The sequence below is a fragment of the Streptomyces sp. NBC_01717 genome (assembly GCF_036248255.1).
Classification (GTDB): domain Bacteria; phylum Actinomycetota; class Actinomycetes; order Streptomycetales; family Streptomycetaceae; genus Streptomyces.
On record NZ_CP109178.1, the window covers coordinates 8,909,170 to 8,966,840 of the forward strand.

General features: G+C 68.7%; 44 protein-coding genes and 1 pseudogene (2 of these 45 only partly in view). 19 read left to right on the plus strand and 26 right to left on the minus strand.

Annotated features, from left to right (window positions below):
• A protein-coding gene (locus OHB49_RS40290) for an endonuclease/exonuclease/phosphatase family protein (RefSeq protein ID WP_443079618.1) crosses the window boundary here: on the plus strand, positions 1-677 show its 3' portion. It extends 349 nt beyond the left edge of the window; 677 of the gene's 1,026 nt are visible here — the last part of the coding sequence; the start codon falls outside the window, past its left edge; its stop codon occupies positions 675-677.
• Positions 678-883: 206 nt separating this feature from the next.
• On the opposite strand, the gene OHB49_RS40295 is transcribed toward OHB49_RS40290, so the two are convergent.
• Positions 884-1,720, minus strand: coding sequence for a helix-turn-helix transcriptional regulator (locus OHB49_RS40295; protein ID WP_329165898.1), 837 nt, complete (start codon positions 1,718-1,720; stop codon positions 884-886).
• Between the two features lie 71 nt (positions 1,721-1,791).
• On the opposite strand from OHB49_RS40295, the gene OHB49_RS40300 reads away from it, so the two are divergent.
• Positions 1,792-2,508, plus strand: a complete 717-nt coding sequence (locus tag OHB49_RS40300) for an SDR family oxidoreductase (protein ID WP_329165899.1) — start codon at positions 1,792-1,794, stop codon at positions 2,506-2,508.
• 182 nt (positions 2,509-2,690) lie between these two features.
• Here the strand turns inward: OHB49_RS40300 and OHB49_RS40305 are convergent, their stop codons facing one another.
• The 3 genes from OHB49_RS40305 to OHB49_RS40315 all read right to left on the minus strand — a co-directional run bounded on the left by OHB49_RS40305 (position 2,691) and on the right by OHB49_RS40315 (position 9,726).
• Positions 2,691-3,431, minus strand: a complete 741-nt coding sequence (locus OHB49_RS40305; RefSeq protein ID WP_329165900.1) for a GNAT family N-acetyltransferase — start codon at positions 3,429-3,431, stop codon at positions 2,691-2,693.
• Positions 3,432-3,796: 365 nt separating this feature from the next.
• Positions 3,797-6,409 carry an alpha-L-rhamnosidase-related protein gene (locus OHB49_RS40310; protein ID WP_329165901.1) on the minus strand — a complete coding sequence of 871 codons (2,613 nt, stop codon included), beginning with the start codon at positions 6,407-6,409 and terminating at the stop codon, positions 3,797-3,799.
• A gap of 95 nt (positions 6,410-6,504) precedes the next feature.
• Positions 6,505-9,726, minus strand: a complete 3,222-nt coding sequence (locus OHB49_RS40315) for an alpha-L-rhamnosidase (RefSeq protein WP_329165902.1) — start codon at positions 9,724-9,726, stop codon at positions 6,505-6,507.
• A gap of 420 nt (positions 9,727-10,146) precedes the next feature.
• Between OHB49_RS40315 and OHB49_RS40320 the strand changes: the two genes are divergently transcribed.
• The 3 genes from OHB49_RS40320 to OHB49_RS40330 all read left to right on the plus strand — a co-directional run bounded on the left by OHB49_RS40320 (position 10,147) and on the right by OHB49_RS40330 (position 12,405).
• Complete coding sequence (locus tag OHB49_RS40320; RefSeq protein ID WP_329165904.1) at positions 10,147-10,572, plus strand: PPOX class F420-dependent oxidoreductase; 426 nt, start codon at positions 10,147-10,149, stop codon at positions 10,570-10,572.
• Positions 10,573-10,766: 194 nt separating this feature from the next.
• Positions 10,767-11,648 (plus strand): MBL fold metallo-hydrolase, encoded by an 882-nt coding sequence (locus tag OHB49_RS40325; protein ID WP_329165905.1) that lies wholly within the window; start codon positions 10,767-10,769, stop codon positions 11,646-11,648.
• A 283-nt stretch (positions 11,649-11,931) separates the two neighbouring features.
• Positions 11,932-12,405, plus strand: coding sequence for a carboxymuconolactone decarboxylase family protein (locus OHB49_RS40330; protein WP_329165907.1), 474 nt, complete (start codon positions 11,932-11,934; stop codon positions 12,403-12,405).
• A 219-nt stretch (positions 12,406-12,624) separates the two neighbouring features.
• Here the strand turns inward: OHB49_RS40330 and OHB49_RS40335 are convergent, their stop codons facing one another.
• The 5 genes from OHB49_RS40335 to OHB49_RS40355 all read right to left on the minus strand — a co-directional run bounded on the left by OHB49_RS40335 (position 12,625) and on the right by OHB49_RS40355 (position 18,386).
• Positions 12,625-13,473, minus strand: a complete 849-nt coding sequence (locus OHB49_RS40335; RefSeq protein ID WP_329165908.1) for a serine hydrolase — start codon at positions 13,471-13,473, stop codon at positions 12,625-12,627.
• A 440-nt stretch (positions 13,474-13,913) separates the two neighbouring features.
• Complete coding sequence (locus tag OHB49_RS40340; RefSeq protein WP_329165910.1) at positions 13,914-14,852, minus strand: carbohydrate ABC transporter permease; 939 nt, start codon at positions 14,850-14,852, stop codon at positions 13,914-13,916.
• Positions 14,849-15,997 (minus strand): carbohydrate ABC transporter permease, encoded by a 1,149-nt coding sequence (locus tag OHB49_RS40345; RefSeq protein ID WP_329165911.1) that lies wholly within the window; start codon positions 15,995-15,997, stop codon positions 14,849-14,851. Before OHB49_RS40345 ends, OHB49_RS40340 begins: the two co-directional genes overlap by 4 nt.
• A gap of 5 nt (positions 15,998-16,002) precedes the next feature.
• Positions 16,003-17,247, minus strand: coding sequence for a sugar ABC transporter substrate-binding protein (locus OHB49_RS40350; RefSeq protein WP_329165912.1), 1,245 nt, complete (start codon positions 17,245-17,247; stop codon positions 16,003-16,005).
• An 89-nt stretch (positions 17,248-17,336) separates the two neighbouring features.
• Positions 17,337-18,386, minus strand: coding sequence for a LacI family DNA-binding transcriptional regulator (locus OHB49_RS40355; RefSeq protein ID WP_329165913.1), 1,050 nt, complete (start codon positions 18,384-18,386; stop codon positions 17,337-17,339).
• Between the two features lie 125 nt (positions 18,387-18,511).
• Here OHB49_RS40355 and OHB49_RS40360 point away from each other — a divergent pair, with 125 nt between their 5' ends.
• Positions 18,512-20,635, plus strand: a complete 2,124-nt coding sequence (locus tag OHB49_RS40360) for an amylo-alpha-1,6-glucosidase (RefSeq protein ID WP_329165914.1) — start codon at positions 18,512-18,514, stop codon at positions 20,633-20,635.
• A 232-nt stretch (positions 20,636-20,867) separates the two neighbouring features.
• Here OHB49_RS40360 and OHB49_RS40365 read toward each other — a convergent pair whose 3' ends face one another.
• Positions 20,868-22,007, minus strand: a complete 1,140-nt coding sequence (locus tag OHB49_RS40365) for a DUF3103 family protein (RefSeq protein ID WP_329165915.1) — start codon at positions 22,005-22,007, stop codon at positions 20,868-20,870.
• A 303-nt stretch (positions 22,008-22,310) separates the two neighbouring features.
• Between OHB49_RS40365 and OHB49_RS40370 the strand changes: the two genes are divergently transcribed.
• Positions 22,311-22,568: a hypothetical protein gene (locus OHB49_RS40370; RefSeq protein WP_329165916.1), complete on the plus strand. Its 258-nt coding sequence runs from the start codon at positions 22,311-22,313 to the stop codon at positions 22,566-22,568.
• 198 nt (positions 22,569-22,766) lie between these two features.
• On the opposite strand, the gene OHB49_RS40375 is transcribed toward OHB49_RS40370, so the two are convergent.
• Positions 22,767-23,627, minus strand: coding sequence for a DUF427 domain-containing protein (locus OHB49_RS40375; RefSeq protein ID WP_329165918.1), 861 nt, complete (start codon positions 23,625-23,627; stop codon positions 22,767-22,769).
• A gap of 172 nt (positions 23,628-23,799) precedes the next feature.
• Positions 23,800-24,669 (minus strand): alpha/beta fold hydrolase, encoded by an 870-nt coding sequence (locus OHB49_RS40380; protein WP_329165919.1) that lies wholly within the window; start codon positions 24,667-24,669, stop codon positions 23,800-23,802.
• A gap of 402 nt (positions 24,670-25,071) precedes the next feature.
• Here OHB49_RS40380 and OHB49_RS40385 point away from each other — a divergent pair, with 402 nt between their 5' ends.
• Entirely contained in the window at positions 25,072-25,593 is a 522-nt protein-coding gene (locus tag OHB49_RS40385; protein WP_329165920.1) for a CGNR zinc finger domain-containing protein, read from the plus strand.
• Positions 25,594-25,626: 33 nt separating this feature from the next.
• On the opposite strand, the gene OHB49_RS40390 is transcribed toward OHB49_RS40385, so the two are convergent.
• On the minus strand, positions 25,627-25,896 hold the full coding sequence (locus tag OHB49_RS40390; RefSeq protein WP_329165921.1) for a hypothetical protein: 270 nt from the start codon (positions 25,894-25,896) through the stop codon (positions 25,627-25,629).
• Between the two features lie 240 nt (positions 25,897-26,136).
• Between OHB49_RS40390 and OHB49_RS40395 the strand changes: the two genes are divergently transcribed.
• Positions 26,137-28,014, plus strand: coding sequence for a transketolase (locus OHB49_RS40395; RefSeq protein WP_329165923.1), 1,878 nt, complete (start codon positions 26,137-26,139; stop codon positions 28,012-28,014).
• A gap of 321 nt (positions 28,015-28,335) precedes the next feature.
• Here OHB49_RS40395 and OHB49_RS40400 read toward each other — a convergent pair whose 3' ends face one another.
• Together OHB49_RS40400 and OHB49_RS40405 are read right to left on the minus strand one after the other, a co-directional pair.
• Entirely contained in the window at positions 28,336-28,824 is a 489-nt protein-coding gene (locus OHB49_RS40400; RefSeq protein ID WP_329165924.1) for a GNAT family N-acetyltransferase, read from the minus strand.
• Between the two features lie 128 nt (positions 28,825-28,952).
• Positions 28,953-30,623 carry a TlrC/CarA/OleB/SrmB family ABC-F type ribosomal protection protein gene (locus OHB49_RS40405; protein WP_329165926.1) on the minus strand — a complete coding sequence of 557 codons (1,671 nt, stop codon included), beginning with the start codon at positions 30,621-30,623 and terminating at the stop codon, positions 28,953-28,955.
• Between the two features lie 605 nt (positions 30,624-31,228).
• Between OHB49_RS40405 and OHB49_RS40410 the strand changes: the two genes are divergently transcribed.
• Positions 31,229-32,305 (plus strand): glycerophosphodiester phosphodiesterase family protein, encoded by a 1,077-nt coding sequence (locus OHB49_RS40410; protein ID WP_329165928.1) that lies wholly within the window; start codon positions 31,229-31,231, stop codon positions 32,303-32,305.
• A gap of 84 nt (positions 32,306-32,389) precedes the next feature.
• Here the strand turns inward: OHB49_RS40410 and OHB49_RS40415 are convergent, their stop codons facing one another.
• The 3 genes from OHB49_RS40415 to OHB49_RS40425 form a co-directional block, all read right to left on the minus strand.
• Positions 32,390-33,289 carry a YihY/virulence factor BrkB family protein gene (locus OHB49_RS40415; protein ID WP_329165929.1) on the minus strand — a complete coding sequence of 300 codons (900 nt, stop codon included), beginning with the start codon at positions 33,287-33,289 and terminating at the stop codon, positions 32,390-32,392.
• A 217-nt stretch (positions 33,290-33,506) separates the two neighbouring features.
• A complete protein-coding gene (locus OHB49_RS40420) occupies positions 33,507-34,577 on the minus strand; it encodes a mechanosensitive ion channel family protein (protein WP_329165930.1) in 1,071 nt (356 codons plus the stop codon).
• A gap of 248 nt (positions 34,578-34,825) precedes the next feature.
• Positions 34,826-37,291 (minus strand): ATP-dependent Clp protease ATP-binding subunit, encoded by a 2,466-nt coding sequence (locus tag OHB49_RS40425; RefSeq protein ID WP_443079619.1) that lies wholly within the window; start codon positions 37,289-37,291, stop codon positions 34,826-34,828.
• A gap of 303 nt (positions 37,292-37,594) precedes the next feature.
• Between OHB49_RS40425 and OHB49_RS40430 the strand changes: the two genes are divergently transcribed.
• Positions 37,595-38,914: an acyltransferase family protein gene (locus tag OHB49_RS40430; protein WP_329165933.1), complete on the plus strand. Its 1,320-nt coding sequence runs from the start codon at positions 37,595-37,597 to the stop codon at positions 38,912-38,914.
• A 324-nt stretch (positions 38,915-39,238) separates the two neighbouring features.
• On the plus strand, positions 39,239-39,694 hold the full coding sequence (locus OHB49_RS40435; protein ID WP_329165935.1) for a hypothetical protein: 456 nt from the start codon (positions 39,239-39,241) through the stop codon (positions 39,692-39,694).
• Between the two features lie 306 nt (positions 39,695-40,000).
• Here the strand turns inward: OHB49_RS40435 and OHB49_RS40440 are convergent, their stop codons facing one another.
• A complete protein-coding gene (locus OHB49_RS40440; RefSeq protein WP_329165936.1) occupies positions 40,001-42,061 on the minus strand; it encodes a phosphocholine-specific phospholipase C in 2,061 nt (686 codons plus the stop codon).
• 792 nt (positions 42,062-42,853) lie between these two features.
• Entirely contained in the window at positions 42,854-43,678 is an 825-nt protein-coding gene (locus tag OHB49_RS40445; RefSeq protein WP_078853075.1) for a GntR family transcriptional regulator, read from the minus strand.
• Positions 43,679-43,913: 235 nt separating this feature from the next.
• Between OHB49_RS40445 and OHB49_RS40450 the strand changes: the two genes are divergently transcribed.
• From OHB49_RS40450 to OHB49_RS40470, 5 genes and pseudogenes are all read left to right on the plus strand, one after another.
• Complete coding sequence (locus OHB49_RS40450) at positions 43,914-45,068, plus strand: ABC transporter substrate-binding protein (RefSeq protein WP_030979846.1); 1,155 nt, start codon at positions 43,914-43,916, stop codon at positions 45,066-45,068.
• 8 nt (positions 45,069-45,076) lie between these two features.
• Positions 45,077-45,979, plus strand: coding sequence for an ABC transporter permease (locus OHB49_RS40455; protein ID WP_030979847.1), 903 nt, complete (start codon positions 45,077-45,079; stop codon positions 45,977-45,979).
• A complete protein-coding gene (locus tag OHB49_RS40460) occupies positions 45,967-46,800 on the plus strand; it encodes an ABC transporter permease (protein WP_313935319.1) in 834 nt (277 codons plus the stop codon). Before OHB49_RS40455 ends, OHB49_RS40460 begins: the two co-directional genes overlap by 13 nt.
• A gap of 8 nt (positions 46,801-46,808) precedes the next feature.
• On the plus strand, positions 46,809-47,891 hold the full coding sequence (locus OHB49_RS40465) for an ABC transporter ATP-binding protein (RefSeq protein WP_329165941.1): 1,083 nt from the start codon (positions 46,809-46,811) through the stop codon (positions 47,889-47,891).
• Positions 47,892-47,993: 102 nt separating this feature from the next.
• Positions 47,994-48,671, plus strand: a pseudogene (locus OHB49_RS40470) (HAD family hydrolase); the annotation flags it as partial.
• A 270-nt stretch (positions 48,672-48,941) separates the two neighbouring features.
• Here OHB49_RS40470 and OHB49_RS40475 read toward each other — a convergent pair.
• The 3 genes from OHB49_RS40475 to OHB49_RS40485 form a co-directional block, all read right to left on the minus strand.
• Positions 48,942-49,658 (minus strand): CE1759 family FMN reductase, encoded by a 717-nt coding sequence (locus OHB49_RS40475; RefSeq protein ID WP_329165944.1) that lies wholly within the window; start codon positions 49,656-49,658, stop codon positions 48,942-48,944.
• A 151-nt stretch (positions 49,659-49,809) separates the two neighbouring features.
• Positions 49,810-50,997 (minus strand): CE1758 family FMN-dependent luciferase-like monooxygenase, encoded by a 1,188-nt coding sequence (locus OHB49_RS40480; RefSeq protein ID WP_329165945.1) that lies wholly within the window; start codon positions 50,995-50,997, stop codon positions 49,810-49,812.
• A 264-nt stretch (positions 50,998-51,261) separates the two neighbouring features.
• Positions 51,262-51,822 (minus strand): NADPH-dependent FMN reductase, encoded by a 561-nt coding sequence (locus tag OHB49_RS40485; protein ID WP_313935316.1) that lies wholly within the window; start codon positions 51,820-51,822, stop codon positions 51,262-51,264.
• A gap of 85 nt (positions 51,823-51,907) precedes the next feature.
• On the opposite strand from OHB49_RS40485, the gene OHB49_RS40490 reads away from it, so the two are divergent.
• Complete coding sequence (locus tag OHB49_RS40490) at positions 51,908-52,369, plus strand: MarR family winged helix-turn-helix transcriptional regulator (RefSeq protein WP_329165946.1); 462 nt, start codon at positions 51,908-51,910, stop codon at positions 52,367-52,369.
• Positions 52,370-52,605: 236 nt separating this feature from the next.
• Here OHB49_RS40490 and OHB49_RS40495 read toward each other — a convergent pair whose 3' ends face one another.
• Positions 52,606-54,921: an ATP-binding SpoIIE family protein phosphatase gene (locus OHB49_RS40495; RefSeq protein ID WP_329165948.1), complete on the minus strand. Its 2,316-nt coding sequence runs from the start codon at positions 54,919-54,921 to the stop codon at positions 52,606-52,608.
• Between the two features lie 307 nt (positions 54,922-55,228).
• Positions 55,229-56,032 carry an AraC family transcriptional regulator gene (locus OHB49_RS40500; protein ID WP_443079692.1) on the minus strand — a complete coding sequence of 268 codons (804 nt, stop codon included), beginning with the start codon at positions 56,030-56,032 and terminating at the stop codon, positions 55,229-55,231.
• 94 nt (positions 56,033-56,126) lie between these two features.
• Here OHB49_RS40500 and OHB49_RS40505 point away from each other — a divergent pair, with 94 nt between their 5' ends.
• Entirely contained in the window at positions 56,127-56,564 is a 438-nt protein-coding gene (locus tag OHB49_RS40505) for a DUF2000 domain-containing protein (protein ID WP_329166794.1), read from the plus strand.
• A gap of 476 nt (positions 56,565-57,040) precedes the next feature.
• Here OHB49_RS40505 and OHB49_RS40510 read toward each other — a convergent pair whose 3' ends face one another.
• Positions 57,041-57,671, minus strand: partial view of a hypothetical protein gene (locus OHB49_RS40510; RefSeq protein ID WP_329165951.1) — the 3' portion only. Its footprint extends 68 nt past the window's final position; 631 of the gene's 699 nt are visible here — the last part of the coding sequence; the start codon falls outside the window, past its right edge — the gene reads right to left on this strand; the stop codon is at positions 57,041-57,043.

Genomic DNA, 57,671 nt, shown 5'->3' on the forward strand with positions numbered 1-57,671 from the left:
CCGGGGACCGCGGTGCACATGACATCACGGCGGTCCAGCACAACGTCAGTGACGAGAACACCGCTCCTGTCGGCACGGTGGAAGCGCTCATCAAGGCGGCGCCGGAGCTCATCGCTCTGGAAGAGCTGACGCCGCCCGCGTTGGCGCTCTACGAGAAGGCCCTGGCACCCGACTACCCGTACCACGCCGTCGAAGGCACCGTCGGCCTCTGGTCGAAGTACCCGCTGGCAGACGTGCGTCAGTTGGACATCAAGCCCAAGGGGATCGAAGAGGGCTGGAACCGTGGGTTGCGGGCTGCCGCGCGTACGCCGTGGGGCGAGATCGCTGTCTACGTCGTCCACCTGCCCTCGGTCCGTGTCCGGCTGACCGGCTTCGACTCGGGTTGGCGGGACGAGAGCGCCGGACTGCTGGGCACGGCCATCGCCGCCGAGAAGCTGGACAAGGTGATCCTGCTCGGTGACTTCAACAGCACGGTGGACGATCGCGGGCTGGCCCCCGTCACTTCGCAAATGAACCCGCCGGCGCGGGACTTCGCCTTCAGCTGGCCCGCGGTCTTCCCCGTTTCCCGGATCGACCACATCATGACCCGCTCGGCGACCGTGACCGGCGTTCGGACCCTGCCGGCCACCGGCAGCGACCACCTCCCGATCGCCGCCGGTATCAAACTTGCTTCCTGATCACTGAGCGCGCTTGTGGCCGGTCCGGGACGTGAGCGCGGTGTCCTTGCTGTCGTGCGAGCCGGTGCGGCGGTTCACCTGGCGGGCCCGGCAGCTGCACCGGCCAGGGCTGCAGTACACGGTGTTCACCAGCCGGCACGACGGCTTCGAGTCGCTGGAGGAAGAGCGTCTGTTGTTCGCGCTCGATTGCCAGTTGATGAAACCGTCTATGAGTCGGGCCACCCACTGCTTCGGGCTACCCCTGCGGCGAGCCTGCGCAGGGTGCGTGCGGAAGGCGATCCGGGATCCGCCGTCATCAGGACGACTTCCTGGTCGTCCTCGGGGACGAGCAGTACGTCGCAGTCCAACCGCAGTTTGCCCGCCGACGGGTGGTCGAGGGTCTTGGTGCGGTGCCCGGGAGCGTGAACCGGGCGGGTTTCCCAGATCTTCCGGAACTCCTCGCTGCCGGAGCGCAGATCGGTCAGCAGAGCGGCGAGCTGCGCGTCGTGCGGGTATCGGGTTGCGGCCCGGCGCAGCCGCGCCACCACAATGTGCCCGAATTCCTCTGCGCTGGAGCTCTCGTACATGCGCCCCTGACCGAGGAAGCGGCGTTGGGCCAGGTTCGTCGGCCCGCGTCCGAGGTCATCGCCCAGCAGAGCCTGCGCGAGGGGGTTCCAGGCGACGACGCCATAGGCCGCGTCGGTGACGATCGCGCCGGTCTCCGGCAGTCGCTGCAGCATCCGGGCCACCTGCGGGCGCACCCGCTGCACGGCGTTGGTGCCGGGCGGCGCGGATGATCCGGCCAGGTGGAACAGGTGGCTGCGTCCGGCCGCGGTGAGCCGCAGGGCCTGGGCCAGCGCGTCCAGGATCCGGGGCGACGGTCGGGGCCCGCGGGCCTGCTCGAGTCGTGTGTAGTAGTCGACCGACATGTGGGCCAGCTCTGCCACCTCTTCGCGTCGCAGACCCGGTATACGGCGAGGAGTACTCGTCGGCAGGCCGATCTCGTGCGGGCGCAGCCCCGCACGGCGTTCCCGCAGAAAGCGGGCCAGCTCCTCGCGCGCCATGCTGCCTCCTTGAGCTGCCTGGTACAGGTTGTCCCTGGCAGAACGGTCACGGCCAGGGAACCGTAGGCGTCATGAACGATCGCACAGCACTGGTCACCGGTGCCAACAAAGGTATTGGCAAGCACATCGCCGGCCAACTCGCCGCAGAGGGCTTCACTGTGTACGTGGGTTCCCGCGACGTCGGGCGCGGGCAGCGGGCCGTCGAGGAGATCGGCGGCGACGCCCGCCTGCTGGTCCTCGATGTCACGGACACCTACAGCATCACCAAGGCCGCGGCGCAGGTGGACCGCCTGGACGTCCTGGTCAACAACGCGGGCATCTCGGTCTCGCTCACCCCGCCGACCGAAGCCGATGTCGAGGAGTTCCGCCGCACGTACGAGACCAACGTGTTCGCGGTCGTCGAGGTCACGAATGCCTTCCTGCCTGCCCTGCGCCGATCAGCCCGCCCCCGCATCGTCAACATCTCAAGTGGCACCGGATCGGTGACCTGGAGCACGAACCCCAACCTTCAGTTCACCCCCGGAAACGGTGGCGCCGCCGCCTATCGATCGTCGAAGGCCGCTCTCAACGCCTTGACCGTCTTCTACGCCCAAACGCTGGCCGAGGAGGGCTTCAAGGTCAACGCGCTCGCCCCTGGCCTGCGAGCCACCGAGCTCAACCCCCTGGCGGCCGCTGCCGACGGGGACCCGGCCGACGCCGCCCGGGGAGCCGTCCGACTGACCCTCCTGCCGGACGAGGGCCCCACCGGTGGGTTCTTCTCCTGGGACGGAACACCCGTGCCGTGGTGAGCGCGCAGACGTCCGGGAGAGCTCAGCCGCCACCGGGTGCGTAGCCGACGCGTCGGACGCGGTCTTGCTGTGCTGCCACTCGATCTCCGCCACATGGCCGCTCACTGGTCACTGACCCACGCTCCCAGTGCCTCGGATCATGCGGTCTCACTCGACGATTCCTCCCAGGGCGCTGGGCCGACTCAACGGTGCACTGAATCGCCACCGTCGCCGAGGCGAACGCTCAGCTGGGAACCCAGCTCCTGGAAGCCCAGGGCATGCGCCACACGCCTGGACGAATGCGGCCGTGCTCTCCATTGCGGTAGCAGCCCGGCGTCCAGTACATGAGTCACCGCCGCAGACGCCACGACCCGCGCCAGTCCCCGGCCTCGACAGCCCGGCGCAACCAGCACGCTCAGGTGAGCGACCGACCGCGGCCAAGCTCGATAGCCGGCCGCGGCAGCAACATCGTCACCGTCGCGGAGAACGAACGCAGGGGAGGTGATGTCCTCCAGGCCGCTCTCGCCTGCGTCTTCTTCACCAGCACGAGTCAGGAGCGAGGCCAACTCACCGGCGCCGCACAGCACCTCCTCGACAGCGGCGCCTCCATGCGCAGGAAGGAAGTCCAACCGGTCGAGATAGAAGAGGGAGGCCGGCCCAAGTACGTCGAGGACGGGCAACACCGCACGCAAGCGATCCTCGTCTACGAGCTCCTCATGGGACAGCTTCCTTGAAGCCTCCGCCATCAGCTGGGCGGCGTGCACACTCGGCGCGGTGACGATGCCGGCACCTCCGAGGATCACGACCCCCGTCCACAGCGGCGGACACAGCCCCGAGCCGGGGGAGACCACAACGTTCGCCCCGCCCGAGAGGAACTCCACCGGCATCACCGCCAGCTCAGTCCATAGCTCGCGAGCCCGGCCGAGCAGCAGATCGTCAGTCATGGCCGTATCGTGCCGGGCGCCGCGCCCCTGGACAACTGATCGTGGCATCGTCGCAGGAAACCCGGCCCGGCGGGGCGCTGGTGCACATCTCGGACTTGAAGACGGAGTCCCGAGCCGTCGACGGTCTCCCCGTCGGGCAGGTTCTCGGAACGCCGGCCCAGCACCGAGGTCTTCGTCCGGTGGAAAGGCACCGCCGAACCAGGACCTGCGCCGACCGGGTGACTCCTTCCGCGAAGGCCAACTCATTTGAAAATGACACCGGACAGCGTCGGCCGACGACGAACTCGCCCGACTCCCACCGGCGATGGGGGAGAGAGCAGGTGACCCGGACCGGCCGGGCTACCTGCAGAACCCAAGTTTCAGCCTCAGCTCTCGCGCACCAGCGTGAACCGGTGAGTTCCCTGATCGAGGCCGGAGACGGTCACGTATCCGGCTTCAGGACGCACCCCGGATGTGGTCGTCCTGCCGTTCTTCCAAAGCGTCCGGCCGCCCGAGTGCACGGTGACACGGTGGCCGTCCGTGGGCAGCGCCACGGAACCGAGTGTGCCTCGCGGTGCCCGTACGGTCAGAGTGAACGTCGCGTCCTTGCGGGTCCACTCCACGCCCAACGGGCCCTGCGGGGTGGGTAGTTCACCCTGTGCCCAGTTCACCGATCCGGGGTGCGGACGTACGTCCCAGGTCGCGTACCCGGGCGATGTCGGCTTCGCGCCGAGCAGTTGGTGGGTGAGCGCCGGCAGGACCCCGGTTGACCAGCCGTGCGCCATGCTCGTGTAGGCGTCCTCGTACAGTGAGCCGTCCGGGCCGATCCCCTCCCACTGGGTGATGCCGGGGTCGTGGCTGTCCATCCACCCGTAGGTGCGTTTGATCTGGTCGATGGCCGAGTCGGCCAGGCCGGTCTCGAAGCGCGCCACGAGCTCCGGGTAGGTAGTGAAGGCGTACACGCGCTGGGAGGCACCTCCGAAGAGCGTGTCGTTGTCCATGAAGGCGTTGCCGTAACGGCGCTTTGTCGTCTTGTCGAGGTGGGCCAGTGCCGCGGCCGCCCGTTCGGAGTCGGCGACGCCGGACGTGATGGCGATGGCGTTGCCGTCCTGGGCGTGCCGGACCGCGCCGGTCGCGGAGTCCAGATAGGCCCCCGCGGACTCGTCCCACAGGTGGGTGTTGATCGCCTGAGCTACCTTCTTGGCCCGCTCCTGCCATCGTTGCGCGTCCCCGGCATGGCCCAGATGGACGGCGATGCGAGCCGCGTCACCCAAGGCCTGCACATAGTTGGCGTTGTAGTAGGTGACCCGGCCGGTGCGGCCGAGGAACGCGTAGTCGCCGTAGCCGGCCGTTCCGTTGAGACCCTTGCTCAGCAGCCCCGCATCGTCCGTCACGCTCGGGTACCAGGTGTCGAGCACCTTGACCAGCTGCGGGTAGTAGCGCGCGGCATAGTCCCGGTCCCCGGTGTAGAGCAGGTAATCCCAGCTGCACGTCACCCACCACAACGGGTAGTCGAACAGTGGGAGGGTGTAGTTGTTGATCGAGGCCGGCGGGATCCATCCGTCGTCCCGCTGGTGTTCGGCCAGGTCGGCCAGCACGTTGCGTGCAGCCACGGCCACTTCGTCGTGGGTGAGGTAGAGGGTGCGACCGGACACCGCGAGGTCGCCGACGTAGGGATCGCGGTCCCGTTTGGGGCCGTCGTGCAGGACCAGCTTGCCGTCCAGCGAGGCGCTGAAGGCGTTGCGGGGATCGACGTCGTCCTTGCGGAAGGTGTCGACGACCAGCTCGTTCGTGTAGGACGCGCCGTACCAGTAGCGGTTCAACTCCTCGTCGGAGCAGAGGAACCAGCCCCGGTAGGAGTCCGGTGTGCCGACGTATGCCGTGAAGTCGAGCGACACCGCGTCGACGGCCACAGTGCCCCAGGGCTGGGCGGCGGGTGCGTCGGACGGCAGTGCGTCCAGCGTGATCTTGAGGTAGCGGAAGCCGTGCAGTCCGTCGGCGTACACCTTGTCGCCGTCCGAGCCGTAGCCCTTCCTGTCCGTCCATGAGGCGCCGCCCGCCGGTACGGCGTACTGATCGGTGCCCTGTCCCGCGCCTCCCGCCTGGTCGGCGCGGGTGAAGTCGGAGCGGTCGGTGAGGTACTGCAGCGTCTCGGAGAAGGCGAGGCGCACCCCGGGGTGGTTGTCCGAGGCCCAGGCGAAGTCCACCTTCGGGTATCCGACGACGACCTTGCCGAAGTCGAGCGTCACACTGGGGGCCACCACCGGGTCCATGGCCTCCGGCCAGACCTCGTTGATACGGGTGAACACGCCCCGGCCGAGATCCTGGGCGGCGGTCACCGTGACCCGGACCCCGGTCGTGGAGACCGGAGTGTCGAAGCGGACGGCGCGCTGCACGGCACTGTTGCCGGTGACCGTGGCGACCGTCCTCCACGCCGAGTCCGCCCATACGGCGACCGTGAAAGCGGTCGGGACCCCGTCCGTGCTGGACACCACTGTCAGGCCCGACAGTTCCTGCTCCTCGGGCGTGGTGAGGGTCAGGCTGTCGGGGAAGTCGTGCTCCGTGTCGTCGTTCCAGAACGTGCTGAGGTCGCCATCGACGGCATTGCCGGCCTCGTACGTGCGCGGCCGGCCGTCGTTACCGTTGTTGCCCGCGTGCGTGGAGGACGCCTCGACGGTGGTTCCCTCCGGCCAGCGGGGTGCCGTGGGCGGCTGGACGCGGCGCAGGACAGTGACCTGGCCGCCGGGCGTCAGGAGGGCTTCGGGCCGCGTCACGTCACCGTCCGACCGGACGATCCGCACCGGCCGCACCGTCCGCCCGGACGGTCCCTGTACGTAACGGTGCCAGGACCCGGCCGCGGGCGGGCGCCCGGACACGGTGCGCTCAGCGGCCGCTGCCGGGCCGGCTGCCGCCAGTGGCAGCCCGGCGGCGACCAGCACCGCACCGCTGAACCCCACTTCGAGCACCGTGCGCCGATTCGGCCCCGATGCTGTCTTCACTTCATCCGTCATATTGGCGTGCCTCCCTCTGCGCGCGCCGCCCACGCGCGGGTGAATCGATGTGGATCAGGCGTCAACCAGAGCGTCGTTACAGGTCAGTTGGAGAATCGGTGCGTGCCGGAGCCGGCAGCGAAGACGGCACAGCCGTCCTCCATCCGGAGGAACTTCGATGTTCCATGGGTGACTTGGGCAGCCTCGGCGGCGGGGATCCACACCTCGGCGGTGGTGTTGGCGGGCACCGTGAGGGTGAGGCGGAATCCGTCGCCGTCCAGTGTCCAGCGGGTGGTGACAGGGCCGCGGACGGAGTCGTAGCGTCCCTCCGCCTCGGTCACCCCGCCGCCCGGGCGGGGCCGGACGAGGATCTTCCGGAAACCCGGTGCGGCCGGTGCGATACCCGCGATGTTCGCGTACATCCACTCGCCCACGGAGCCGTACGCGTAGTGGTTGAAGGAATTCATTCCGGCGTCCTGGAAACTGCCGTCGGGCTTGATGGAGTCCCAGCGCTCCCACATCGTCGTCGCGCCCTTGTCGATCTGGTAGCCCCAGCTGGGGAAGGACCGCTGGACGAGCAGCCGGTAGGCGACATCGGTATGACCCGTCGAGGTGAGCACGGGCAACAGGCGAGGGGTGCCGAGGAATCCGGTCGAGAGATGCCAGTCCTTGGCCTTGATGAGTTCGACGAGGCGGTCGGCCGCAGGACCCCGGTCGGCTTCCGCCAGCAGGTCCATGGACAGGGCCAGCACATACGCGGTCTGCGTGTCACCCTTCACCTTGCCGCCGCTCGAGACGTACGCCGCGCGGAAGGCGTCACGGACGCTCGTGAAGAGTGAGGTGTACGGTGCCGGGTCCTTTCCGAGGGCCTGAGCAGCCCGGGCGACGAGGTCGGCGGCATGGGCGAAGTACGCGGTGCCGATGACGTCCTTGGGGGTCTCGTCCTGGATGTTGAGCCAGTCGCCGTACCCCTCGGCGGGTCGTAGGAAGCCGTTGCTGTGCTTCTCCAGGTACTCGAGCCACTTCAGCATCGAGGGCCAGGACTGGTCGAGGACCCGGGTGTCGCCGTACGCCTGGTACAGCGCCCAGGGCACGGTCACTCCGGCGTCGGCCCAGCCCGCCACGCCCTTGCCGACCGTGCCGACAAAGGGAGCCACGTCGGTGAACGCGCCGTCGTCCGACTGACCGTCACGCAGGTCCACGAGCCATTTGGTGAGGAAGCGTCCCGACTCCATGTTGTACGCGGCCGTTGGCGCGAAGACGTTGATGTCGCCGGTCCAGCCGAGCCGTTCGTCGCGGGCGGGGGTATCGGTGGGGATGGAGACGAAGTTGCCGCGCTGCCCCCAAGTGATGTTGCTGTGCAGCTGGTTGAGCATCGGCACGTTCGTCGAGAAGTCCATGGTGAAGGGTGCATCGGTGTGGATGACCCGGCCCACTACGGCGTTCAGCGGTGGCTTGCCCGGATAACCCGTCACCTCGACGTAGCGGAAGCCGTGGAAGGTGAAACGAGGCTCGTACGTCTCCTTGCCGCCACCCTTGAGGGTGTACGTGTCGGTGGCGCGGGCGGAGCGCAGGTTGGTGGTGTAGATCGTGCCGTCCGGGTTGAGGACCTCCGCGTGGCGCAGCCGCACAGTCGTCCCTGCCTTGCCCGAGACGGTGAGGCGGACCGCGCCGACCATGTTCTGGCCGAGGTCGTAGACGAAGACACCGGGCTTGGGCTCGGTCATCTTCCTGGCGGGCAGCGTGCGCTCCACGCGCGTGGGGCCGCCGGCTTCGGCCGCAAGAGCGGCGCTCACCTTGTCGACGGCGTCTGCCGCCACCCACGCGGAGTCGTCGAATCCGGGGTGTGTCCAGCCCTTGGTCTCCAGGCGGGCGTCGTACTCCTCGCCCGACATGATGTCGGCGCTCGTGACGGGACCGATCGCGGCCCGCCAGTCGGTGCCGGACAGCACACGCTCAGTCGAGCCGTCGGTGTAGGTGACCTCCAACTGCGCGAGGAAAGCCGGTCGTTCGCCGTACTGGTGCGGACCGAACATGCCGACATTCCCTGCGTACCAGCCGGTGGCGACGGTCACGCCGAGCGCGTTGGCCCCGCTCCGGACCAGTTTCGTCACGTCGTACGTCTGGTACTGGACCCGCTTGCGGTAGTCCGTCCAGCCGGGCGCGAGCCGGTCCTCGCCGACCCGCTCGCCGTTGAGATGAGCCTCGTACAGGCCCAGAGCAGTGGAGTACAGCCGCGCCCGCGCGACGGATGAGCGCTTCAGACGGAACTCATGGCGCAGCTGAGCGGCGGGCGAAGAGGACGGTGTCACCTTTCCCCATGGGCCCGAACCCCACTTCGAGAGCGCTTTCGCCTGCTGCCAGGAGGCGTCGTCGAAAGCGTCGGAACGCCAGTCCCCGGCCGGCTCTTCATCGACGGCCTTCCAGTCGGCGCCGGTGACGAAGGCGCGTACTCCGTCCGCGGTCGTCAGCTCGAGGAGTCCGAGCAGACCGGCGGGCGAGGCCGTGGCGTTGGTGGCGGATACGGCGATCACCGAGGTGCCGGTCTGCAGGTGGGCGGACACGTCGACGAGGGCGGGATGGCGCCAGTTCTCCGCCGGCCCGTCCGCTTCGGCGTGCGCGACCTGCGTCCCGTTCACGTGCGCGGTGTAGCCGTCGTCGGCGGTCATGACCAGGCGTGCGCGGGTCACCCCTTCGGGGATGTCGACACGGCCGCGGAAGAAGCGGGTCGCCGCGGGAGCGCCGGCGGCCGGGTCGCCCTCCGGGTACCAGATCCAGGAGGCGTCGTCCAGCGCGGGGGCGCCGACCAGCTCGGCGGGCGCGCCGATCCACTGCGCGGACCAGTCGGACCGGTCCGTCAGACCGGTCTCCCACCAGGACGGCTCGCTCCACGCGGAGGCCTTGCCCTCGGCGTCCCAGACGCGCACCGACCAGTAGTAGCGGGTACGTGACGTGAGTGCGGGTCCCGCGTACGGCACCAGGACGGACTCCGGGGACATGACCTTGCCGCTGTCCCACACGTCCGGCTTCGCGAGGCGCTCCGGGGAGCCGGCGACGCGTATCTGATAGGCGATCTGCGCCTGGCCCGGCTCGTCGGACGCCAGAGGCCAGCTCAGCCTGGGTTGTGGCACGTCAAGACCGAGCGGGTGGCTCACGTACTCGACGGTCGGTCCGTTGACGCGTACGCCGTGCGTCACTCCTGTTCCTCCGGCGGCGGCCCCGGGGGCTTGAGTGGCCTGCGCGGCGGCGCCCGGTGCGGCGGAGGCGATGGCCGTACCCAGGGCTGCTGTGGCGGTCGTGCTGAGCAGTCTTCTTCTGCTGATCACGCTCGGCTCCATACGACTCGATGATGAATCGTTTCAGGCATGGAAACTAGAGTGGGTGAAGTGAGCTGTCAAGGGTTTGGGCGTAGCTGTAAGCGGTTCAAAGATTTGCACGTCTGCGCCATTGACGCCGCTCGTGCTGCGAGGCTAGGTTCCGTGCGTTCTACTTGAAACCTTTCACGGTCATCCCTCCCTGGCTCGCCCTTTCAGACCCGATCGGTGCTGTTGGCGCTCACGGCGGAATGGGCTGCCGACCGTGCGGTTCCGATTCGTACGAGAGCAAACCGACTTCACTGTCTCCAAGCCCTCGAGGTAAGTCATCGGTGACCCGTATCGGTGAACGTGCACAGCGTGAGACCGCGATCTGCGATCGTTCGGACCGAGCGGGACATAGGGTGAGCCTGTGGCAGTAAGGATCAAGCTATGAGCGGCCTGCCGCGCGAACTGCGAGAGTTGATCGCGTCCGGGCCCATGGTTCACCTGAGCACGATCAACCCCGACGGAAGCCCGCAGGTGACAGTCATCTGGATCGGGCTGGACGGCGATGATCTCGTCAGTGGTCACATGTTGCGGCATGTGAAGCTGCGCAACATCGAGCGCGACCCACGGGTCGTGTTGTCCTTCGACGCACCGCGGGTGCCCGGTGTCTTCTTGAACGAGTACGCCGTGTTGCGGGCGCGGGCCGAAGTTCAGCCGAGCGACGACGTATGGGATTTGCTCAACCGCTTGGCGAAGGTCTATATCTCCCAGGACGCCGAATTCCCGGCGCCGAAGGGTCCCGGCTATCTCGTGCGCTACTCCGTCGAACGCATCGGAGGCGTCGGTCCGTGGGCGTCCACCTCCCGCTGAGCGGCGGGCGGAAACCCGGCATGAGGACGGGTTTTTCGCTGGGCGAGTTGGCCCACTTCCGGGACGTAGCCGAGCCCAGCGGATGAACCGTTGATCAACTCGATCTGTGCGTAGTAAATTCGGCCCGAGACGCGAATCTGCGTGGACGTGTGCGCACGGCCCGGCCTGCTGAGACGACGCGCTCAGGAGAGGTCATGGGCGGAAGCGAAGCGCAGGTCGATTTCGTGTCGGAGGCGCCCGAGCCTCGTCTGCTGGCCGTCAACTGGATCCACGGATCCCCGTCGGCGAAACACAACACAGACCCCGATATCCAGGTCCACGCGTACGACGAGCACACGTTCATCCTGCGCCAGAACATGGCGGTCAACTACGAGGCGCCGTTCCTGTTCCTGATCTTCGGCAACAGTCGAGCTGTACTCATCGATACCGGAGCCACCCAGTCCGCCCAGTTCTTTCCGCTGTGCCGGGTTGTCGACGACCTGGTCGGGCGGTGGTTGGCCGAGCATCCCCGGGACGACTACACGCTGCTCGTCCTGCACACCCATGGCCACGGCGACCACATCGCGGCCGACGCACAGTTCACCGATCGTCCCCGCACCACGGTCGTGAGGGCGGATCGGGACAGTGCCTGGGGCTACTTCGGTTTCACCGACAACCCGGACCGGGTGGCCCGGGTCGACCTCGGCGGCCGAGTGTTGGAGTGTCTTGCCACCCCCGGCCACCATGAGGCGGCCGTCACCTACTACGACCCGCACACCGGATTCCTGCTCACCGGCGACACGGTGTACCCGGGGCGGCTGTACGTGGAGGACTGGGACGCCTTCGGAAGAACCGTCGACCGTTTGATCGCGTTCACTGACACCCGACCCGTAACCCATGTTCTCGGCTGCCACATCGAGATGACCAACGAGCCCGGTGTGGACTACCCGGTCCGGACCACGTACCAGCCGGATGAGCCACCGTTGCAGATGACCGTCAGCCAACTGCGCAGCATTCGTGAAGCGATGGACGATATCGGCGGCCGACCCGGACGGCACGTCTTCCCCGGCTTCATCATCTGCAACGGGGACGGGTGAGCAGTCGCGGAATCCGGGCGCCCACGTCAGCCGCCTCCCATGACGACCGACCGCCTGTACGGCGAAGACCTGGGACCACACGCCCTGGGATCCCGGCAGTTTCGTCTGAATCATCGGTCGTGACGAGCGGGGCGACGACGTCTCGGCAGCGGTCCTGAACGTCGTCGTAGGTGGCCCTGCCGCGGTGCGGCAGGGGAGGCGCACGTCACAACCGGTCCTGTCACACCTGGCCGAGCTGATCCGTCAGGGAGGTGTAGGCACCGACAACGGCAAGGAGGGCATCATGGATGCTCGTTTGAACCTCTTCGGCAACCCGGTCGCAGCCAAGTTCCTGGGGCACATCGTCTCGGCGGGCAAGGCGGTCTCGGGCTCGACGCTGCCGGCCGCGACGCAGGAGCTGGTGAAGATCCGCGCCAGCCAGATCAATGGCTGCGGCTTCTGCACCGACATGCACACCAAGGACGCCGCGCAGGCCGGGGAGACCTCGACACGACTCAACCTGGTCGCGGCCTGGCGGGAGGCCGCGGTGTTCACCGACGCCGAGCGCGCCGCCCTGGAGCTGGCGGAGCAGGGCACCCGCATCGCCGACGCGGCCGGCGGCGTCACGGACGGGGCCTGGGCGAATGCCGCCAAGTACTACGACGAGGAACAGCTCGCCGCCCTGGTGTCTCTCATCGCCCTGATCAACGCCTTCAACCGTATGAACGTCATCGTCCAGCAGCCCGCCGGCGACTTCCAGCCCGGCCAGTTCGGATAAGCAGTAGTTCTTGGCCGGGACCCGCCGGCGCCCCCGCACCTGCATGAGCGCACGCCCCGGGTGCCCCTCGCCGGGGCCCGGCGCGTCGTTCTGGTCGGCGGCCCGCGTACGATCCTGGAGTCCACCGCAACGATCCAGTTCACCACCCGTACACAACACACGACCCGCATCGGACTCAGGTCACCGGGGTCGGGGGCTCCTCCGGTCAGTGGCTCGCTGTCAACGCGCGCTGGTCAGGTCACGATGGATGACGCGGGCAGCTCCTTCGATGGTGGCGACGCCGTAATCCATGGTGAGGTTGCCGCTCGAGAGGACAGCCATGCCGTAGTCGTGACCGCTGCCGGTGAAGGCGCCGACGCTGTGCACCCGCCATCCGTCGGTCGCGCGCTGCAGCCACCCATTCTTGACGTGCACCGTCGCCGAAGCGGGCGATCCGGTGGGCACCCCCCACCTCTGGTCGGGGGTGACGTGCTCCATCAGATCGAGAGCGTAGGCGCGCGAGTTCGTGGTGAGCACTGAGTTCTCCGTCGTCAGCAGCTGTATCAGCCGGAGCTCGTCACCGGCGGTGATCTGGGTGAGCCCCCAGCTTCCACCGGAACCTGGGACGGTGTGCCGCATGTCTGCCAGGGCCAGGAACTTCTTGAAGCCGGCGGATCCGATCTGGTGCCAGAGAGCGGAGGTCGCGTCGTTGTCGGACTTGGTGATCATCGCGGTGGTCAGTTTCACCTCCTCCGGAGTCAGCTTCCGGTGTGCCTCCTCGGCCTGCCGCAGCAGTGCTCCGAGCACCGTGACCTTGACAACACTGGCGGAGTCGAAGTGAGTGTCGGCCCTGAGCTCGCAGGTGGTTCCGGTGATCCGGTCGTAGAGGGCCAGCGCCGACGTGTCCTGCCGCCCGTTGAGAGCACCGGCTATGTCATGGGACAGCCGGGAGGCCAGGCCTGGCTTCTCCGAGGTGCAGACGATCTTCGAACCACCCACTGTGGCGCGGGCCGTGCTTGCCGAGGCCGAGGCTGGGGTGGCTGTGGTGAATACGGCGAACAATGAGCTTGCGGCAAGGGCAGCGGCCATACCGCGCCGAGAGCAGGTCAATATGTGCGATCCATACATGAAGGCTATGTCCCGTCCTGCTGCGTGTCGGAGTTCATCTCGCCGGACCCCGCGTGGCCGGGGAGAGCCGGCTCCCGCCAGGCCTGCTTTCGACCGGTCGGCAAGGTGGGCTGCGGCAGGTGACTGCCCTGGCACCTGTGTGGGCCGCAGAGAATGGATGAATGGGGAGAATGGCCGAACCAAACCGGCTTGGATCCCCATTTCCCATCTCAAAGCGACCATACGTTCCGCGCGAACAGGGATTTCGAACAAGAAGGATGAATTGTCCGATTTAGGAACTATGTCGACATGTGATATTCGCCAAACAAAAGCGGCCTCGGAAGCAGGGACCCCGACCGCCGAGGGGGGCAGGACAGCGCGCATCACGCTCCGGCGCCATCAACTCGTGACGGCGCCGGACCTCACTCCTTGACCGCCCCTTCGTTGGCGCCGCTCACGAAGTAGCGCTGGAAGCAGAAGAACAGCGCGGCCACCGGGATGGTGGACAGCAGGGCTGCCGTCAGCTTCAGGGGATACTGCGTGCCGCCGCCGAGACCTCCCGAGACAAAGCGGGCCAGACCCGTGGTGAGCGTCTCGTACTGGCCGGACTGGGTGCTGACGAGGAAGTGCGTGAACTCGTTCCACGACCCCTGGAACGACAGGATCGTCAGGGTGATCAACGCCGGTCTGGCCATCGGCAGGACTACGGACCAGAAGATCCGGAACACGCCTGCCCCGTCGACCCGGGCGGCCTCCTCGACCTCACGCGGCACGGATTCGAAGAACTGTTTCATGATGAAGATGCCTGCCGCGTCCACCAGCAACGGCAGGATCATGCCGGTGTATGTGTCGAAGAGCCCGAAGGTGTTGAGCACCAGGAACTTCGGGATGAGCAGGGCCACTCCGGGCACCGCCATCACTGCGAGCACGAAGCCGAACAGTACCGAGCGGCCCCGGAAGCGCAGCCGCGCCAGCGCGTACCCCGCCATCGAGTCGAACAGCACCCGGCCCGCAGTCACCAGTACCGCCACCAGCGCCGAGTTGCTGAGCCAGCGGAGGAAGGGAATCCCTTCCGAGGCTTGGCTCAGCCCGAACAGCCGTTGATACGCGGCCGTCGTCGGAGTGGTGGGCAACAGGGCCAGCGGATGCGCGGCGGCATCAGGGTCCGTCTTGAAACCGGTCACCAGCTGGAGGACGAACGGCAGCAGGTAGAGCAGCCCCAGCCCCAGCACCACGGCGTACCCCGCTATCCGCGCCGGTAGCGGGAAACGGGTCAGGACCGGGTGTCCTCGTTCGCGCGATGCGCGACGGCGAGGGGACCGCCGAGCCCGGTCGCGTACGGCCGTACCGGCGGCGGTCATCGGGTCCTCCCGGTGTGGGCGCCACGCTCCCGCAGCGCCCAGCGCTGGAACGCGGTCAGGATGAGGATCAGGGCCAGCAGAATGAACGCGATCGCCGAGCCCTGCCCGAAGTCCGCGTTGTCGAAGCCCGCGGAGTACGACAGGAATGCCGGCGTGAGCGTCGTGTTGCCCGGGGCGCCCTGGCCCATCACGTACACCTGGTCGAAGACCTGCCAGGTGGAGATCAGTCCCAGAGTGAGGACCAGGAACAGCACGGGACGCAGCGCGGGCAGCGTCACATACCGAAGCATCTGGCGGCGGTTGACCCCTTCCATGGCGGCCGACTCCTCCAGCTCCCGCGGGATGTTCTGGAGCGCCGCGAGGAAGATCAGCATGAAGCTGCCCGAGGTGGTCCACACGGCGAGCAGGATGATCGTGCACATTGCGACCGAGGGACCCGCGAGCCACTCGAACCACGACAGTCCCATCAGCGAGTGATCGGCGAGCACTCCGGCGGGCCGTTCAGGATCGACGATTCCCAGACCGCTCAGGATCAGGGAGAGCACTCCGCGCGGGTCCGCGAACCAGTTGGGTCCCTTGAGCCCGATCCAGGACAGCATGGAGTTGACGGCTCCGCTGCCCTGGAAGAGAAAGAGGAAGACCGTGGAGACGGCGATGGAGCTGGTGACCGACGGGAAGAAGAACGTTGTTCGGAGCGCACCCCGCCCCCGCAGCAGTCTCTGGTTGACGATCAGGGCCAGAGTCAGTGCCAGCACGGTCTGCAGAGGGACGGTCAGCAGTACGTAGTAGGCGTTGTTGCGCAGGGACGTCGCGAAGAGCGTGCGGTCGAGTCCGTCCTGGGTGAGCAGCGTCCGGTAGTTGTCCAGACCGACGAAATCGGCCTGACCGGAGAACGGGTTGGACTGTCCGTCCCAGTGCAGCAGGCTCACCCACAGCGCCATCAGGATGGGAAGCACCATGAATAGGCCGAGGACGAGCACCATGGGGCTGACGAACAGCCAGCCCCAGGTGCCCTCCCCGCGAAGGCCCGCGCGCCGGGCGCGGGCCTTCGCGGTCGTACCGGTTCTGCCGGGTGCGCCGTCAGGTGCGCCGGCCGAGCCGGTCGTGCGGGGAGTGCCGCTCGCGCGCATCGTGCGGATGGGCATGGGGCTCAGTTGCCCTTCACGATCGCCTGTTCGCCGTTGCGCTGAAGGTCGGCGAGGATCTTCTTCGGGTCGGCGGTGCGCAGCGACTGGAGATCGGTGTTGAACTGGCTCAGGACCTTGTCGAAACCGGCGATGGTCACCGGGCCCTGCGCGTAGGCGTTGCCGTCCACCCAGGCCTTGGCGGCCGGCTGCTTCTCGGCGTACGTCTCGAGCGCGCTTGTCCGCGACGGCATGACGCCGAAGGCGTCGGCGAATGCGAGCTGCTGCTTGGCGGAGGTCAGGTACTTCACGAGGTCGACGCCCGCCGCGCGGTGCGCGCTGTCGGCGGCGACGCCCCAGCAGTTGCTGAAGGCGAGGGTTCCCTTGCCGGCCGGCCCCTCGGGCAGCGGCGCGACGGCGTACTTCACGTCGGGGTAATCGAGCTTCATACCGCCGTCGAGCCAGTTGCCCTCGATGGTCATGGCGGCCTTGCCCTTGCCGAGCGCCTCTCCGCCCCAGCTGGTGTCCACCTGCTTCGCGAACTTCATCGAGCCCGACTTGAGCAGGGACTGAACGAAGGTGAGCCCCTTGGCGTTCTCGGGGGTGTCGGCGGTCATCTTCTTCTGGTCCGCGTCGGTGAGCCAGCCACCCGCCTGCTTCATGAAGACGCCGAGTCGCTGGTACTCGTCGCTGGTGACCAGACCGGTGACGCCGTTGCCCGTGAGCTTGTCCGCGACGGTCTTCAGGTCCGCCCAGCTCTTCGGATAGTCCTTCTCCGTCAGCCCGGCCTTCTTCCACAGATCGGTGTTGATGGCGAGGCCGAGGGTGGAGGTGTCCTTCGGCAGGCAGACCAGCTTTCCGTTGTACGAGAACGAGGTGCGCAGCTGCTCGGAGAAGTCGTCGGCGTCGGATATCTGGTCCCCGTACGCGTAGAGCGAGCCGCCCTTCGCGTAATTCGCGAACTGGTCGGAGTTGACGTAGAAGACGTCCGGCGGCTTGTGACCGGCAAAGGACTGAGCGAGCTGCTGGTTCATGTCCTTGGCGACTTCGACCGTGACCGTGTTGCCTGAGCTCTTGGCATACGCGGCGGTGGCGGTCTTGACCGCCTGGGTTTCGGCGTCCCCCGAGGTGGCGATCAATACCGTCAGGTTCTGCTTGCCGGCTTTGTCCTGCTTGGGCTCCTTGTCGCTGCCGAAGCTGGATGAGCAGCCGGTGGCGGCCAGCAACGCCGCACAGGTGGCGAGGGCGGCGACGGCCGTACGGGTGACCATGAGTTCCTCCAGAAGGCATAACTTGCGGCTCAGCTGCCCGGAAGGGCGTGCTGTGAATCGGTGGCCCGTGAACGGGCGCGGGGGGTGGTTCAGTTGCCCGACGCGGGTGTGCTGTCGCGCACGACGAGAGACGGTTCGAGCAGGACGCGCTCAGGCGGAGCGTCGGGTTCCGACATTCGGGCCAACAGAAGACGGACACATTCGCGGCCGACGGCCTCCAGTGGCTGGGCGACGGTGGACAGTCCGGGGGAGAGAAGCGACGCCGTGGGGGAGTCGTCGAAGCCGACGACGGCGACATCCGTGCCCGGAACGGCTTGTCGCTCGCGCAGGGCCTGATAGCAGCCGAGGGCGAGCATGTCGCTGGCGGCGATCACGGCCGTCGCGCCCGAGTCGAGCAGTGGTCCGGCGGCGGCCTGTGCCGAGGTGATGTCATCGATGCTTTGCGCCCGCTTGCCGCGTACCGCAAGGCCGTGCCGCTGCATGGCGCGCTGCCAGCCCTCGGCGCGGTCGTCGCCGACTCCGGAGCCGCGCGGCCAGCCGAGAAACGCGATCTTGCGATGCCCCATGCCGACCAGGTGCTCGACTGCGGAGTCCGTGCCCGAGGCACCGTCGACGTCGACCCAGTCGCCTATCTGCCGGCCGGACCACATCCGGCCGAAGCCCACGAATGGCACACCGTGCTTCTCCAGCCAGGCCTGGCGCCTGTCGCCCCGCTCGGTGCCGCTCAGCACGAAGCCATCCACGCTGTGCAGGTCGAGGAGCTCCTCGTACCCCTCGAGGCCGGTGCTGCCAGGGGGTGAGGCGAAGAGCAGGATCCGGTAGCCCGCTTCGTCGGCGGTCTGGGACAAGGCGTGCAGAAACCGGTCCATGACCGGGGCCGAGGTGCCGGGGGCGGTGGGACGTATGCCGTAGCCGATGAGTCTGCTGGAGCGGGTGCGCAGGGTCTGGGCGGCTCGATGCGGGCGATAGCCCAGCTCGTCGATGGTGCGGCGGACCCGCTCCAGGGTCTCCGGGCGCAGCAGTTCAGGCGAGTTGATTGCGTTTGACACTGTTTGCGGAGAGACGCCGGCCCGCCTCGCCACCGTGGCAAGAGTCACCGAACCTGCCTTGGGTGCGGGGGTGTTGGGGGAGCGGGGCATGGCTGTCTCCGGAACCGGTTGTGCGAACGGACGAGTTTATTGGAGCGTTCCAATACCGTTGTCAACGCTGTGAAGTCGTAGTTAGGGTTCTTGGAACGCTCCAATGCCTGAGAGGTTCTGCTCTGTTGGACACCACTGTCAAGACCCACGACATGACGAACTCCGACACGGGGCCCGGTCCTTCGGCCGAAGGCCTCCAGCCATTCCTGCATGACGCCTGTGTGACGCTGTACGCCCCGAGCTTCGCGATCTCGCACTCCGACGGACAGATCGACGGTTCCGCCGACGGCTTCTACCACGGCGACAGCAGAGCGCTCGCCCGCCTGACCGTCGCGGCAGACGGGATCGCGATTGCGCCGGTACGGGGAGCCTTCGAAGGAGCGGACCGGGCGGCCTTCCGCGGTGTGCTGCGCGGACTGGGTGAGGAGACCCCGGATCCGGCGGTCACCCTGCACCGGCGCCGCCGCGTCACCCCCGGGCGCCTGGAGGAGACTCTCGAAGTCGCCAACGCCGGACGGCAGAACGTCCGTGTCCGGCTGATCGTCACTGCCGGGACCGACCTCGCCCCGATGGAGCGCGTCAAGTCCGGACACGCGCAGAGCCCGGTCACCGCCGGCGCCACCGAGAGCGGACTCGACTGGTCACGGGACACCTTCGCCGTACGCCTCACCAGCTCCCCGGAGCCCGCCACGATCGACCCGGCTGCTGGACGGCTGGAGTACGACATCGAACTCACGCCCCGCTCGTCATGGACCGCTGTGCTGCACTGCGACGCGGCTCATGAGGACGGCGATCAGTTCCCCGCGCCCCCGGCGGACAGCCTGCCCTGGCGCACACCGGTACTGCGAAGCGCCGACCGGCGCTTCGACCAGTGGCTGAGCCAGTCGGCCGCCGACCTCGACCGACTGCGGCTGACCGATCCGGACAAGCCCGCCGACCAGTTCCTGGCCGCCGGAGCCCCGTGGTTCCTCACCCTCTTCGGCCGCGACTCCCTGTGGGCGGCCCGTATGCTGCTGCCGCTGGGCACCGATCTCGCCGCCGGTACGCTGCGCACCCTCGCCCGCCGCCAAGGCGTGAGGTCCGACCAGGACACCGAGGAACAGCCCGGCAAGATTCTGCACGAAGTGCGCCGAGCCACCCAGAACTTCAACGAGAACTTCTCCCTGCCGCCCTGCTACTACGGCACGGTCGACGCCACCCCGCTCTGGATCACCCTGCTGCACGACTCCTGGCGCTGGGGCCTCGCGCCCGAGCAGGTGGAGCAGCTCCTGCCGCACGCGGAGTCCGCCCTCGCCTGGATGCGCGACCATGGCGACGCGGACGGGGACGGATTCCTCAAGTACATCGACCGCACCGGACGTGGCCTGGCCAACCAGGGATGGAAGGACTCCGGCGACTCCATCCGGTATCGCGACGGCCGCTTCGCCACCTCCCCGATCGCGCTCTGCGAAGTCCAGGCCTACGCATACGAGGCGGCCCGCGGCGGCGCCGACCTGCTGCGCGCCTTCGGCCGCCCCGGCGCCGACCGGTGGGAGGAGTGGGCCGAACGGCTGCGTGATCGGTTCCGCAGCCACTTCTGGGTGGAGGACGAACGGGGTCCGTACCCGGCCGTCGCGCTCGACGGGGACAAGAAGCCGGTGGACTCGGTCACTTCGGGCTTCGGCCAGTTGCTGGGCACCGGCCTGCTCAACCACGAGGAGAGCGCCCTGCTGGCCGCCAGGCTCGGCGCGCCCGACCTCGACTCGGGCCATGGCCTGCGGACCCTGAGCAGCGACTCCGTGGCCTACAACCCGTACGGCTACCACATCGGTTCCATCTGGCCGCACGACACCGCGATCGCGGTACACGGGCTGGTCAGGGCCGGGTTCCCGGAAACGGCCGCGTCCCTCTCCGGGGGTCTTCTGACCGCCTCCGCGGGCTTCGACGGGCGGCTTCCCGAGCTGTTCGCCGGTCATGGCGCGGCGACCGACGCCCGGCCCTCGCCCTATCCGGCGTCCTGCCGTCCCCAGGCCTGGGCGGCGGCCTCGTCCGTCATGATCCTGCAGTCGATGCTGGGGCTCTCTGCCGATGTCCCCGGCGGAACGCTCACCGTCGCGCCCGGATTCGCTGAGGAATACCGGCCGATGAAGGTCGAGGGCCTCGACATCGCCGGCGGGCGGCTGGACATCTCCATCGACGCCGACGGTACGGCGCACGTCGAGGCGCCGAACGGCCTGGTGGTGAAGAGGGAGCACATGACGCCCCGTTGACGCGGAGCGGCTGTACCCGCCGGGCACGCGCCGACGGCGACGTCGAAGCCGTCGGCCTCGCCCCGTACGTCGTGCACCGAAAGCGTATCCAGAGCCTCGGCGAGCGGTTGGGCCGGAGCCATCGCTTCTCTTCCCTCGGTGATCATCAGCGATCGTTCAGAGAAGGACGGCCGGTGACCGAAGCACGGAAGGCCGCCCTCGGGCGGCCTTCGCGAGACATGCGTACGCGCGGTCAGAACTGCTCGACGAAGTACGGCTCGACCGTGATCCAGCCGTTGCCGGCCGCCCCGTTTCGGCGATCCGAGTCACTCCGGGCGAGGGTGTACCAGGAGTCGACGTAGTTCGGGTCATCGGTCCACCAGGAGGTGGGGATGGCCGACAGCACCGCGTTCACCAGGGGAATGTACGCCCCCTGGTCCGTGATGGTGAGCAGGGCCGTGGTCAGAGCCTGGGCGAGGGCCTGGTAGTTCGTGTCGCCGTCGTCCTCCATCATCACGGCGTCGGCGAGGTTGTACTTGTAGTTCGACCAGTTGACCAGGATCTGGTTGGGGTAATAGACGACCCCGTCGCTGTTCAGATAGGGCATGTCCACCGTGTCCACGCGCACCTTGCCGTCCAGCCCGAAGCCGGTCACAAGCGTGTACACCTCGGCGTCACCCTTGACCCAGGGCTCTTCGTCGTCGGCCAGTTCGACGGAGGTGACGCGGGTGGACCACCAGCCACCGGCTGCCTGCCGCGCCTGCGGCCGGGGGGTGGCGACGCCATGCTTCGCGAACTCTGCTCTCAGGACGCCGAGCCCCGCCGCCAAGGCCTTGGAGACGTCGATGTCCACCACGTAGACAGGCCGTTGGGGCACCTCACGGGCGTCGAGGGTGTGCGCACGTCCCTGGCTGTCGTACGCGGTTATCGTCTCGGCGGCGTCGTCGGCAGGGGCGGCGGCGACCAGCGGGACGGCCCCACCGGTCAGGTCCTCGCGCATCGAGGCGTCGCCGAGACGGACGCGCAGCAGCGAACCGGTGCTCGCGGCCAGCCCCTTGGCCGCAGCGATACGGCGGTCCGCCTCGCGGACCGCCGGGATCAGGGCCTTGCCGCTCCGGGTGGCGGCCCGAGCCGCCAGGGCCTGTACATCGACCTGGGCGGATGAGAGGGCCGCGCTGCGTACCTGCGACCGCCAGCCCGTATCCGCCAGGGAGGCGGCGAGGGAGCGGGCGACATCGTCCTCGATGCCGCTCACGGCGGACGGTGCCGCGGCGGACGGCCGGGCCGTGGACGCCTCGGCGGTCGCCGATACGGCTCCCTGCGCCGTGGCGGTGGTGACCGCGGTGAGAAGGGCGGCCACGAGGGCGGTACGCCGCAACTGCTTCTTGCTCAAGAGATCCTCCTGATGCCGAGCGCTGGCTCCGCCCAGGGCGGAGCCGCCGGGTGGGCGTCTGCGCTGCTGGGACGGGTTCTGGGACGTCTGCGCCCAGGATGGCGCCATGAGGTCTATGCGAGTAGATCTGTGAGGGTAAATTTCTCGTGTCGGGATCACGTCAAGTCGGCGGGTCCGTAAGGGAGTTACCTCCGGAAAAGGGGGCCGTCGTCCTCCCGTCCGTCCCTGATCCGTCGAGGACTGCTGCGCACCGGCACCGGCGTCGGACTCGCCGCGCACGGTCTCGGATACTCCGCCCGGAGCATGTCCTCGGCGGTCGGCGCGAGCACCTGCTCCATCGACCCGGTCCAAAACCGCATGATCGTCCGCTACCACAAGGACGGCGCCGAGCACATCGCCATCCACAACGTCTCGGACAGCGACAACGGCGACTTCAGCAATCCGCTCGGCACGAACGGTCGAGCGCTGCAGCCGGGCCGTCCCGATTGCGGCCACTGGACGCTGCTGTGCCGGACTCTCGGCCTGCGGTGCGGCCGGCCGCGAGAAATTTGCTGTCAGTAGGCTCGCGCCAAAGGTGGTCCGCCCGGTCGACGTGCGAAGGGCTCCCGGGCGGACTCCACTGTCCATGCTGCCCCGGCCGTCGACGCTGCTGCCGTTGACGGGGCCGGTAGTGAGACCGGTCGGGTGGTGCCGCGTTCCGTGTTCCGCGTTGCTTGGGCGAATTCCACGCGGTAAGTCCGCCCTCCGGCTCCTGCCGGGTCAGTGCGCCCTGACTTCGTCGACGTCCAGGCCGCGGTCGACGCCGTGGGGGACGACCTTCTGTCCGGGCTCGAGTTCCAGGCGTTTCCCGTCCAGGTGGATCTCGACCTGGTCCGGTTCGAAGGACACCATGTCACCGATCCGGCCGACCTCCGGGTAGGCGTTGCGGTACGTCCAGGCGGCCCGGTGCACATCGCCGATGTCGTAGTAGTCGCACAGGCCCTTGTAGGGGCAGAAGGTCTGTCCTGCGACGGGGCGCAGCTGGGTCTCGTCGATGTCGGCGCGCGGGACGTACCAGCGCGGGGCGAATCCGGATTCGTAGAGCACGACGGGGTGCTCGGAGCGGGCCACCACGGTGTCGCCCAGGCGGACTTCCAGAGGCCTGGAGCTGTTGCGGATGTCGATGCGGTGGTACGGGTCCGCGGCGTGTCCCAGGATGCGCTCGTCCTCCTCGTGGAAGGCGTCCATGGCCCGCCACGCGAAGGCGATGCGGCCTTGCAGCTCGGCGGCGTGCTCGGGCGGCGAGGTGAACTCCCAGGCGGCCCGTTCGGTGGTGCGGTCGCCGGCATGGACCGCGTACCAGGTGGTCTCGCCCAGGTCCTTGTGGTGGGTGACCTTGTCGCCTGCGGCCAGGACCTGGGGGTCCACGTCCCCGCGGGGGAAGTAGGCGACGGGGTAGCGGCCCGGCTCGTGCAGCAGGATGACGTTCTCGCTGTCGGCGATCCAGGTGTCGTTGAACTTCACGCGCATGCGGCGGCGCAGCGGCTCGGCGAACAGCAGTCGCTCAGGCAGGGGTTCGGGGGTGAGGAAGTGTCCGATCGCGCCTGCGGAAAGGGGCCCTTGCTGCCAGGACAGTCCCATGGCGTTTTCCTTCCGGGTGCGGGGTGGGCGGGAGGCGCACCCCGGGATGGCCGGGTGGTTGTCGTTGCCCGGTCAGGACTTGCAGGAGCAGCGGGAGACCGCGGCCTCCGGTCGGCGGCAGCAGGTCCGGATGGCCTTGCCGTCGATGGCGGTGGTGCCTCGACCTGCGGCGTCAGGCCAGGACGCGGTCGAGGAAGTCGCGGATGTACTGGGTGATGGGCTCCAGGTGGCTCTCGAGGGCGAAGTGGCCGGACTCGAGCAGGTAGATCTCGGCGTTGGGCAGGTCCGTGCTGAACGCCTCGGCGCCCGCGGGGCCGAAGATTTCGTCGTTGGCGCCCCAGACCGCCAGCAGTGGGACCTGGGAGTCGCGGAAGTACTGGTGGACCTGTGGGTAGAGGTCGACGTTGGTGGGGTAGTCGCGGAACAGCTTGAGCTGGATCTCGTCGTTGCCGGGCCGGTCCAGCAGTGCCTGGTCGTGGACCCAGTTGTCGGGGCTGACCAGGCTGGGGTCGGCGACTCCGTTCACGTACTGCCATCGGGTGATCTCGGCGGTCAGGGCGCCTCGCATGGGGGCCTCGGTGTCGGGTCCGGGCGCTTGGGCGTAGGCGAAGACGCCGTCCCAGAAGGGCTTGACGAAGCCCGCTTCGTAGGCGTTGCCGTTCTGGCTGATGATCGCGGTGATGCGGTCCGGGGCCTGGAGCGCGAGGCGCCAGCCGATGGGGGCGCCGTAGTCCTGCACGTACATCGCGAACCGGCCGATACCCAAGTGCTTCAGCAGGCCGGAGGTGACCTCGGTGAGGGCCTCGAAGGTGTAGGGGAAGTCCTCCAGGGCGGGCATCGCCGACTGGCCGAACCCGATGTGGTCGGGAGCGATGACGTGGTACCGGTCGGCGAGTGCCGGGATCAGTTGGCGGAACATGTGCGAGCTGGTCGGGAAGCCGTGGAGCAGCACCACATCGGGTGCCTGGGGGTCGCCGGCCTCCCGGTAGAAGACCTCGAGGCCGTTGACGGTGGCCGTGCGGTGGTGGACTGCGGGAGTCATATCCCTAACCCTTCTATCGAGCTTGAGTGGTTATGAATCCAGTCGACCACGCCATATCTAACCTGTCAAGGTGCTATTACTGGTTAGAACGACTGGAGGCCTCCGGGGTGGGGTGCGTTCCCCGCCCGTCGGGAGCTCGGGGCGGGGTGGGGGTGGATCCGTGGCCTTTCTCAAGCCTCCGCCTGTCGGTGGCCCGTCGGCGAGTGGAGCGGCCGGGTGCGAGTGTTCTCGGCCCATCGGTGTCGGCCCGGTCGGTCCGGTGCGCACGGTTTCCGATCGCTCCTGTCGCCTCGGCCGCGGTGAACGGTACGTCCGAAAGTAACCGTCAAAATGTTCTTTTGTGGTTAGAGGGGGATCGATTCATGTAACCTGTCAAGCAATTCGATGCGGTTAGGAGGCGTGATGGCGGCCGATGCCGACCGAGAGCAGCAGGACGCACTGCTGGAACTCCTCAACACGACGCCGGTGGTCAACGGCGAGGTCCAGGATCAGCTGGCGGATCCGGAAGCGGCCGAGGCCTGGCAGCGAGCGCACGGCGGCAGCGGCACCGCGGACGAGCACCGCCACCTCCTACGGGCGCGCGACGCTCTGCAGGAGGTGGTGCGCGGCAGCCGGCCGGCCACGTCACTGGCCCCGGTCCTCGAGGGAGTCACGTCCCGTCCGCAGGTCTCCTCCGGCGGAGTGTCCTGGGATCTCGACGCCTGCAAGGAGCGCCGGATGGCGGTGCAGGCGGTCATGGCCTGGAGCGCGTTGCAGAAGGCGATGCCAGGGCGACTGCGGCCGTGTGCCAATCCGGAGTGCCGGCGGTTCCTCCTCGACCGCAGCAAGACCAACAAGGCGCGCTGGTGCTCGATGGCCGTCTGCGGCAACAGGATGAAGGCCAGGCGCCACTACCAGCGCACCCGCAACGGAGCAGCCGAGTAGCACCTCCACCAGCCCCCGGGAACGCGGCGGGGCTCAGCTATCCGCGGCGGCCCCCCCGACCGGGCCCCAGCCGCGGTTGACCTCGGGCAGCCCCACGGCCGGCAGATCGGCGCCATGAGCCGGTGCAGGGGCGCCCGCCTGGCCCTGCGCGCCGCCGGCACCTACCGACCCGGGAGTCCGCACCTGCTCGCCGGCCGGATCACCGCGGAGGTGCATTTCGGCCGCGAGCAGATGAACCGCCTCGACGAGGCCCTCACCGCAGCGGGCGTACGCCACCACAGCGAGATCTGCACCGCGGCGCACCGCGGTGCCACCAGGCCGAACCGCCGCCTGCGAAAGCACAGCGGACAAACGCCACTGCACCGCACCGCTGGTGTTCCCGGACCGAGCCCTCCGACCGGCATGCGTTTGAATCGCGGCCTCTGTCCCACGGGCATACGGTCGGCAAGGGCACGGCCGTCGCACGCAGCCTCTGCGCGCGGCCCGCGAGCCGGCGGCCGTCGAACGACCGGATCGGAACGCACGTCTTGAGAGGAGTCCGCGATGTCGGCTGAGAACACCGCCACTGTCTCGCTGGGGCCTGACAGTGACCTGGACGAGGTCTTCGAGTTGGCTCAGCAGCTGCGGGTGGACTCCGTCCGCGCCAGCACCGCCGCCGGCTCCGGCCACCCCACCTCCAGCCTGTCCGCCGCGGATCTCATGGCCGTCCTCATGGCACGTCACCTGCGCTACGACTGGCAGAGCCCGAAGAACCCGGCCAACGACCACCTGGTCTTCTCCAAGGGGCACGCCTCCCCCTTGCTGTACGCGATGTTCCTCGCCGCCGGCGCGATCGACGAAGAGGAACTCATGACCACCTACCGCCGCAAAGGTGCGCGTCTTCAAGGCCACCCCACTCCGGTCCTGCCCTGGGTGGATGTAGCCACCGGCTCGCTGGGCCAGGGCATCGCCTACGGCATCGGCATCGCACTTGCCGGACGGGACCTGGAACAACAGTCCTCCCGTGTGTGGGTGCTGTGTGGCGACAGCGAAATGGCTGAAGGGTCGGTGTGGGAAGCCCTGGACAAGGCAGGTCGCCACCGGCTGGCCAACTTCACCGTGATCATCGACGTCAACCGCCTCGGCCAGAGAGGCCCCACGGAGCTGGGCTGGGACACCGACGCCTACGTCCGCCGCGCCGAAGCCTTCGACTGCCGCGCCCTTGTCGTCGACGGCCACGACCTGGCGGCCGTCGAACAAGCCCTGGCTGTCGCGGACGACGGACAGGCCCCCACCGTCATCGTCGCCAGGACGGTCAAGGGCCAGGGTGTCGCCGAGGTCGCAGACGCGGAGGGCTGGCACGGCAAGCCGCTGCCCGACGACCTGGCCGCCCGCGCGATCACCGAACTGGGCGGCGTACGCCACCACACCGTCCGCGGCCCCCAGCCGCCCGCCGCCACCTCCACTGACCCGGTCGCTCCGGTGCAGGTGACGTTGCCGCAGTTCAAGATGGGAGACGCGGTCGCCACCCGCGTCGCCTTCGGCAAGACGCTCGCCGCGATCGGCGCCCGCCCCGACATCGTGGCCCTGGACGCCGAAGTGGGTAACTCCACGCACGCGGAGGACTTCGGCAAGGCACACCCCGAGCGGTACTTCCAGATCTACATCGCCGAACAGCAGATGATCGCCTGCGCGGTCGGCATGGCCGTACGCGGCTACCGCCCCTACGCCACCACCTTCGCAGCCTTCCTCACGCGAGCCCACGACTTCATTCGCATGGCCGCCATCTCTCAGGTCTCCATGAGTCTGTGCGGTACCCACTGCGGTGTCGAGATCGGCGCGGACGGCCCCTCCCAGATGGGCCTGGAAGACCTCGCCATGATGCGGGCCATTCACGGCTCCACGGTGCTCTACCCCAGCGACGCCACATCCGCCACGGCCCTGACCGCTGCCATGGCGGACCTCGACGGCATCTCCTACCTGCGCACCACCCGGGGTGCCTACCCCGTCCTCTACGCCCCGGACGAGACCTTCCCGGTCGGTGGATCCAAGACCCTGCGCGCCGGTGACAGTGACCAGGTCACCCTCCTGGGCGCCGGCGTCACCGTCCACGAATGCCTTGCCGCCGCCGACCAATTGGCCGCCGACGGCATCCCCGCCCGCGTCATCGACCTGTACTCCGTAAAGCCCCTGGACGTCGGCACCCTCGCTCGCGCCGCCCAGGAAACCGGCGCACTGGTCGTCGTCGAGGATCATCATCCTGAGGGCGGAATCGGCGAGGCTGTCCTGTCCGCACTCGCCGCGCAGCGCCTCACCCCCGCATTCGCCCACCTCGCCGTGCACGACCTGCCGGGCTCCGGGACCCCGTCCGAACTCCTCGACGTCACAGGCATCTCAAGCACCCACATCGCCCGAGCCGCCCACGACCTCGTCGGCCGCTGAGCACCATCGCCACGCGCCTCCGAGCGCGAGCGGAGGTGAGTCGACCCGGGCCGCCCGCCACCACATTTCGTGCCGGCGCGTCGGGGAGCCGGCCGACCGGTCCGTGCATCGATCCTGACGATTGCCGGGGGAATGATCGCGGCAGCACACGTGCGGTGAATTGTCCCGTGAGGGGAAGTGGTGGCGCACGCCGGCACGATCGCGCTCGGTCTCGCGAGCGGAGCGCCGGCCTCCCGGCCGTCGGACGAAGTTACGGACCTGGAGCTTCTCGACGGGCGGAACTGTCTCGCACCCCGGCAGCACGGGTTGGTGGGCGGCAGCTCAGTCGACCGATCTCTCGGCATCGTGCCGAAGCCAGACATAATTGACCGGCTGAGCGGCATTCCAGTACTCGGCAAGGTCAGGGGCGACCGGCACGAACCCGGCCCCCAGATAGCACCTCAGAGCCGTCTCGTTGTCCGGGTGCACGCGCATGAAGACATCGGCCCAACCTGCCTTGTGAGCTTGTGCGAGCAGACCCCGGACGAGCACGCGGCCGAGCCCCTTCCCGCGGGCCTCGGGTGCGACGATGATCCGAGCCAGCTCGACCTCGTCCTCCTCGGCGTCGAACCACAATTCCCCGTAACCGACGAGTTTCTCGCGCTCGACGAGCACGTGAGCCTGAACGTCGTCATCCTGCTGCCACGCGGAAATCGTCCGTGCAGGCACAGGGAACTCCTGCTGCCCGCACCAGATGACGACTTCCGCGGGAGTCGTCGGCCAGTCCGCCACCGCGGCGGCGTGAGCGGTGGCGAAAGGGAGAAGGTTCATACGTGTCATTTCATCCTGGGCCCATGATCTGATCCGGTACGGGCACCGGCTGTCCGGCCCAGATACCGCGCAGGCCGACATTACGTGCCCCGCTCAGCCTCATCCAGCCCGATGCGCAGACCGCTGAACTACTGAGCAACCTGCTCACTCGCTGCGTCACCCGGGCCGGGTAGCTGCGAGACGTGGCCGGCGTTCAGCTCCAGGCGGGTGCCGGTGAACCGGGTTCGCATGCGGCGGTCGTGGGTGACGATGACGACCGCGCCCCGGTAGCCGGTCAGAGCTCCTTCAAGTTCCTCGACCAGGGCCGGGGACAGATGGTTGGTGGGCTCGTCCAGCAACAGCAGATCGACGGGTTCGCTCACCAGGCGGGCCAGCTCGAGCCGACGCCGTTGTCCGTAGGACAACTCGCTCACTTTCAGCCGCAGGTCTGCGGGGCTGAACAGGCCGAGCGACAGGAGGTGGTCGGTGTGCTCGTCCAGGTCGCCCCCGCGGCCGCCGGCGAACGCCTGCAGCACCGTCAGACCAGCTGACCACGGTGTTTCCTGCTGCCTCAAGTGGCCGACCCGGCCACGCGTGCGTACCGTCCCCTCATCGGGCTGCAGTTCACCGGCCAACACCCGCATCAGCGTCGTCTTGCCGGCACCGTTGGGCCCGGTGACCAGCAGCCGCTCGTCGCCGCCGATCCGCAGCGACGGCACATGCAGACGGTTCCCGACACGGATGCCGGTGAGGTCCGCGGCCGCCTGCGGTGACCGCCCGTCGACGGTGGTCAAGTCGGCGGCGAACACCAGCGGATCGGGCGGCGGTGCGACCGGACTGTTCGTGAGCCGATCGACTCGCTCCTTCGCGTTGCGGATACGGCTCATCGCCCCGTGCCCGCGGCTGCGGGTACGGAAGGCGCCGTGACCGAACACGGCGAACGGCAGCTTGCGCGGGATCGCCCCCAGCCGTGCCACATTCGTGTCGGCCAGCTTCTGGTTGCGGACCAGCTCCGAGCACCAGTTCTCGTACTCCTGCAGCCGGCGCCGCCGCTCGGCAGCCTTGGCGGCAAGGTAGCCGTCGTAGCCGTCGCCATAACGCGCCACCCTGCCCTCGTCGACCTCCAGGATCGTGGTGGTGACCCGCTCCAGGAACACCCGGTCATGAGTGACCACGAGCACGGTGCCACGATGTCCCCGCAGGTGGGCCTCCAGCCAGCGCACCGCCTGATCGTCCAGATCGTTGGTCGGCTCGTCCAGCAGCAACAGCTCCGGCTGGGACGCCAGGGTCGCGGCCAGCGCCAGCCGCGACCGCTCACCGCCCGACAGCGTGCCCAGCGTTCTGTCCCGGGACAGACCTGGCAGGCCGAGTCCGTGCAGAGCGACGTCCACCCGGGCATCCGCTTCATAACCGTCGCGCGCCTCGAACTGGGCGACCAGCTGGGCGTAGGCATCCAGGGCCGCGGTGAGCTCCACGCCCGCCAGGCCCTGGAGCCCGGTTTCGGCCTGGCGCATGCGCTCCTCGAGACCGCGCAGATCGGCAAGAGCTTTGTCCACCGCGTCCTGGACGCTGGCCTCGGAAGGCAAAGCCAACGACTGGGCGAGATGGCCCGAGCCGCCCGGCGCGATCACGGTCAGCTCGCCGTTGTCGGGCCGGTCCTGCCCGGCAATCAGTCGCAGCAGGGTGGATTTCCCGGCTCCGTTGTCGCCGATGATCCCAGCCTTGTCGCCAGGCTTGAGGCTGAAAGACACGTCGTCCAGCACGACGTGATCGCCGTGGCGGCGGGCAACGTTCTGAAGAGTGAGCTGTGTGGTGAGCATGAAGAGTCCCCTGTTCTCGGCCAGGCCGATCGGAACGGGCAGCTGGACGCATCCGCGCAGACCAGAACACTCCACGGCACGCCGGACAGCAGGCGGCAACGCGGGAGAGCGGAAGCACGGATGAGAACGCGCGACGGCGGAGCCAAGCTCAACGCGGTCGCACGGGGACTGTCACAGGGAACCCATGTACAAGACCGTAGGCCGGGAATCTGCCCGCCTGCAAATCATTTCCCAACGAGGTGGGACAAGCATGTCCCAGGAGCGAGCCGACCGCTTGACAAGCCGGGCGGAGGACGCACTCGACGGCCGTCGAGGCCGACACCGGCGAAGCCGCTGATGGTGCAGCCGGAGGCCGCCCTCGGCGTTCCGTACCACCGCCACTCGACGCACGCGATCGGGCCACCGGGACCAGCCCCACATCCTGGGTGGAATCAAACAGACGCCCCGAGCAAAACGCTCTTCTAGCGCGTTCGTCCTCCCTCCTGCATCAGAAGGGGCGATCGTTTTCCGGGCGTTCACGATGAACTCATCTCTGAGCTTCGTGCGATCCGGGGTTGCGGCTTAGCTTCGCAAGGTCCAGTTCGCCCGAAATAGACGAGGCATAGATGTCCCTGCGGCATGCAGTCGCCAGCCTAGCCGTCCTGCCCGTGCTCGCCGTTCCGGCGACCGCGCAGGCGGCCACGGCCCAGCACCACCACCACGTACCGCCCCAGAAGACTCATTTCGACCTGCAGGCCCACCGCGGCGGCCTCGGCCTGACCACCGAGGAGTCGCTGGAGGGCTTCGGCAAGGCTCTGCGCCTCGGCGTGAGCACCCTGGAGCTGGACACCCACATCACCAAGGACCAGAAGGTCGTGGTCAACCACGACCGCCAGATCAGCGCCCAGAAGTGCAAGGACACCGGTCCAGTGACGCCCGGTGACCCGATGTACCCGTATGTCGGCAAGTACATCAAGGACCTGACGCTGGCCCAGATCAAGAGCATGGACTGCGGCTACCAGCAGCTGCCCGGCTTCCCCGAGCAGGAGCAGGTCAAGGGCTTCCGCATGGTGGAGCTGAAGGACGTCCTCAACCTGGTCAAGAGCTACAAGGCCAAGAAGGTCAAGCTGAACATCGAGACCAAGGTGGAGGCCGGCGCGCCCGAGCAGACCGCACCGCGCGAGCTGTTCGTCCGCCGTGTCTTCGAGGAGATCCACCGTTCCGGGATCGAGAAGCAGGTCACCATCCAGTCCTTCGACTGGGGGTCGCTGAAGGAGATGCACAAGCTCGCGCCGTCGTACCCGCTGGTGGCGCTGACGAACTACGACTTCCTCCAGGTCGGCAAGCCCGGCGCCTCCCCGTGGCTCGGTGGCATCGACGCCGACGACTACGACGGCGACTTCGTCAAGGCCGCCGCTGCCGTCCCCGGTGTCACCGCGCTGTCCCCGAACTACGGTTTCCCGCAGAACGGCACGATCGCGGACCCGGCCTTCCGCTTCTACCCCGACAAGAAGATGATCTCCGAGGCCCATGAGCGCGGTCTGAAGGTCATCCCGTGGACCTGTGACGACCCCGCCACCATCGAGGCGCTCATGGACATGGGCATCGACGGGATCATCACCGACTACCCCAACCGCGTGCGGGACATCATGGCCGACCGCGGCATGCGCCTGCCCAAGGCCTACCCCGCGCCGCGTCACTGACGACCGGCACACCACGGACGTGTACGCCCCGGAGCACCCAGCTCCGGGGCGTACCCCGAAAAAAGACCGGCGCGGGTGACGCCGCTACGAGCGGCCCGGCGTCGGCCGCGCCAGTTCGACGTTGAACTGGGCGCCGGCCAGCAGAGCCAGATTGGTGAACCAGACCCAGATCAGGAAGACGACGAGCCCGGCGAGCGAGCCGTACAGCCGGCTGTACGAGCCGATGTGCGTGGCGTACAGGGCGAACCCGGCCGAGGCGACCAGCCACAGGAACGCGGCGAGCACCCCGCCGGGAAGGCCCCGCCGCAGACCCCTGGCCGACGCCGGTCCGGTGCGGAACAGCACCATGATCAGACAGGCCACCAGGAACACCAGGACGGGCCACTTCAGCACGGCCCACAGCGTTTCACTGGCATGTGCCAGGCCCAGCCGGTGCCCCAGCCAGCGGGCCAGCGGTCCGGTCAGCACCAGGGCGAACGCGCTGGTCATGAGCAGCAGCAGAAGTCCCACGGCGGTGGCCACGATGATGTGGGCCTTACGTAGCGCCGGCCGTTTGTCCCGCACCCCGTGCTGGGTGTGCAGCGCCCTGCGGAAGACGGCCAGGTAGCTGGAGGCGGACCACACGGCGCTGACGGTCCCCGTCGCGATGAGCAGCCACACGGCGCCGCGCTCGTGGGTCGCGGCCTCCAGCGGCTGGCGCAACGCGGCTCCGGACTCCGCCGGGGCGAACGCGGTGATGTCGGTGATCAGCGCGTCGGTGGCCCGGGGATTGGCCAGGCCGATCAGAGCGACGGTAACCAGCAGCGCCGGGAGCAGCGCGAGGATGGCGTAGTACGTCAGGGCGGCGGCCCAGTCCGAGAGGTCGTCCTTCCAGATCGACACAGGGGTACGGCACAGGGCGGACCGCCAGTGGGCGGCCCGCCCTGCAGGGCCGACCTGGCGGGGGACGCGTCCGGCGGCGGTTGCGGTGGTCTTGCTCGGCACGGCTGGTTCTCCGGGGGACGTGGTCAGGCGCGGCGCGGCCTGGCAGCGCCGGGGGAGGCAGCGGATCCCCCGGTGTATGGACATCCTTGCTACTACTTCCGCTTCTGCCACCGTCACCGGGTCGTACACCCGCCGCGTCCCGGAGCGTGGCGGCGGAGGTAGGTCGATGACCGCTGTCAGCACCACCGCCGCGGCGGTTGTCGGGGCTCGGGGCAGCTCACAAGCCGACGGTGCGCTGGTGTGGGATCGGCACCGGAGTCTCTCCCTGCTGCACCGCCACCGTCCGCATCGGGGCGGGAATCTTGATGCCTTCGGCCCGGTAGCGCTGGTGCAGGCGCTTGATGAACTCGTGCTTGATCAGGTACTGGTCGCTGAACTCACCGGCCCGAAGGATCACCGTGAAGTTGATCCTGGAATCCCCGAAGGTGTGGAACCGGACGGCCGGTTCATGGTCGGGGACGCCGCCGGTGATGTCGGTCATGACGCTCGCGACGACTTCGGCGGTCACGCGCTCGACGTGCTCCAGGTCGCTGTCGTAGCCGACTCCGACCTGGACCAGCACCGACATCTGCTGTTCCGGCCGGTTGAAGTTGGTCATATTGGTGCCGGCCAGTTGGGCGTTGGGGATGATCACCAGGTTGTTCGACAGCTGACGCACCACGGTATTACGCCAGTTGATGTCGACCACGTACCCTTCCTCGCCGCTGCTCAGCCGGATGTAGTCGCCGGGCTGCACCGTCTTCGAGGCGAGGATGTGCACGCCCGCGAACAGGTTGGCGAGAGTGTCCTGCAGCGCCAGAGCGACTGCGAGGCCGCCCACACCCAGTGCGGTGAGGAGCGGGGCGATGGAGACACCCAAGGTCTGCAGCACGACGAGAAAGCCCATCGCCAGCACCACGACGCGCGTGATGTTGACGAAGATGGTGGCCGACCCGGCCACCCCGGACCGGGACTGGGCGACGGACCGCACCAGACCGGTGATCACCCGGGCCGCGGTGAGTGTGGCTACCAGGATGAGCAGCACGGTCAGCGTCCGGTTGACGTTGCGTCCGACCTGCGAGGTCAGCGGGAGCACCGCGGCGGCCGCCGCCGCGCCCGCAGCTATCGCCGCCCAGGGCACCAGGGTCCGCAGAGAGTCGACGATGACGTCGTCCCCGCTCCACCGCGTCCTGCGCGCACGCTCTCCCAGCCACCGCAGGGCGGCGCGCAGCAGCAGTCCCGCCAGGACGCCGGCAGCCACCATGACCCCGGCGACGATCAGGTCGTGGAGTGTGAGTGCCCGGTTCACCGGTTGCCTCCCGTCGAGAGGCGGAGCGGTCCGGCGGCGGAATCCGTTGCCGGGCGCCGTATGTGATCTATTGTCACCTTGTGATACCTGCTTGATTCTCGGATCCGAAACGACCTTCCATCCTGCCGCATCCGGCGGGCAGGTCGGCACGCGGCCTCGGGTACCCCGTGTGATGACCCAAGGGGACACAAGGGCAGGTCGGGCGTGGCATCCAACAGTGGAAGCAGGCCGTTGCGCCGGACGGCTCCTCAGCCTTCCGAACCGTCGACGGTGCAGACGAGCTCGCCGTCCTGGGCGTCGCAGACGACTGTGTCGCCGGGGTTGAGCGCCCCGTCGAGCAGCATGTTCGACAGACGGTTGTCCAGCTCGGACTGAATCGTGCGGCGCAGCGGCCGGGCGCCGAACTCGGGCTGGTAGCCCCGGTTGACCAGCAGCTCCTTGGCCGTTTCGGTGACTTCCAGATCGATCTTCTGCGCGTGCAGTCTGCGGCGGCTGCGCTCCAGCAGCAGGTCGACGATCCGGATCAGATCCTTCCGGGTCAGGGCGTGGAAGACGACGATCTCATCGATCCTGTTGAGGAATTCGGGCCGGAAATGCGCCCGCAGCTCGGCCATGAGGTCGTCCCTGATCTCGTCGACCGAGCCCGAGTGGTCCAGGATGTGCTTCGACGCGATGTTGCTGGTCATGATGATCACGGTGTTGCGGAAGTCGACCGTGCGGCCCTGTGCGTCCGTGAGCCGCCCGTCGTCCATGACCTGGAGCAGCAGATTGAAGACGTCCGGGTGGGCCTTCTCCACCTCGTCGAAGAGCAGGACGCAGTAGGGCTTGCGGCGCACCGCCTCGGTGAGTTGCCCCGCTTCCTCGTAGCCGACGTATCCGGGCGGGGATCCGACGAGCCGGGAGACGGTGTGTTTCTCCTGGAACTCGCTCATGTCGAAGCGGACCATTCGGTCCTCGCCGCCGAACAGCAACTCTGCGACCGCCTTCGCGAGTTCGGTCTTGCCGACGCCGGTGGGGCCGAGGAAGAGGAAGCTGCCGGTGGGGCGGCCGGGGTCACCCATGCCCGCGCGGCCGCGGCGCACGGCCTGGGCCACGGCGGTGACCGCCTCGTCCTGCCCGATCACGCGCTTGTGGAGTGCCTCTTCGAGTTTCAGGAGCCGCTCGCGCTCGGTCTCGGTGAGCTGTGAGACAGGAATGCCGGTGCGCCTGGACAGTACTTCGGCGATGTCCTCGGCGGTGACGTCGGCGACCTCGGCCCGCTCCCCGCCGAGATCGGCGAGTCGGTGCCCCGTCTCCTGGATGAGCGATTTGAGCTCGGCCGCGCGCTCGAAGTCCTCGTTGCTGACCGCTTCGTCCTTCTCCCGGTTCAGCATGGTGAGCCGGTCCTTGAGCTCGGCGGCCTCGGTGCTGCCGCTCACGCCGCGCAGCGCCACCCGCGCTCCCGCCTGGTCGAGGAGGTCGATGGCCTTGTCGGGCAGGAAGCGGTCGGTGATGTAGCGGTCGGACAGCGCGGCCGCGGCGTCGATGGCCTCGTCGGTGATACGCACCTGGTGATGCGCTTCGTACGAGTCGCGCAGCCCGCGCAGGATCTCGACGGTCTCGTCCACGGTCGGCTCGCGCACCATCACGGGCTGGAATCGTCGTTCGAGGGCGGCGTCCTTCTCGATGTTCTTGCGGTACTCGTCGATGGTGGTCGCGCCGACGAGACTGAGATCTCCGCGGGCCAGCGCGGGCTTGAGGATGTTTCCGGCGTCCATGGCGCCTTCGCCTCCGCTCCCGGCGCCGACCATGGTGTGCAGTTCGTCGATGAACAGGATGATGTTCTTCTCCGCAGCGGTGACCTCGTCGATCACCTTCTTGAGCCGCTCCTCGAATTCGCCGCGGTACTTGGAGCCTGCGACGAGTCCGGCCATGTCGAGTGAGACGACCCGCCTGTCCTGCAGGGCCTTGGGCACGTCACCGGAGATGATCCTCTGCGCCAGCCCCTCCACGATGGCGGTCTTCCCGACGCCGGGGTCGCCGATGAGCACGGGATTGTTCTTGGACCGGCGGGAGAGGATCTCCACGGTCTGCTCGATCTCGTCGGCCCGGCCGACCACGGGATCGAGCCGCCCGCTGCGAGCCTCGTCGGTCAGATCACGCCCGTAGTCGTCGAGGGTCGGGGTGCTGCTGTGCCCGTCGGCCGCGGACCGCTGACCGCCGAGGCCCTCGCGCAGCGTCTGCGGGGAAGTCCCCTCGGAACGCAGCATCTGCGCGGCATCGGAACTCGGTTCCTCCAGCAGCGCACTGAGGATGTGCTCGGGGCCTATGTACGAAGCGCCGCTTGCCTGGGACCGAGCGTGAGCGGCCAGCAGAGCCCGTTTCGCGGAAGGCGTCAGGGCGGGCTCCCCGTTCCCGCTGCCTGAGGGCAGTAGCTCTTGCACGTCTGCCGCCAGCCTGTCCGGATCGACGCCGGCCTGTTCCAGCAGGCGGCGGGCCGGCGCCACCTGCGTGGCGGCCCACAGCAGATGCTCGGTGGTCAGGTCGGACCCGTCCTCCGCGGCCCGGGCGCCGGCAGCCGCCAGCAGTTCGTGCGAGGAGTCACTGAGGAGGCGGCCGATGGGCACGCGTTGTACGGCGGGCGGAGAGGCCGCCGGGCTCATTCCGAAGAAGCGATCGAAAAGGTCGGAAAACGGGTCGCCTGACCCGAAGGGAGAAGACGTCACAGTGCTCACCCGATCCGGCGCGGGCTGCCGCGGGCGCCACACGACCGCGTGCCCCCTGCTGTCGTCGATTGCCCGTACACGCCCAGTCTTCGCCAGGAGGGGCCATCGTGCGACCGGAGGAGATCAGGCACGATGGCGAGCCCGCGTGAGCGACCGGCCACGGATCGCAAGTGCTGCCCAGCCGGCAACTACCGTACGGAGTCGTTGCATCGCGGACTCCTGACACGGGAGTGATGTCGTACCGAGTACGAATTGGTTGCGGTCTCGACTTCCCACCGTGGTTCCATCGCCTCTGCGACAGCATGACGACGCATGAGCAGAGACCGCTATGTCGACTTCATGCGCGCGTGGGCCATCGTCCTGGTGGTGATGGGGCACTGGCTGATCACCGCCTTGGTCCCAGGACCAGGTGGGCAGATCACCGCGCCGGAGCTGCTGGCGACCATTCCCTGGACCCAGTGGCTGACCTTGGGGTTCCAGATCATGCCGTTGTTCTTCCTGGCCGGGGGGCACGCAGCGGGCGGTTCCTGGTCGCGGGTCCGTGAGACGGGTGGTACGGCCGCCGGGTGGGTCGGACGGCGGGCTTTGCGGCTACTGCTTCCGGCGGCCGTGTACAGCGGGCTGGTGCTGCTCGCCGTCGGGATCTGCTCGGCCGTCGGCGTGGACCCGGACACCCTCGCGTTGGTGGGGTGGGCGATGGCGATGCAGTTCTGGTTCCTGCCGGTGTATCTGCTCCTCAGCGCCCTGACTCCGTCGCTGCACGCGGCGCACCGGCGCTGGGGCCTGCTCGTTCCCGTGGCGATGGGCGCGGCCGCCCTGGCGGCCGACGCGTTGACGTTGGCGGTACGGGTGCCGTACGTCGGTCTACTCAACTATGTGCTGGTGTGGGGCGTGGCCTACCAGCTGGGCTTCTGCTGGCGCGACGGCCTGCTGACGGGGCGTCGACGGGTGCCGGTCGCGATGGCGGCGGGCGGGGGACTGGCCTTCGCGGCGCTGATCACGCTCGGGCCGTTCCCGGTCAGCCTGATCCTGGTGACCGGGCAGAACCCCAGCAACACCGATCCGCCGTCGGCGGCCATGCTGGCGTGGGCAGTGGCCCAGGTCGGCCTGTGTCTGCTTGCCGCGCCGGCGGTACGGCGGCTTCTGGACCGCGAGCGTGTGTGGCGGGCGGTACGCCATGTGGGCGGCGCCAGCATGACGCTGTATCTGTGGCACATGCTGCCGGTTCTGGTCGTTGCCGCCGCGTTCTACCTGACCGGGATCGCGCCCGAGCCCGCGTTCGGGTCCGCGGCATGGTGGGGGCTGCGGGTGCCTTGGCTGCTGGTTCTCGGCGTTGCCCTGGTCGGTGTTCTCCTGGCGCTGCGGCCGTTGGAGCGCCGGCAGGCGCTTCTGTACGAGCGAGTCCGGCCGGACATCGGCTTGCGCCGCTCTTGGCCGCTGTGGCTCGGCCTGGCGACAACCGTTGCCGCGCTGAGTTGGTTCGCCATGCGGGGCTTCGCATATGGCGGCCGCTTTCCTGTGCTGCCCGCGCTGAGCCTGGCGGTGGGCACGACGCTGGTGATGGCCCGCCGACGGACGACGGTGCACCGAACCACCGATGAGTCCAAGAACACCTTGAGGAAGGCCGCCTGACGCCATGTCGGGTCGGCATCCGGGTCCGTTGTGATGCCGGCCGGGCAACTACTCATGCAGGTCTGAGTAGTTGCCCTCAGGTGCGGGGTGGTCGTGGTCTTCTACCGTCCGATTCATGTGCTCGGTTCGGGGTCTCACCAGTGATTTCGCCGTTGTGTTGCCGGGTGCCTGCTGTCCGAGCGCCCGCTGGGTCGAGGGAGGGAGCAGCGGATGCTGAGGAAGTGCTCCGTTCCTTCGGTTCTGTGGCTCACCGGCGCTCTGCTGGCCGTGGGCCTGTCCGTGGTCGGTCACCGAGTGTGGGAGGGAGAGCCGTATCCGGGGGTTGTGCCTGACCAGGTTGCGGTACGGCTCAAGGGGGAGGCTCAGCGGGTGTACGAGGAAGTGGCGCTGCCTGGGCGGCCTGGCGTGAATTCCAGTGGTGTGGAAACGGGCACGTGTTACTACCGGGGGCTGCGGTCCATCGCCCACATCGACGAAGGCCGCAGCGACGTGCGCAGCTTTGTTCTCGAGTGGCGGGTGACAGACGTCCCGCGAAGCACCGCCCGTGCCGGCCAGGAGCGCGTACGCCGACGGCTGGAGCACGAGGGCTGGAGGCTCACCGGCGAGAACGTCTCCGACATGGGGTTCCGCTTCGAGCACCCGGACACCGACGACATGGTCGCCGTGGACTGGTACGAGCCCACCGGGACGCTCGCCGTCAGTGCCTACGCCCCGTGCGGGAAGCTCCCGGCCGGCTTCGACGAGTACGCATGGCCGGAGTCCGAATGGAGCGCCGGGTGACCGCCGCGCGGAGACGGACCGGCACGTCCCCCTCAGATGACAGCTAGGGCCTCTCGTTTGGATCATGCTGGGCTCGCGGGGGTCTGGCACGCACATCTGCGGCGTTGTCGTCAGTTTTCCCCGAGCTCTCGGCTTCGCTCGAGCAGGGGACGCCCCATTCGCTCCGCGTGGGGTCCCTCCTCCGCCTTGCAGCTGCACGCTCCGGACCCCGCTCCCTGATCCAGCCTGATCCAAACGAAAGACCTTGGTGGAGCGGCGTCGGCCGCGGTCCGGTGGTACCGGGCCGCGGCCGGAACGGCAGCGGGGTCAGCGGGCGGAGAAGGCCGGGTCGCTGGTGCTCGCGTGGCCGCTCTCCACGTGGGCGGCAAGGCGGCGCACGAAGGTGCCGTCGTGGTCGGCGGTCACGGTCAGGTCGTACCAGCCATGGGTACGCTCGGTCCTGGCCGAGTGCACCACGTGGGCGCCGGGGCGCAGCCGGTAGGTGGCCGGCTTGTGCTTGCCGTACTCGTCCTTGATCGTGAGCGTGACGGTGCTGCGGCCGTCGTTGGTCAGGACGAGGCGCACGGCTCCGTCCTTGCTGTCGTGTCGGGCGCCGACCTCGGGGCCTGCGGCGGTGACCTTGCCGGCGAACTGGCGCAGGAAGCCGTTGGGACCGTGGACGGTGAAGTCGTAGGCGCCGTGCGAGTTCGCGGAGACGTTCCAGACGCCGGACAGCGAGTGCCCCGAACCGACGGTGTACGTCCACGGGCCGGAGGCGTCCGTCGCGGAGGTGACCAGGAAGCCGGCGCCGGCCTTGCCGTGGGAGGCGAAGTCGATCCGCAGCGAGCCCGCGGCGCCGACCTTGCCATCGACCGCGAGGTCGTACGGGATGGGTCGGGCGGGGCGCAGACCGTGCTCCTGGCGGGGCAGCGCGCCCTTGGCCGGCGGCGTCGGCACGTAGTCGGGGTGCCGGTCACCGTCCGGCGGCAGGTAGCCGGTGGTGTCGGGCAGGTGCGGCGTGTGGCTGTCCTTGTGCCGGAAGTCGAACGCCGTGGTCAGGTCACCGCAGACGGCACGGCGCCAGGGGGAGATGTTGGGCTCCGTCACGCCGAAGCGGCGCTCCATGAACTGGATGATCGACGTGTGGTCGAAGGTCTGGGAGCAGACGTAGCCGCCCTTGCTCCACGGCGACACCACGAACATCGGGACGCGCTGACCTAGGCCGTACGCCCCCGCCGGGCGGCCGCTGTCGCCCGCGTACAGGTCGCCGCTGACGTCGACGGTGGACTTGCCCTGCGCGGCCGAGCCGGCCGGGAAGGGCGGCACGACGTGGTCGAAGAAGCCGTCGTTCTCGTCGTAGGTGATGAACAGCGCTGTCTTGCTCCACACATCGGGGTTGGAGGTGAGCGCGTCCAGAACCTGCGAGATGTACCAGGCACCGTAGTTGGCGGGCCAGTTCGGGTGCTCGGTGAAGGCCTCGGGCGCGACGATCCACGAGACCTCGGGCAGCTTGCCGGCCTTCACGTCGGCACGGAGGATGTCGAAGAAGCCCTCGCCCTTGCGTGCGTCGGTGCCGGTGCGGGCCTTGTCGTACAGCGGGTCGCCGGGCTTGGCGTTGCGGTACTGGTCGAAGTACAGCAGCGAGTTGTCGCCGTAGTTGCCTCGGTAGGCGTCCCCGATCCAGCCCCAGCCGCCGTCCGCGTCGAGGCCGTCGCCGATGTCCTGGTAGATCTTCCAGGAGACGTCGGCGTTCTCCAGCCGCTCCGGGTACGTGGTCCAGGCGTAGCCCGCCTCGTCGTTGCCGAGGACCGGGCCGCCGCCCTTGCCGTCGTTGCCGGTGTAACCCGTCCACATGTAGTAGCGGTTCGGGTCGGTGGAGCCCATGAACGAGCAGTGGTAGGCGTCGCAGACCGTGAAGGCGTCGGCGAGCGCGTAGTGGAACGGTATGTCCTCACGGGTCAGGTGCGCCATCGTCGTGGCGGACTTGGCCGGGATCCACTTGTCGTACTTGCCCTTGTTGAAGGCGGCCTGGGTGTCGTTCCAGCCGTGCGGCAGGTCCTCCAGGAAGGCCAGGCCGAGGTCCTTGGCGTCCGGGTGGAAGGGCAGGATCTCCTTGGTGCCGTCCGACTGGTGCCAGACCGGCTTGCCGCTCGGCAGCGTCACCGGGCGCGGGTCCCCGAAGCCCCGAACGCCGCGCAGCGCGCCGAGGTAGTGGTCGAAGGAACGGTTCTCCTGCATCAGGACGACAATGTGCTCGACGTCCTTGATGGAGCCCGTCCTGCGGTGCGCGGGGATCTCCGCCGCGCGAGCGATGCTGGTGGACAGAGCGGACAGAGCAGCGGTGCCGCCCGCAAGTTGCATGAACCGTCTGCGGTCGATGGCATTCATGAAGAGCATGTCTCCCGGAAAATCCGTAGGCCGTAAAGAGTGCAGCGGCCAGCATTTCCCAACTTGTTCAAACAAGTGGCGGCGTAGAAGCGAACCATTCGGGAAACCTGTCCCAACCCGGCGCGTGACCGGGGGCAGGGCTGACCGGGTCGAAGCGTGCCGAATGCCGGGAACACCCCACCAGGGCAAGGCTGTTGTCCTGGGCCGCAGTGTGCGGCGTAAAACGCCGGCGGCCCTGGCTCCGGTCACCGTCCCGTCGCGCATGACCCCCGCCCGCTGGGTGGAGCGCAGCGTGTGAGCTCTGCTCGTCGGCGAATCAGGCCCGGGTGAACGTCATCCGCACCTCGCTGCACGCTGCGGACCTCGGACGCAGGCGAAGGCCGGCAGCAGGGATCGCCGCGTTCCTGGGCAGCATTCAGGAGGCCTTGGGTGAGCTGGAGTTCTCGTGCAGATTCGCTGCGTGGAGCCATCTGCCATGCGGAACCGGGCCTCAGTTGCCGGCAGAGGACGTCGACCTGTCTCCCTCCGCAGGCGCCGCCACGGACGGCAGCGGAGGGCACTTGAGCGGATGTTCTCAATCGGCAGGCGCGGTCGGGACCGACGAGACGGGACAGGTCACCTGCACCACGTCGATCCTCTCGGGGCGAGCCGGTCCATGTGCCGGCGGATGGGTCGGGTGCCTGCGCCTACCGGTGGCTTCTACGGGGCGAATCGGCGCGCGAGTGCGGTAGCGCGTGCGCGTGCCGGGCGTCGCAGGGCGGGCGGGACGTCACGGTCATGCCTGGGCCCGGGTCATGCCTGGGCCCGGAGGCCGAGAACCGGTGCGACCCCGGCCCGGCGGCCCCCGGCTGTCTTCGCGGGACTCGCCGGCGTCGCGCCCGGGCCGGTGCGACGGGCCAGTGCGTTGTTGCCTATCGAGTTGTGGACGCTGAAGCTCACCGCGTCGGAGCAGTACCGGTCGTCGGACCACTCGACGGGGCGGCCCTCGCGGGTGGTCGTGACCCGGCGCACCCGCAGCAGCGGACTCGTCCGGCGCACGCCCAGCAGTTCGGCGTCCTGCGCTCCGGCCGCCACCGCGTCGATCAGATGCTCACCGTACGCGAAGACCAACCCCGAGTCCTCGAACAGCCGTTGCGTCACCGATGGACAGTCCGCCTCGATGCGCTCCACGGCCGGGGCGATCCAGTCCGCGTACACCGTCCGTTCCAGCAGCACCGGTTCGCCGTCCAGGCCGCGCAGCCGCAGGACGTGGAGCACCGGCACGCCGACCGGCATCTGGAGGCGTACCGCGTCCTGGGCGGTCGTGGGGCGGTACTGCGAGGACACCACCCGGCCCGTCGCCGTGCGGCCCATCGCGCGCGCCCACTGGGCGAAGCTGCGCAGCTCGGCGAAGCTCTGATTGCGGCGGCTGGCGAGCACCACGCGCCGCGCGCCCTGCCGGGACCCGATCAGACCCTCCGACGTCAGGGCGGCGACTGCCTGGCGGACGGTGCCGCGCGAGACGCCGTAGCGTGCAGCGAGTTCTGTCTCCGGGAGCAGCCGGCTGCCCACCGCGTACTCCTCGCGATCGATCGCCTGGCGCAACTCCTCGGCGATCTCCTCGTGTCGGGCTGTCATGGTCCCCTCTCGTGCTGTGCGCAGTGTGCAGGTGAACCAGCGTAGACGAGAACAGGAAGGGGGTCGTTCTCCTGGAGGGCATCCGGCAAGTGTCCAGGAGAGTGGCGGTCACAGTTGCCCCTCTGTTAACCGTGGCGTCATGGAGGGCGTGCCTACTGAGGTCAACTTGTTCAAACAAGTTCTCTGTCGAGCCCCGGCGGGCATCTCCGCCCGGGGCGCCACACCAGGAGAGATCGTGACGTTGCCCCTGTCCAGGATCGCCGTTCTCACCGGCGGCCTCGCCGTCGCCGCACTCAGCCTCAGCGCCTGTGGCGCAGCCACCAGCCAGTCCGCCACCACCCCGGACGGCAAGAAGGCCGCCACCGCCACCTCCGCGACGGACTTCGGCGGCATGGACGCCCTCGTCGCCGCGGCGAAGAAGGAGGGCACGCTGCACGCCATGGCTCTGCCCCGCGACTGGGCCAACTACGGCGCGCTGATCGACGGCTTCACCAAGAAGTACGGCATCAAGATCGAGGTCGAGAACCCCGACGGCAGCAGCCAGGACGAGATCAACGCGGTCACCTCGCGCAAGGGCCAGGACCGTGCCCCCGACGTGCTGGACCTGGGCAGCTCGTTCGCCCTGAGCGGGGCCCAGCAGGGTCTGTTCGCGTCGTACAAGGTCGCCTCGTACGACGACATCCCGGCCGCGCAGAAGGACCCGCAGGCACGCTGGTACAACGACTACGGCGGCTACGTCTCCATCGGCTGCGACGCCAAGCGCGTCAAGCACTGCCCCACCACCTTCAAGGACCTCCTCAAGCCCGAGTACAAGGGCCAGGTCGCGCTCAACGGCAACCCGACCAAGTCCGGCTCCGCGTTCGGCGGCGTCTACGCGGCGGCCCTGGCGAACGGCGGTTCCCTCGACGATGTCCAGCCGGGACTGGACTTCTTCGCCGAGCTGAAGAAGAACGGGAACTACACGCCGGTCGAGTCGACCCCGGCGACCGTCGAGAAGGGCGAGACGCCCATCAGTATCGACTGGGACTACCTCAACGCCGGCTATGCCGACGAGTTCAAGAGCAAGGGCGTCGACTGGAAGGTCTCCGTCCCGTCCGACGGCCGGTACGCGCAGTACTACTCGCAGGCCATCACCAAGGACGCGCCGCACCCCGCCGCCGCCCGCCTCTGGCAGGAGTACCTGTACAGCGCCGAGGGCCAGAACCTCTGGCTCAAGGGCTACGCCCGCCCGGCGCTGATGCCGGCCATGGACAAGGCGGGGACGCTCGACAAGGACGCGGCCGCCAAGCTGCCCGAGGTCTCCGGCGCGGTCACGTTCCCGACCGAGGCCCAGCAGAACAAGGCCAAGGGCGTCATCGCCCAGGGCTGGGGCAAGGCCGTCTCGGGATGACCTCCGGCATGACTGTCACTTCCGCGCCGCCCCCCGTCGTCGCTGCGCCCGGCGCCGCCGCCTCGGGGCGGCGCCGGAGCGCCGGGTGGCTCGCCGTCGTTCCGTTGCTCGTCTTCGTGGCGATCGCCTTCGGTGTCCCGGCCCTGGCCATGCTGAACGGCGCCTTCACCGTCAAGGACCCGGCCACCGGCGCCACCTCCTACACCACCGCCAATCTGACCGCGTCGCTGCACGGCGCCTATCTGACAGCGCTCCTGGGCAGCGTCAAGCTGTCCGCCGTCTCGGCGGCCATCGCCATGCTCCTCGGGCTGTTGCTCGCCCAGGCCGTGGTGGTCTCCCGCTTCCGCGCACTGCGCGAGGCCGTACTCACCGCCTCCGGGGTGCTCGCGAACTTCGGCGGTGTGCCACTCGCCTTCGCCTTCGTCGCGACGCTCGGCAACTCCGGTGTCCTCACAACGCACCTGGGCCTCGCCGACGCGGGCTGGACCCTGTACAGCTTCTGGGGCCTGACCCTCACGTACCTCTACTTCCTGATCCCGCTGATGGTCCTCACCATCACGCCCGCCCTCGACGGGCTGCGCTCCCAGTGGCGCGAGGCCGCCCGGAACAACGGCGCCACACATGCCCAGTACTGGCGGCACGTCGCCCTCCCGGTGCTCGCGCCGTCGTTGCTCGGTGGCCTGGTGCTGCTGTTCGGCAGCGCGTTCGCCGCCTACGCCACTGCGGCCGCGATGGTCGGTAGCTCGGTGCCGCTGGTCACCCTGCAGATCGCCGACGCCATCTCCGGCAACGTCCTGGTCGGCCAGGAGAACGTGGCTCTGGCACTCAGCCTCGACATGGTCCTCGTCGCGGGCCTGGTGATGGCCGTGTACCTGCCCCTGCAACGACGGAGCGCGCGATGGCTCGCCTGAACACCACCTTCCGCCCCGGGCGGGCCGCGGTCCTCGCCGTCGCCGGGCTCTACTTCCTGGTGCCGCTGGCAGCCTCCGTGATCTTCACGGTCGACGTGCCGGGTCAGGGACTGAACGTCGACGCGTACGCGCAGATCCTCGGCACCGACGGCTTCCTGCCCAGCCTGGTGCTCTCCCTCGAACTGGCCGCCGCCACGATCGCTGTCGTTCTGCTGCTGATGGTGCCCGCCATGGTCGCGTTGCGGCTCGGCGCACCCCGGCTGCGGCCCGTGGTCGAGGTCATCTGCTCGCTGCCGCTGATCGTCCCGCCGATCGCGTTCGTCGCCGGGATCGGAACAGTCCTCAAGTGGGGTCCCGAGTACCTCGCGACGACGCCGCTCTTCCAGACGTTCGTCGCGCTCCAGAACCCGGACTTCCCGATCGTGCTCGTCCTCGCCTACGTGGTGATGGCTCTGCCGTTCGTCCACCGTGCCCTCGACGCGGGGCTGCGCGCCGTCGACGTGCGCACGCTCGTCGAGGCCGCCCGCAGTTGCGGCGCGGGCTGGCCGCAGGCCCTCGTCCGCGCCGTGCTGCCGAACCTCCGCGGCGCGCTGCTGAACGCGGCGTTCCTCACGCTGGCACTCGTGCTGGGGGAGTTCACGGTCGCCCAGCTCCTCGGCTTCCAGCCGTTCGCCGTGTGGATCTACAGCATCGGCGGCTCCCAGGCCCAGATGTCCGTCGCCGTGTCCGTGCTCAGCCTGTTCCTGACCTGGGCACTCCTCCTGGCGGTCGCCACCCTCGGCGGCCGCCGCGCCCCCTCCCGTACCGCATCCCAGGGATGACCTCCACCATGACGATCAACACGCTGGAGAAGGCCGCCACGACCGGCGCCGCAACCGTCGAATTCCGTGGCATGCGACGCAAGTTCGGCGCGACCGTCGCCCTCGACGGCCTCGACCTGACCGCGCGGCCCGGAGAACTCCTCGCCCTGCTCGGCCCGTCCGGCTGCGGCAAGACCACCGCACTGCGCGTGCTCGCCGGGTTCGAACACCCGGACTCCGGCGAGGTACTCGTCGACGGCGAGGACGTGACCCGGGTGCCGGCCCACCGCCGCGACGCCGGGATGGTCTTCCAGTCGTACAGCCTTTTCCCGCACCTCACCGCGCTCGACAACGTCGCGTTCGGGATGCGCATGCGCAAGGTCCGTACGGCCGAGCGGCGCGCCCGCGCCGCCGAGCTGCTGGAGCTGGTAGGCCTCGGGGATACGGGTGAACGCTTCCCGCACCAGCTCTCCGGCGGGCAGCAGCAGCGCATCGCGCTCGCCCGCGCGCTCGCGCTGCGCCCGCGGGTCCTGCTGCTCGACGAACCGCTGTCCGCGCTCGACGCCAAGGTACGGCTGACGCTCCGCGAGGAGATCCGCCGCCTGCAGCAGGAACTCGCCATCACCACACTCTTTGTGACGCACGATCAGGAAGAGGCACTCTCGATGGCCGACCGCGTCGCCGTGATGCGCGCGGGGCGGCTGGAGCAGTGCGCTGCCCCCGCCGAGCTGTACGCGCGGCCCGCCACTGCGTTCGTCGCCGAGTTCGTCGGCACCATGAGCCGGATCCCGGGCGTCCTCGACGCCGAGCGCACGACGGTGGCGGTCCTCGGACGACGGCTGCCCGTGGACGGCGACCCGGGCGAGGGCAACGACGTGGACGTCCTCGTACGACCCGAAAGCGTCCGGCTCACCGCGGACGACATGGGCGACGCCAGGGTCGTCGCCACCGCCTTCCTCGGCGCCGTCACCCGCGTCACCGTCCGCCTCGCCGACGGCACCGAGGCCAAGGCCGACCTGCGGACGCACGAGGCGGCGGTACTCGCCGCCGGCACCGCCGTGACCGTGATGCTCCCGGACCGGCCGGTGCTGGTCGCGGCGCGGCGCCACTGACCCGGCGCCGCCGCATCCGACTGCCCGCAGGACGTGCTGCAGGCGTACTGCCCTGCAGCACGTCAGCACCCGCCCTACGTCAACCCGCTGAAAGAGACCTCTGTGAAGCACCCTCGCACCACGCCCGTCCAGCCGTCGCTGCTGGAGGCCGTGCTGTTCGACATGGACGGCACCCTCGTGGACACCGAGCAGCTGTGGTGGGGGGCCGTCGACGAGGTGGCTGCCGGGTTGGGGTACGCACTCACCGAGGCCGACCAGCCCGATGTGCTGGGCCGCCCCGTGGAGCACACGGCGAAGGCACTCGGCCTGGCCGCCGGCGCGCCGGTCGACGCGGTCGCCGCCGAGCTCCACAGGGAATTCGCGGCCCGGGTGCGCGCCGACGTCGTGCCGCGCCCCGGCGCGGTCGAGCTGCTCGTGGCGCTGCGCAGCGAGGGCGTTCCCACCGCCCTGGTCACGGCCTCGCCGCGGCACGTCGCCGATACCGTCGTGAAGGCCCTGGAGGCTTTGGGCGCGGGCCGGTTCACCACCACCGTCACCGCCGACGACACGCTCCGCACGAAACCCGACCCCGACCCGTACCTCGCCGCCTGCCAAGCCCTGGGTGTGGCCCCGGGCGCCTGTGTGGCCGTGGAAGACACTCCCACGGGCGTCGCCTCGGCGGAGGCGGCGGGCTGCCATGTCCTCGCGGTCCCGTCCGTCGCACCGATCGAACCGAGGGACCGGCGCACGGTTCTCGGGAGCCTGGAGGAGGCGTCCTTCGGGCTGCTGAGTGCGCTGGTGCGCGCCGGGGTGCCGGGGCCGCGTGCGCTCACCGAGCCGACGCCGGCTCAGGGGAGGCGCGCCCTGGGCCCGGCCCGCTGAAGCTGGGCGCGGTGGTGGGCGCGGGGACCGACTTGGAAAGCGACGCTTCCACTTGTCCTTGTACGTAGTTGACGCGATGCCCGTCACCAGGCCTCGGCACCGGGGCGCTGTGGGCCCCCCTGCAACAGACCACGGCCGTCGCGCAGCGGTGTTCCCGGTCGGCGCTTCCGTCGGTGGGTATGCGCGCTGTCACGCAGTTCCGCCGGCGGCGAGTCGCATGAGGTCGGTGGTGAAGTCGACGTCGTCGGCGGTGTGTTCGGCGCGGGTGGCGTTGCCGCCGAATTGGTGTTGGTAGCCGGTCCAGGCGCTGTCGGCGATCGACCGCCCGACGCCGCTGCGCAGCAGGAGTACGAGTTCGGTGGCGGCGCGTTGGATCCGGTCGCCGAGCGCGGCCTGCCCCCAGTCCTCGGGAGCGGCGAAGAGGGAGGTGGGCACGGGAAGAGCGCGCAGGAAGGCGAACAGGGGCCGGAGTTGCTCGTCGACCACCATGGCGTGCCGGGATGTGCCCGCGGTGGCGGCGAGGATGACCGGTTTGGCGATGAGCAGGTCGTTGTCGAGGATGTCGGCGAAAGACTTCAACAGTCCACTGATGCCTGCCTTGTATACGGGTGTGCTGACGATAACGGCGTCGGCAGCGGCAAGGCGTTCGAACACGGTCTTGAGGCGCTCACCGGGGAATCCGGAGACGATCGCCTGGGCGGTGTCGACCGCGAGCGGTCCGAGTTCGATGACGCCGACGGTCGCGGACCTGCCGGATTCGAGGAGCAGGTCGAGAACTTTTTGCGCGGTGCGATCCGCGAGGAGACGGGTGGACGAGGGGTCGCTCACACCGGCGCTGACGACGACGAGGCGCAAGGGGTCCTCCGGTTCGGCGGAATCGTGCGGGTCGGTGGTGGTGAGGCTCATGCGGGGTTCTCTTCCTCTTCCTTCGGCGCGGTGGATGTCGCTGCCTCGTCCTCGGCGGTCTCGAGGCGCGCGAGGCCGACGTCGCGGAGCACCTCGCCGGGGAGAAGGCCTCCCACGCCTCGATCGCGAGTGGAAACGCTGCCTGCCCTGGTCACACGGCCGACGGGAAGTGTGCCTCGACGGCCGGGTCGCTGTCCTGGTACGGGGACGCGCCGGAGAGGTTGTCGCCGCGGTTGGGGTTCGGGCGCGGCTGCCGTGGCTCGGCATCGCCGTACTTCTCCGTGACCCGGGTGCTGTGGACGGGGGCGTCGGGCACTCCAGGGGCGCGTCTGCCGGCCATCTCCTTGCGGAGCACCGGGACGACCTCGGTTCCGAGCAGCTCGACCTGCTCGAGCGCCATCTCGACGGGCAGGCCCATGCCGTCGAGCGCGAAGAGCTGGCGCTGGTAGTCACCGAAACCCTCCTGGAAGGTGAGGGTCTTGTCGATGACCTCCTGCGGACTGCCCACGCTCAGGGGTGTGCGGGTCATGTAGTCATCGAGCGAGCTGCCCCGGAAAACCGGGTACTCCTCGAAGTACGGGCGGAAGGTGTTCACGGCATCCTGGGAGCGTCGGGCGATGAACGCCTGCCCGCCAAGACCGACGATTGCCTGTTCCTTCGTGCCGTGCCCGTAGTGCTCGAAACGTGCGCGGTAGAAGTCCACGAGCGGCTTGAAGTGCAGGTTCGGCGCCAGGATGTGATTGGCGAAGTACCCGTTGCCGTAGTAGGCGGCCTGCTCGGCGACCTCGGGCGTGCGGATCGAGCCGTGCCAGACGAAGGGCGGCACGTCGTCCAAGGGCCGCGGGGTCGAGGTGAAGCCCTGCAACGGGGTGCGGAAGGTGCCCTCCCAGTCCACGACATCCTCCCGCCAGAGCCGGTGCAACAGGTTGTAGTTCTCCAGAGCGAGAGCCACACCCTTCCGGATGTCCTTTCCGAACCACGGATAGACCGGCACCGTGTTGCCACGCCCGACCATGAGATCGAGTCGTCCCTTCGCCACGTGCTGGAGCATGGCGTAGTCCTCGGCGATCTTCACCGGGTCATTCGTGGTCATGAGCGTGACCGACGTGCTGAGGATGATGCGCTCGGTCAGCGCCGCGATGTGTGCCAGCAGGGTGGTGGGCGAGGACGGGACGAAGGGGGGATTGTGGTGCTCACCGAGTGCGAACACATCCAAGCCGACCTCGTCGGCCCGCTGCGCCACTCGCACCACGTTGCTGATGCGTTCCGCCTCGCTCTGGGTGTAGCCGGTGACCGGATCGGGTGCGATGTCACCGACCGTGAAGATTCCGAACTGCATTCTGTCCGTCTTTCTGTGTTGTCCCTGCGCGAGGACACCCCTGCGCCACCGGGTTCCGGATCGTTTCGCCGCGCGACAGCGGCCGGCCCTGGGTGTCGTGGGTCACGTCACCGAACGTGTCCGGTCCGAGCGCGATCGAGGCCCCGACATCGACGGGTCTGTCATTCCCGTCGCGGTCGAAAGGGTGGCGCAGGTTCCGCGCCCCGCACCGGCGTCGCGACGCCGGTGCGGGGCGTTGTCATCGGCGCCTCGTGATGTCTCGCGTCAGCCGACGCGCAGCGGAGCGAGGGCGTTGCTCCAGGCGACGACCTGGTCGAGGGTGGTGGTGAGGGACTCGCGGTGGAGGTCGGCAGGCTTGAAGACGCTGAAGTTCTCGAAATCGGTGAACAGGGAGAGCGCCACCTGGGAGCGGACGTCCGCCATCTGCAGCTCACCGGCGATCAGGCGCAGATGCTCCACGGCGCGGGTGCCGCCGGTGGAGCCGTAGCTGACGAAGCCGACGGACTTGTTGGCCCACTCGGCGGCCAGGAAGTCGATGGCGTTCTTCAGAGCGCCGGGCACCGAATGGTTGTACTCGGGGGTCACGATGACGAAGCCGTCGAACGAGGCGATCTTCGCGGCCCACTCCTGCGTGTGCGGCTGGCTGTACTGACCCATCGCAGGCGGGTAGACCTCATCCAGCAGCGGCAGCTTGTAGTCCACCAGGTCGACGAGTTCGTACTCCGCGTCGGTGCGGGCCGTGGCCAACCCGTGTACCCAGTGGGCGACGGCCTCGCCATTACGTCCGGGGCGCGTACTGCCGAGGATGATGCCAATCCTTGTCATCTTTTATTCCTTTGCTTGGATATGTACTTGCCGAGTCAAGTAAATGACCGAGTACTTGCCTTGTCAAGGAGATAGGATGTGAGGCATGCCCCACGACGAAGAGCCCCTGCGCCCCTTGGACCAGACCGAGGAAAAGCTCGTGCGCGCCCTGGGCAATGTCATGACGGCGCTGCCGCGACTGGTTGACGCGGACATGGTCCGTGACGGAGCGCTTCCCCTCTCGGAGTACACCCCCCTCATGTTCCTGTCCGAGGCTCCCCACCACCGGATGCGGATGAGCGAACTCGCCGCTGTCTGCAACCTGTCCCTCAGCGGAATGACCCGCGTCGTCAACCGCCTCGAAAAGCAGGGACTCATCCAACGAGCCAAGTGCCAGGAAGACCTGCGCGGATGGAACGCCGTCCTCACCGGCGACGGCCTCGCCCGTCTGCGGGAAGCCTGGCCCTCCCATCTGGCCAGCATCCGACGGCACGTCCTCGACAACCTCGCCGGCCACGACCTCGCCGCACTCGGCGCCGCACTCCAACGCGTGGCGACCGCACCCTGACCCTACGAACACCCTGACCTGTCGAAGTGGGGATCGTCGGGGCGCCGAGTGGTCGGTGCATGGCGGGCCCGGCCCCGGGCGAGACAGCCCTGGCATCCGATGAAGGGCAGCGGCACCAAGGTCGCGAGCGGCATCAGTGAGCCGCGGCAACGGTGACCGGCCGTACGGAGCCGGCGGTCACAGTATCGACGAGTTCCACTACGCCGGACGGCTCCTCCAGCACGGCTGCGACGCCCTCAGGCGGGACGCCCGGCATCGTTTCGGCGTTCTGTCGACACCCATGTCGGTTGCTCTGCCCAGACGGTCTTTCCCTGCGCCTGGTAGCGGGTGCCCCACTGGTCCGCGAGGCTTGCGATGATGAACAGTCCTCGGCCGGTCTCGTCGATGGTGCGGGCATGTTTCACCTGCGGAGCGCTGGTCGCGGTGTCGCTGACCTCGCAGGTCAGCATTTGCTCGAAGATCAGGCGTAGTTGCAGGGGCGGAGTGCCGTAGCGGACCGCGTTGCCGACGAGTTCGCTGACGATGAGTTCGGTGGTGTACGCCGTCTCCTCGTCCACCCCCCAGGCCTCCAGTTGGTGGCGGGCCGCTGCGCGGGCGATCGGTGCGGCCTCGGGGCCCGCAGGCAGCGAGAGGGTCAGTACCCGGTCTTTGGGCAGCGCCTTCGTGCGGGCGAGCAGCATCAGTGTCTCGCCGGTTTGGGTGCCGTCCGGGAGTGCGTGTGCGATGTCGTCGCACAGGTCCGGCAGGGGCGTTGTGCCGGCGCCGTCCAGGAGCGGGCGCAGTGGACCGGATGGCGCCAGGACCTGGTCCGCGAGCGCGGCCGTGCCCATCGCCAGAGTGCTTCCTTCGCGGAGGCTGACGGTCGTCGCGGGGAATGGGGCGCTACCTGTTTCGGCGAGTGGGGGACCTGGGGGGACGGACAGGTCGGCCGAGGTGCCGTCGGGGAATACCACGACCGGCTCCGGGAGGCCGGCGCGGGCGATGGTGCAGGTGAGTTCGACCGGGTCGTAGACCGCGATGACGCAGCCGGCGGTGAGCGGCTCACGGTCCAGAGGATCCATGGGCAGTTCGGCGTACGCGGCGGCGAGGCGGCCCGCGGTGTCGCTGAGGCGCGCCAGGAGCTCGTCGGGCTGCAGGTCCAGGGCGGCGAGTGTGTGGATGGCCGTCCGTAGAAGGCCCATCGTGATGGCTGCGGCGATGCCATGGCCTGCCACGTCGCCGACGACCAGCGCGGTCCGTGCGCCGGGCAGCGCGATCGCGTCGAACCATGCGCCGCCGCCCTCCGGAGAAGGAAGGTGGAGTTGGGAGAGCTCCACGGTGGTATGCGCGGCCGTCGGTTGGGGGAGAAGCCTGCGCTGGACAGTTTGCGCGACAATCCACTCGCGCATGTACTGACGGGCGTTGTCGATGCAGAGCGAAGCATGGGCACACACTGCGGACGCCACCGCGACGTCTTCCTCTTCAAAGGGGTCTTGTTGCTGGTGGCGGTAGAAGCTGACCACGCCCAGAGCATGGCCGCGCAACGCCAGCGGCGCCACGATCAGGGAGTGTGCACCGGATCGCCTGATGACTTCGGCTCGGGCCGGGTCGGCGGCCGGCCACGAGCTGTCCTCATCGATCGACACGAGGCGCGGCCGAAGGTCGGACAGGACGTCGGAGAAGGGGGTGCCGACCGGCAGAGGGCGCACGACTTCGACCGGGTGGCACGCGATTCGGCCTTGGAAGGCTGTTCGGCGCAGTGGAACGTCCCGGCGGACTGGTACCGGCGGGGGCTCGTTTCCGCGGATGACGTCTTCGATCACTTCGACGTAGGCGATGTCGGCGAAGGCGGGTACCACTGCCTCCACCAGCTCCTGGCAGACGATGCCCACGTTCAGCCGGTGCCCCACTCGTCGGCGGACTGCGTCCAGGAGCGCCAGGCGATTCTGTGCGTTCTCCCGCTCGGTGACATCGACCGCGGATGCCACCAGTCCGACCACATCGCCGTGGGAGTCCTCCAGGCGGAAGTAGGAGACGGAGTGGATACGGCGCGTGGCCCGACCCGGTGCCTTGACGTGCCGGACGAGCCGGTTCACCACCGGTACTCCGCCCTCCAGGACTCCCTGCGCCACGGCCGCTTCTGCCTCTGGGTCTGCTAGTTCATACGCCTCGGTGAAATGCTTGCCCAGCACGCGAGTGTTGCTCAGCCCGTCGGCGGCGCTGCTCATGCGGACCACACGCAGCTGATTGTCGAGGACGTGCAGTACGACCGGGGAATGGGCGAACATGGCCTTCAAGATCGCCACATCCTGCCCCGACATGGCGTTCCCCGCCGGGAGCACATGCCACATCACGGAAGTACCTTGCAGCACCGGCTTGACCAGCACCGAGGCCGTCTCCGAGAACCTTTCCCACTGCCGTTCGCCGCCGGCGGCGGCCTCACTCATGAGCGTGGCCACGGACCTGCCGACGGCCTCCTCGGCGGACCACCCGAACAGCTCCTCAGCCGGATGCCCCCACTCGACCACCCGGCCACTGTCATCGATGAGTACGAGCGCGTCGCCGCTGGGCATTCGGAAACACCTCCGCCGCCATTCCTGCCCACCCGGTGCCGACGACAGGCCCGCTCATCCGGCAGCTACACCGATTGGCTCAGCCCGCTTCCCAGCAGGGCTGCCCAGAGCCAGTCTTCAAAGATCGTTCAGTCGGTGGATCACGGCCGGTGCGTCGACATGAACTCATTGATCACGGGCGGTCGGGGAGGCCTTGCTGCGCTCGCTGGTTCCCAGCCCGGAGTCCACAGCGCTGCCGCGCGGCCTCAGGCTGTCGGTGTGCTTCTGCCGCTGGGGCGCACGTGTGGAGACAACTGTGCGCGGTCCGTCATCGGCGGACGGCCCCGGTTCGGGCGTACCGGCCCGGGGTGACGCCCACAACTCGCTTGAAGTGCCGGGTGAGGTGGGACTGGTCGTAGAAGCCGACGGCAGTCGCCACCTCGCCCGCCGGCTGTCCGTCGAGCAGCAGACGGCGGGCCAGGTCGACGCGACGGGACATCACGTACTGATGCGGGGCGATGCCGAAGGCGCCGCTGAAGGCTCGCACGAGATGCGTGGGGTGGGCGTGTACCAGGCGCGCGGCTTCTTCCAGGGCGATGCCTTCAAGTAGACGCTCGTCGAGGAGGTCACGCAGACTCCGGGCGATGTCGCGGTCGGGTGCCGCGCTGCCGAGGACCAGCCTGGGGCGCAGATACTCGCGCAGCCTCTCGCCGATGAAGGCCAGACGGCTCTCCGCCTCGAACTCGTCTCCCCGGTTCGCGAGAGTCGTGTGCAGCTGTCCGACGCGTCTGCGCAGCACGGGATCGGTGAGGTCCGGGCCGTCCACCGCCGGCCCGATGAAGCTCTCGTCCAGCTGTGTCGTGTCGAGGTAGAGCACGCGCTTGCGAAATCCCTGAGGGGTGGCCGGTGAGCCGTTGTGCGGGATCTGTGGCGGGAGCAGACTCACGGTGTCGCTCGGGGTGCCACGCTCGAATCGGTCCAGGTCGTAGCGGACCGCGCCGTCATCGACGATCAGCAACGTCCAGGCGTCGTGGACGTGCATGGGGTAGGCGTGCTCGGTGAAGTGTGCGTGGAAAACCTCCACGACGCCCGCGACTGGGGGGCGCCAAGCGGAGATCTCTTGCCGGGGCATCACGCAAAGAACGTACAAGACGCAGAGGGCGCGGACCCTGGAGTCTCGAAGCATGAGAAACGACGATGAGACCGAGGCCGGAACCGGGATCGAGATGGGCGCAGGGGATGAGAACGTGCCTGTCCGCTTCGACACCAAGATCGCTGTCCTGCTGCGGGAGGATCTTGAGTCCTGGCAGCGGCTGAATGTGACCGCCTTCCTGGTCAGCGGGCTCGGCACGGTGTCACCCGAGGTGATCGGCGAGCCGTACACGGACGCCGACGGCACGGCGTACCTGCCGATGTTCCGCCAGCCCGTGCTGGTCTTCGAGGGGACGAAGGAGATGCTGACCGCTGCGCACGGCCGTGCGCTGTCGCGCTCGCTGCCTAGGGCCGTGTTCACCTCGGATCTGTTCAGCACGGGCAACGACCGGGACAACCGGGCGGCTGTACGGGCCGTGGGAAAGGACCAGCTCGATCTGGCGGGGATGGCCGTTCACGGGCCGCGCAACGCGGTGGACAAGGTCCTCAAGGGTGCGCGCATGCACCCATGAGTGACGTCTGAGTGACGTCAAATCCCGGCGATCCCGATCCCGATCATCGGCACTCCGGCGGCAAGTGCCTTCCGAAGAGAGCGACAACGGCCACCATGAGGATCGGGCGCCCGAGAGGTCTGCTGGTGACCGTGGAAGGTGACAACGTACTTGCCAACGGGGCGGCGGTCGCAGCAGGGCCGCCCCGTCGATGACAACTGTCCTGCTTCGTGTGCCGGGCAGCCGCAAGCCGGTCGGCAGCGACGGTGACCCCCATCGTGCTCCGGCGCAGCTGCTGGGCCGACACGTCAGTCGGAACCTGGTCCAGCGATGTGGATCCATGGATTTCGGTGCCGGTCCGGAGCGCGCAGGCGACGGCGTGGGGAGGCCCACTCCCGCACCGCCGCACGCCGGCTGGGCCCTGCACGATGAGGTTCCGGCCGGAGCGCCATCGGACCGCCCCCTGGTGGCGGTGAGATGGGCGCTCCTGAGCGTGCTCAGCCGGCCACTGTCTCCTGCTGAGGCTCGGCCGCAGCAGGCTCCGAAGCGGCCGTCGCGGTGTAGAAGACGGACGAGCCCTGCTTGGTGCGCTGAGCCTGGCTCTTGGCGACCAGCCCTTCGAGGGTGGTGCGCACAACGGTGGTCTTGACGCCGCGGTCAGGGTGGGCCTGCGTGAGCGCGGCGGAGACCTCGGTGGCGGACCGCGGCTCGCTCTGCTGCTCCAGGTGGCCGCGGATCAGGTTGACGAGGGTCGGCTTGGTGTCTGTCGTGGGTGCCTTGGCGGTCGAGGCCTTGGCGGACGGTGCCTTCGCAGACGGTGCCTTCGCGGACAGTGCCTTCGCGGACGAGGTCTTGGCGGACGGGGCCTTGGCGGCCCCCTTCTTGGATGCCGTCGTCTTTGCACTCGTGGCGGCCGCCTTCTTCGGCGTGCTCTGCCGGGGTTCGGCGGTGGCCTGGCGCGGTACGGTCGGCGCGGCCGTGGTGTCTGCCTCGTCGACTGCCTTCGCGCCGCCGAGTGCCTCCTGCATGCTCACCAGCACGGAGTGGTCGTGCTGCAGGGCGCCCAACTGCTCCTGCAGCGCCTCGATTTCCGCACTGATGCGTTCCTGCTCCTTGACGTTGCGCTCA

Bases quoted from the DNA above. Each gene is read 5' to 3' on its own strand.
- OHB49_RS40295 (WP_329165898.1), bottom strand. From the start codon at position 1,720: ATGGCGCGCGAGGAGCTGGCCCGCTTTCTGCGGGAACGCCGTGCGGGG.
- OHB49_RS40300 (WP_329165899.1), top strand. From the start codon at position 1,792: ATGAACGATCGCACAGCACTGGTCACCGGTGCCAACAAAGGTATTGGC.
- OHB49_RS40305 (WP_329165900.1), bottom strand. From the start codon at position 3,431: ATGACTGACGATCTGCTGCTCGGCCGGGCTCGCGAGCTATGGACTGAG.
- OHB49_RS40320 (WP_329165904.1), top strand. From the start codon at position 10,147: ATGAGCGGCCTGCCGCGCGAACTGCGAGAGTTGATCGCGTCCGGGCCC.
- OHB49_RS40325 (WP_329165905.1), top strand. From the start codon at position 10,767: ATGGGCGGAAGCGAAGCGCAGGTCGATTTCGTGTCGGAGGCGCCCGAG.
- OHB49_RS40330 (WP_329165907.1), top strand. From the start codon at position 11,932: ATGGATGCTCGTTTGAACCTCTTCGGCAACCCGGTCGCAGCCAAGTTC.
- OHB49_RS40335 (WP_329165908.1), bottom strand. From the start codon at position 13,473: ATGGCCGCTGCCCTTGCCGCAAGCTCATTGTTCGCCGTATTCACCACA.
- OHB49_RS40340 (WP_329165910.1), bottom strand. From the start codon at position 14,852: ATGACCGCCGCCGGTACGGCCGTACGCGACCGGGCTCGGCGGTCCCCT.
- OHB49_RS40345 (WP_329165911.1), bottom strand. From the start codon at position 15,997: ATGCCCATCCGCACGATGCGCGCGAGCGGCACTCCCCGCACGACCGGC.
- OHB49_RS40350 (WP_329165912.1), bottom strand. From the start codon at position 17,247: ATGGTCACCCGTACGGCCGTCGCCGCCCTCGCCACCTGTGCGGCGTTG.
- OHB49_RS40355 (WP_329165913.1), bottom strand. From the start codon at position 18,386: ATGCCCCGCTCCCCCAACACCCCCGCACCCAAGGCAGGTTCGGTGACT.
- OHB49_RS40370 (WP_329165916.1), top strand. From the start codon at position 22,311: ATGTCCTCGGCGGTCGGCGCGAGCACCTGCTCCATCGACCCGGTCCAA.
- OHB49_RS40375 (WP_329165918.1), bottom strand. From the start codon at position 23,627: ATGGGACTGTCCTGGCAGCAAGGGCCCCTTTCCGCAGGCGCGATCGGA.
- OHB49_RS40380 (WP_329165919.1), bottom strand. From the start codon at position 24,669: ATGACTCCCGCAGTCCACCACCGCACGGCCACCGTCAACGGCCTCGAG.
- OHB49_RS40385 (WP_329165920.1), top strand. From the start codon at position 25,072: ATGGCGGCCGATGCCGACCGAGAGCAGCAGGACGCACTGCTGGAACTC.
- OHB49_RS40395 (WP_329165923.1), top strand. From the start codon at position 26,137: ATGTCGGCTGAGAACACCGCCACTGTCTCGCTGGGGCCTGACAGTGAC.
- OHB49_RS40400 (WP_329165924.1), bottom strand. From the start codon at position 28,824: ATGAACCTTCTCCCTTTCGCCACCGCTCACGCCGCCGCGGTGGCGGAC.
- OHB49_RS40405 (WP_329165926.1), bottom strand. From the start codon at position 30,623: ATGCTCACCACACAGCTCACTCTTCAGAACGTTGCCCGCCGCCACGGC.
- OHB49_RS40410 (WP_329165928.1), top strand. From the start codon at position 31,229: ATGTCCCTGCGGCATGCAGTCGCCAGCCTAGCCGTCCTGCCCGTGCTC.
- OHB49_RS40430 (WP_329165933.1), top strand. From the start codon at position 37,595: ATGAGCAGAGACCGCTATGTCGACTTCATGCGCGCGTGGGCCATCGTC.
- OHB49_RS40440 (WP_329165936.1), bottom strand. From the start codon at position 42,061: ATGAATGCCATCGACCGCAGACGGTTCATGCAACTTGCGGGCGGCACC.
- OHB49_RS40445 (WP_078853075.1), bottom strand. From the start codon at position 43,678: ATGACAGCCCGACACGAGGAGATCGCCGAGGAGTTGCGCCAGGCGATC.
- OHB49_RS40455 (WP_030979847.1), top strand. From the start codon at position 45,077: ATGACTGTCACTTCCGCGCCGCCCCCCGTCGTCGCTGCGCCCGGCGCC.
- OHB49_RS40460 (WP_313935319.1), top strand. From the start codon at position 45,967: ATGGCTCGCCTGAACACCACCTTCCGCCCCGGGCGGGCCGCGGTCCTC.
- OHB49_RS40465 (WP_329165941.1), top strand. From the start codon at position 46,809: ATGACGATCAACACGCTGGAGAAGGCCGCCACGACCGGCGCCGCAACC.
- OHB49_RS40475 (WP_329165944.1), bottom strand. From the start codon at position 49,658: ATGAGCCTCACCACCACCGACCCGCACGATTCCGCCGAACCGGAGGAC.
- OHB49_RS40480 (WP_329165945.1), bottom strand. From the start codon at position 50,997: ATGCAGTTCGGAATCTTCACGGTCGGTGACATCGCACCCGATCCGGTC.
- OHB49_RS40485 (WP_313935316.1), bottom strand. From the start codon at position 51,822: ATGACAAGGATTGGCATCATCCTCGGCAGTACGCGCCCCGGACGTAAT.
- OHB49_RS40490 (WP_329165946.1), top strand. From the start codon at position 51,908: ATGCCCCACGACGAAGAGCCCCTGCGCCCCTTGGACCAGACCGAGGAA.
- OHB49_RS40495 (WP_329165948.1), bottom strand. From the start codon at position 54,921: ATGCCCAGCGGCGACGCGCTCGTACTCATCGATGACAGTGGCCGGGTG.
- OHB49_RS40500 (WP_443079692.1), bottom strand. From the start codon at position 56,032: ATGCCCCGGCAAGAGATCTCCGCTTGGCGCCCCCCAGTCGCGGGCGTC.
- OHB49_RS40505 (WP_329166794.1), top strand. From the start codon at position 56,127: ATGGGCGCAGGGGATGAGAACGTGCCTGTCCGCTTCGACACCAAGATC.